We start from the raw sequence: 56,123 nt of genomic DNA, 5'->3' as shown, positions 1-56,123 counted from the left end.
TGTCGAACACGATCGGGCAGGACGCGGCGACGGCGTGGATCGAGACCTATGTCCGCCCGGTCGGCGACCTCTTCATCAATCTCATCCGGATGCTCATCGTCCCGCTGATCTTCACCACCTTGGTGGCCGGCGTGATTGCCATGGGCAAGCCGTCCAAGCTCGGTTCGCTGGGGCTGAAGACCATAGGGCTCTATTTCTGCACGACTATCGTCGCCAATGTGATCGGGCTGTCCTTTGGCACCATCTTCCGGCCGGGTGAGGGGGCCAATTTCGAAGGTGTCGAACCGGCCCCGGTGTCCACCGAGGCGCCGTCCATTACGGATCGTCTTCTGGAAATCGTTCCCACCAACCCCGTAGCGGCGCTGGCCGACGGGGACGTGCTGGCCATCATCTTCTTCTCGCTTCTGCTGGGTGTCGGCATCATCGCGGTGGGCAAGGCCGGAAAGCCGGTTGCAGACCTCTTCAACTCGGCGTCCGACGTGGTCCTGAAAATCACGCATTATGTGATGGAAGTCGCACCGTTCGGCGTGTTCGCCCTGGTGGCCTACACCGCAGCCAGCCAGGGGCTGGAGGCCTTGCAGGCGATCTTCACCCTGATTGCCGCCGTCTATATCGGCCTGATCGCCCATGCCGTCATCACCTACGGCTTCCTGGTCCGCGTCATCTTGAACCTGCCGCTCGTGCGCTTTTTCCGCGGTCTGACCGACCCGATCGCCGTGGCCTATTCCACAGCGTCGTCCTCGGCGACCCTGCCGGTGACGATCGCGGCGGCCTCCGACAATCTGGGCGTCAAGAAGTCCGTTGCCGGCTCCGTCCTGCCGCTTGGTGCCACGATCAACATGGACGGTACGGCGCTCTATCTGGGCATTCTCGCCCTCTTCACCGCCCAGGCCTTCGGTTACGATCTCACCTTCATGAATTATATCATGATCGCCTTTACCGCGGCGATCGTGTCCATCGGTGCGGCCGGGATCCCGTCGGCGTCTCTGTTCCTCTTGGCCATCGTGCTGGAAACCTTCGGCGTCACGCCGGAGCACACGGCCATCATCGTCGGCTTCATCCTGCCGGTTGACCGGATCATGGACATGGCCCGCACCGCCGTGAACGTGACCGGCGACGCTGCCGTCGCCACAGCCGTGGCGAAATGGGAAGGCGAGCTGGACGAAGAACGCTTCCGCGATCCGGCGGTGATCTGACCGATTGAACCGGATACCGATGCCTGGCCACCTTGCTCACATGGCAGGGCGGGGAGGCCGGTGCTTGCATGAAAATCGCCATACACGCATTCGGGACGCGCGGCGACGTGCAGCCCTATCTCGCCCTCGCGCTCGAACTCGAGGCGCGCGGCCACAGCGTCACCGTGTCGGCCCCGCGCGATTTTCGTACCTGGATCGAGGGCTACGGCCTGACGGCACGATGCTTCGACGTCGATATGGCGGAGCTCCTGCGGCGGGCTGACGCGCTGGGCGTCACCCGCCATCCCATCCTGGCCTTCCGTCACCGCGCGACGATGATCGACCCCATGATCGAGGCGATCCTGGCCGAGGGCATCGAGGGCGCACGCGGGGCCGATATCGTGATTGCCCACCCCAAGGCCCAGTTCTCGGCCACCGGCGCGGAAGCGGCCGGTGCCCGGTTCGTGATGACCGCGCCGCTGCCCATCATTACCCCGACATCGGACTTTCCAATGCCCGGCGTCCTGGCGAGAAATCGCGGCCGCTTCTGGAATCGACTGAGCTGGCTGCCCCTGCAGTTTGCCCTCTACCCGTTCGCCAAGCGGATCAATACCGCCCGCGAGCGGCTGGGGCTGCCGCCACTGGAGGGCGGAAGACTGGACTACGGGAAACTGGGCGGCCGGCCGTGCCTGCGCCTGACGGCGATCTCTCCCCACGTCATTCCGCGGCCGTCGGACTGGGACGGCCGGTCCCAGATGACCGGCTACTGGACACTGCCGGGCGACCGCGAAGGACTGGATCGGGCACTCGACGCCTTTCTCGATTCGGGTCCGCCACCGGTCTATGTCGGCTTCGGCTCCATGGTAACGCGCGACGCCTCGCGTCTGGTCGACGCATCAGTGACCGGCCTCGCCCGGGCAGGCCTGCGCGGTGTGATCGCGCGCGGCTGGGCCGCCCTGCCCGATCGGTCAGCCGATCATGTCCACTTTATGGACGGTGCGCCGCACGATCGCCTGTTCCCGCGCTGTGCCGCCATTGTGCACCATGGTGGCGCGGGGACGACGGGTGCGGCGCTGGCCGCGGGCCGGCCCAGCCTGATTGTGCCCTTCATGGCCGACCAGCCGTGGTGGGCGCAACGGCTCTATGAGCAGGGGCTGGGGCCGGCACCGCTCTCGCCGCGCCGGTTCACGGCCCGGCGCTTTGCCGCCGCACTCAAGGAGCTTGTCGGGCGCGAGGCCTTTGCCGCCCGGTGTGCGGAACGGGCTCGCCGGATCGCCGGGGATTCCGGAGCGGCCCGAGCAGCGGACCTCATAGAGGCCGATGCAGTTTCGGAACGGTGATCCGGTCTGGGTGGTCGCGCGTATATTCCTGCGTCCCTGACGAGTAGGAGGTGTGACTCCACATGATGCGCCTGATCCTGCTCATACCCACCCTGGCCCTGGCGGCGCTCATTGCCCATGCCGTCAGGGCCGGGAACTTCTCGCCCGACGGCTGGCTGGTCACGGATCCGTGGGGGTGGGTCACCCTGTTCGATCTCTATTTCGGTTTCGCCCTGTCCGGAATCGTTATCGCAGGAATGGAACGGAAATTCTGGCCGAGCGTGTTCTGGATCACGCCGATCCTCATTCTGGGAAATGTATGGACCGGCCTGTGGTTCATCCTGCGGGGACCGGCGCTGTGGCGGCGGCTTGTACGGGGTTGAAACCATGCGGGCGGCTCCCCATTTCCCGGCGGACCGCATCGCGCGGCAAATTTTAGCCAAATTTGGCAAGTGTTAACGACGAATCCCCACGGAACGTTCTGAGGTAGGTCTTCGTTAAGGGACTCGGCGCTGGAATCGGCGCGTGCCGCCACCTTGTGGCCACATGCCGTGAATACCGTGAAACGGCCCCGCGGAGCGGCCCGGACGTGGAGAAGAAAATGGCCAAGGCAGATTTCGCCCTGCGCACGATCGCGAAGACCGCACTTCTCTGGCTGACCGCCGGATTGTTGTTTGCCTCCCTCTTCGGCGCATTGCTCTCGGCCCGCTCCGACGGTCCCGGTATCCGTTTCCGCGAAGCCCCGGCCATTGTGGCCGAGGACGAGGCCACGTTCGCCGAGGCGAAATAGGCACGACATTCACGCGCCGGCCAGGGCGTTGATAAAGGCACGGAAGTGGTGTTGGGTGCATGTAATGTTATTACATGCTGTAGGAGCCAGCCTGCATGACCCAGCCCCATCCATCTGAATTCTTTGGCCCTGAACAGGCGGAAACCTATGAGGCCCGGTTCGCAAAACTCGCCGCCCTGCGCGATGCGCTGCTGCTGGTGACGCGCACGGCCTTCCATTCCCTGCCGGACAATGCCCGCATCCTGTGTGTCGGTGCGGGAACCGGTCTGGAAATCCTGGATCTCGCCCGCTTTCGCCCCGGTTGGACCTTTCATGCCGTGGAACCGGCGCCAGCCATGCTGGACAAGTGCCGGATCGCGGTGGCCACGGCGGGGATGGGCGACCGCTGCACGTTCCACGAAGGCTTCCTAGACAGCGCTCCGGAGGCGGAGCCCTTTGATGCTGCGACAGCCCTCCTGGTCTCGCATTTCATTCTGGAGCGCAGCGCGCGGCAGGCCTTCTATGCCGAGATTGCCCGCCGCCTGCGGCCGGACGGACGCCTCGTCACGGCCGAACTCGTCTCCGATCCCGGGGGCGAAGACCATGCCGGCATCATGGAGACCTGGTATGACACGCTCCGCTATGCCGGCGCGGACGAGGCCGGGATCGAAGCCTACAAGGGCAGTTTCGCCCGCGGCGTCAGCCTGCTCGGCCCCGGCGAGCACACGCGTCTGATCGAGCAGGCCGGTTTCTTCCGTCCGGTTCCCCTTTTCCAGGCCGTCCTGATGCGTGGCTGGCTGGCCCGCCGGATCTGACAGCGGCTTGACTCCGCGCCGCCGCGCGCGTATTGCCGCGCCTTCATCACGCAAGCTCACACGCTTGTCTTACCGGTACATCCGTCCCAACTGACGGGGGAGACCGGCGAGAACCCCGCTCGGCGAAGTCTTCGCTCAGCGGGGCCGCTTTGCATTGCCTGATGGACGCGATTTGAGGACGAACGCATGTTCGATGCACTGACAGAACGCCTGGGTGGCGTATTCGACAAGCTCACCGGCCGCGGTGTGCTGTCGGAAAGGGACGTCGATGCGGCGCTGCGCGAGATCCGCGTGGCCCTGCTCGAGGCCGATGTCGCCCTGCCCGTCGTCAAGTCCGCCGTTAACCAGATCCGCGAACGCGCCGTCGGCGAAGACGTGATACGCGCCGTCGCGCCGGGCCAGCAAGTCGTCAAGATCGTCCACGATGCCCTGGTCGATCTTCTGGGCGGCGAGGGCGAGCCGGAGGGCCTGGCGCTGGAAGGCGAGCCGCCCGTCGCCATTCTCATGGCCGGCCTGCAAGGGTCCGGCAAGACCACGACTTCGGCCAAACTCGCCAAGCGCATCCAGGAAAAGCACAAGAAGAAGGTCCTTCTGGCCTCGCTGGACACCCGCCGTCCGGCAGCGATGGAACAGCTGCAACAGCTGGCAGGCCAGATCGATGTGGCCTTCCTGCCGATCATGCCGAACCAGCGTGCCGTCGATATCGCCAAACGGGCGATGAATGCCGGCAAACTGCAGGGCTTCGACGTCGTCATTCTCGACACCGCCGGCCGCACCTCGATCGACGAAGACATGATGGCCGAGGCGAAATCCATCGCCGACGCCACGCGCCCGCGCGAAACCCTGCTGGTCGCCGACGCGCTGACTGGTCAGGACGCGGTGGAAACCGCGCGGCGCTTCCACGAGCGCCTGCCGCTCACCGGTCTGGTGCTGACCCGTATGGACGGCGACGGGCGCGGCGGTGCGGCGCTGTCCATGCGCCATGTCACCGGCCTGCCGATCAAGTTTCTCGGCGTTTCGGAAAGGCCGGACGGGCTGGACGCCTTCGACGCGAAGCGCCTGGCCGGCCGTATTCTGGGCCGCGGCGACATCGTCTCGCTGGTCGAGAAGGCCGCCGAGGATGTTGACCAGGAAAAAGCCGCCCGCATGGCCAGGAAGATGGCCAAGGGCAAGTTCGACCTGGAGGATCTGCGCGAACAGTTCGGCCAGCTCAAGAAAATGGGCGGTCTGGGCGGCATCATGGGACTGCTGCCGGGCATGAACAAGAAGATGCAGGCCCAGGCCTCGGCCGCCGGGATGGACGACAAGATGCTGACCCGGCAGGAAGCCATCATCCTGTCGATGACGCCGCAGGAGCGCGCCAGGCCGGAAATCCTCAAGGCCAGCCGCAAGAAGCGTATCGCCGCCGGTTCGGGCGTCACCGTTGCCGACGTCAACAAGCTTTTGAAAATGCATCGCCAGATGGCCGACATGATGAAAAAGGTCGGCAAGAAGGGGCGTGGCGGCCTGGCCGGCATGATGGGCGGAATGCCCGGCGGCATGCCGCCCGGTGGTATGAATCCCGACGATTTCGGCGCTGCCACCAAGGACCTGCTCGGCGGCAAGACGCCGTCGGGCACGCAAATGCCGGGGCTTGGCGGTTCCGGTTCGTCTCAACCCCCCTCCCTGCCCGGCCTGGGCGGGGGTCTGGGGCCCGATGGCCTGCCGCGCGGGCTGCCGAAGAAGTAATCCCTGTTTTCGAGCGTTTATCTGAAGGACTTAAATCATGGCTCTGAAAATCCGTCTCGCCCGTGGTGGCGCCAAGAAGCGTCCCTACTACCGTATCGTCGTCGCGGACAGCCGTTCGCCGCGCGACGGCCGCTTCATCGAGAAGATCGGTTCCTACAACCCGATGCTGCCCAAGGATGGCGAGCGCGTGAAGATCGACATGGAAAAGGCCAAGGCCTGGATCGCCAAGGGCGCCCAGCCGACCGATCGTGTCGGCCGTTTCATCCACGACATCGAGGCCGATGCCTGGAAGTGGGAACAGGGCAACAACCCGAAGAAGGCCGAGCCGGGCCAGAAAGCCAAGGAGCGCGAAGCCGAACGCGCCGAGAAGGAAGCCGAGCTGAAGGCGGCAGAAGAGGAAGCCAAGGCTGCGGCCGAAGCTCCGGCTGAAGAGGCCGCGCCCGCCGAGGAGGCCCCGGCCGCCGAAGCCGAAGCGCCGGCCGAAGAAGCCGCCGCGGAAGAAGAAAAGTCCGAATAGGACTGCGTTCAACGTCCGTGCTGCGCCCATCCTTCCCCTTGACGGGGAAGGTGTCCGGCGCAGCCGGGCGGAAGGGGTGAATCCCGGTGTCTGCCCGTTCAGACACCTCGCCCCCACCCCCTCCACCACGGCTGCGCCGTGGTCCCCCTCCCCCATCAAGGGGGAGGACGGAGTCCGGACCCGAAGCCATGACCGCATCTGCCGACGACCTCGTCTTCATCGCTGCCATCGCCGGTGCGCATGGCGTGAAGGGCGAGTGCAAGGTGAAGAGTTTCGCCGGCGAACCCGAGGATGCGTTTGCCTACGGGCCCTTCCTCGATGTGGACGGCAGGGCGGTCCTTACCCCGAAAAGCTGGCGCGCGGTGAAGGACGGTTTCATCGTCCGTTTCGCCGAATCCCTGACCCGGGAACAGGCCGGGGCCCTCAAGGGCACCAAACTCCACATTCCCCGCGCCGCCCTGCCCGTGCTCGGGGAGGATGAGTTCTATCATGCCGACCTGGTCGGCCTTGCCGTTCAGGGGCTCGACGGCAGCCCGATGGGCACGCTTCGCGCGATTTTCGACTACGGCTCCGGCGATCTGCTGGAAATCTCCGGAACGCCCGGCCGCAACGGCTCCTGGATGCTCCCCTTCACCCGCGATTTTGTGCCGCATGTCTCGATCGCCGAGGGCATCATCACCATCGATCCGCCCGAAGAGGTGGGAAGCAAGGCCGAGGAAGAGGCGGGCGGGGTGCCGGAATGACAGACACGCCCACCATCGCTCCGCCCTGGACCGCCACGGCCCTCACCCTGTTCCCTGAGGCCTTTCCGGGCCCGCTGGGTGTATCGCTGATCGGCACAGCTGCGAATCGTGGGCTTTGGGCGCTTGAAACTGTGGACATCCGGGATTTTTCCCGTCATAAGCACCGCTCCGTGGACGACACCCCGGCTGGCGGAGGCGCTGGCATGGTGCTCCGGCCGGATGTGGCTGCGGAGGCGATTGATACGGTTCAGTCCCGCTGGCAAGGCGGGAAACGGCCGTTGATCTATTTGACGCCGCGAGGACGACCGCTGACGCAATCCCGGGTCCGGGAGTGGGCGGCCGGTTCTGGCGTTGTCGTATTTTGCGGACGCTTCGAAGGGCTCGATCAACGGGTCATCGAAAGCCGCGAAATGGAAGAGGTCAGTGTCGGCGATGCCGTGCTGGCCGGGGGCGAGGCGCCCGCTCAGGTCCTTATCGAGGCCTGTGTGCGCTTGCTTCCCGGCGTGCTTGGCGACCCGGTATCGGCCGAGGACGAGAGTTTCGAGGGCGATCTGCTCGAGTATCCTCATTATACGCGACCGCGCGTATTCGAGGGCGAGGAGATCCCGGAGGTCCTTTTGTCGGGGCATCACGGCCAGATAGAGGCCTGGCGCCGGGAAAAGGCGGAAGAGATTACGAAGGCGCGGCGCCCCGACCTCTGGCAGAGGTACAAGGCGCGCAAGGAGAATGCACGATGAACATGATCGAGCAGCTTGAACAAGAAGAAGCCGCCCGCGTCCTGGGCGAAAAGACCATTCCGGATTTCAGCGCCGGCGACACGCTGCGCGTTCATGTTCGCATCAAGGAAGGCGATCGCGAACGGATCCAGGTCTTCGAAGGCGTGTGCATTGCCCGTTCCGGTGCTGGCCTGAACGAGAGCTATACCGTCCGCAAGATTTCCTTCGGCGAAGGCGTCGAGCGTGTCTTCCCGGTCTACTCGCCGAATGTCGAGCAGATCGAGATCAAGCGGAAGGGCAAGGTCCGCCGCGCCAAGCTGTACTACCTGCGCGACCGCCGCGGCAAGTCGGCCCGTATCGCCGAACGTGTTACCGGCCGCGGCATCGAGCGCCGCGAAGCGAAGAAGTAGGGTTTTCCCGCTTCACACAGGTTCAAGAGGCCCCGCCGGAAACGGCGGGGCCTTTTTGGTTTTGGTGATGACAAGCAAGGTGATGGCGAGGACTTCACCCGGACCGCCAAGCACGCTTAACTCGCGCCCATGGCAGGCTCGCTCGTCATCCTCACCGGCGCCGGCATTTCCGCGGAGAGCGGGCTGGGCACCTTCCGCGATACGGACGGTCTGTGGGCGGAATTCGACTGGCAGGAGCTGGCTACCCCGGAAGCCTTTGCCGCCCGGCCCGCCAGGGTCCATGCGTTCTACAATGCCCGCCGCGCCAATCTGACGGCGGCCCGGCCCAATGCCGCGCACACCGCACTCGCGCAGCTGGAACGGGCCTGGCTGGCGCGCGGTGGCGACTTCCTTCTGGTCACCCAGAATGTCGACGACCTGCACGAGCAGGCCGGATCGGAACGCCTGGTGCACATGCACGGCGAACTGAAGAAAATGCGCTGCCTGGGCTGCCACACCGTGACGGACGCGGTCGGCGAACTGGACACGGGCACGTGTTGCCCGCGCTGTCAGCAGCCCGGCTTTCTGAGGCCGCACGTGGTCTGGTTCGGCGAGATCCCCCTGGAGATGGACCTGATTTTCCAGGCCCTGGAAACCTGCACCCATTTCGCGGCGATCGGCACGTCGGGCACAGTCTATCCGGCAGCGGGCTTCTCCGAGGTCGCCAAGCGCGCCGGCGCCCATCTCACCGAGATCAATCTGGCCCAGACGGAGACCTCGCCGCTGTTCGACAGCCATGTTTCCGGTCCGGCCTCCACGGCGGTGCCGGCCTGGGTCGAGGCCTTTCTGGCGCAGGGGTGAGCCGCATTCATCCTCGCCCTTGATGGGCGAGGGGACCGCTGCGAAGCCGTGGTGGAGTGGGTGGGAGCCAGGTGTCCGCTGGCTTTCCACCACCGGGATTCACCCCATCCGACCCGAGGCTTCGCCTCGGCCCACCTTCCCCATCAAGGGGAAGGATGGCATCGCGCGATCAGGCCTGATCCTCGATCCGGTGCATGTCGTCGTCGGAGAGGCCGAAATGATGGCCGATCTCGTGCACCAGGACATGGGTGATCAGCTCGCCAAGCGGAATGTCGCCGCGCTCGGCCCATTCGTCCAGGATGGGGCGGCGGAACAGCACGACCCGGTCGGGTTCGGGCGAGGGATCGGCGACGGACTTCTGCGACAGGTCGACGCCCCAATAGACACCGGTCAGCTCGAAAGGGTCGTCAATATCGAGTTCCTTCAGTGTCTCGTCGTCGGCGAAATCGGCGATGAATATCTGTACCCGGCCGCACATCTTGCGAAAGCCCTCGGGCAGGCCGTCATAGGCCCTTGCGGCGAGGGTCTCGAAATCCTCGAGCGAGGGCGGCAGGAGTTTGGCGATCTTGGTCATCGGCCCCGTATAACGGCCGCCTTGCCGCCTGTCAGCCCGCACTTGAAGTGTGAACAAATATGGAACATGCTGCCGCCATGGACCTGCAGGACGTGTCATCCGCCGCCAATCCGGATATCGACGACGCCCAGGCGCTGATGCGCGGGGCGGCCCGCCTGCTCTGGGAAATGGGGTTCTCCGCCATTCCCGAATTCATCCTGCCCGACGGCCGCCGGGCCGATCTCGCCGCGCTGGGGCGCAAGGGCGAGATCACCATTGTCGAGATCAAGTCCGGCGTGGCCGATTTCCGGGCCGACAGCAAATGGGAAAACTACACCGGCTATTGCGAACGGCTCTATTTCGCTGTCTCGCAACGCTTCCCGCACGATCTGATTCCCGATCATGCCGGCCTGATCGTGGCCGATGCCTTCGGCGGTGCGGTGGTGCGTGAAAGCCCGCGACAGCCGCTTGCCCCCGCCCGCCGCAAGGCGCTGACCCTGCGTTTTGCCCGGGCAGCTGCCGACCGGCTGATGCGGGTGGAGGAGCCGGCCGAGCCGGGCCGGTAATCCACCGCCGTCCTGGCTTGATCCGCCGGGCGGGCGGCGTTAGCCAAGGTTCATGACAACCGACACCTTGCCCGCCGTTCACGGCCATGTCGCGCCCGGCTTCGAGCCCGTCCGCGATGCCTTCCTCGCCAATTGGTCCGATTTCGACGAGATCGGCGCCGGCTTCGCCCTGCGTGCGGGCGGCGAGTGCGTTGTCGAGATTCATGCCGGCTGGGCCGATCGCAAGAAATCGCGGGACTGGCAGGCCGATACCCTGGTGCCGGTCTACTCGACCGGCAAGGCCGTCGCGGCACTGGTCATGGCCAAGCTCGTCGACAAGGGACTGCTGGACTATGACGCGCCCGTGGCCGACTACTGGCCGGAATTCGCCGCCGGCGGAAAATCCGCGGTGACGGTCGCCGAGGCCCTGTCGCACCAGGCGGGCCTGTCCGGAATCGCCGAGGAAATGGATGCGGGGGACTGGTTCGACGCCGGCAAGATCGAGGACAAGCTGGCCCGCCAGGCACCACTCTGGGAGCCGGGTACAGGTTCGGGCTATCATCCGGTCACGTTCGGCTTCATCGCCGACGCGCTGGCCCGGCGGACCGACGGACGGTCGATCGGCGCCATCCTGCGCGAAGATGTCTGCGGTCCCGCGGGAATCGATTTCCATGTCGGTCTGCCGGAAAGCGAGCATGGCCGCACCGCCGAACACGCCATGCCCAAGCGATTGCCGGATCTGGGCGAGCCCAGCCGGGCGCGCGAACTGGCCTTTCTCAAGGCCTGGTCCTCGCCGGGCCGCCGTGGCGCCACCGAATGGCGCAAGGCTGAATTCCCCGCTGCCAACGCCCATGCCACCGCCGGGGCCCTGGCCCGGCTGATGACCGTTTATGCCGACGCCGGCAAGCTGGATGGCAAGCGTTTCATTTCCGAGGCAACGCTGGCGGACCTGGTCAGGGAACGCGTCGCCGGGCCGGACAAGGTATTGCCCTTCGATCTGTCCTGGGGCGCCGGGATCATGCGCAATACGCGGCCGGGCTTTTACGGCCCCACACCGCAAACGGTGGGTCATTCCGGCTGGGGCGGATCCTGTGCCTTCGCCGATCCGGTCAATGGCGTCACCGGGGCCTATGTCATGAACCGCCAGATGCACTATCTTGCCGGCGATCCCCGGCCGGTGCGGCTCATCGAGGCGGTCTACGGGTGCCTGAAATAGGGTCTCAGTCCCGCCGCGCCCGCGGATGTGCGCCCTCATAGATCGACATCAGCCGTTGCGTCTCCACATCGGCATAGACCTGGGTGGTCGACAGGCTGGCATGACCCAGCAATTCCTGGATCGCGCGCAGGTCGCCGCCATGGGCCAGGAGGTGTGTGGCGAAGGCATGGCGCAGCGCATGCGGCGTGGCGCTGTCGGCCAGGCCCAGCCGGCCGCGCAATTCCTGCATCAGCGCCTGCACGGTGCGGGCTCCGAGCGCGCCGCCGCGCGCGCCCCGGAACAGCGGCTGGTCCGGCTCCAGATCGAAGGGGCACACGGCCACGTATTTGGCGCAAGCCTCGCGCACCGCTGGCAGAACCGGCACGATCCGGGTTTTCGAGCCCTTGCCGGTAATGCGCAGTATCTCGCCCAGCGGGTGGTCCCGACCTGCAAGGCCCAGCGCCTCGGATATGCGCAGGCCGCAGCCATAGAGCAACAGCAACACCGCTGCATCGCGGGCCTCGATCCAGCCTGCGGCCTGGCGCTTGCCGGTCTCCTCGATCAGCGCGCGCGCTGCGTCCTCGCTGACCGGTTTGGGCTTGGACGGTGTCGACCGGGGGCTTTCGACCAGGGAAAGCGCAGGGACATCGACCTGCCAGCGCCGCTGCAGGTAGGAAAACAGGGTGCGCACCGCCGACAATTCCCGCGACAGCGAGCGGGCGGCCAGGCCCGACCGGCGCCGGTCGGCCATCCAGGCGCGGAAATCGCTGGGCCTGAGCGCCTGAAGGTCCGCCAGGGTGATATCGGCTGCGAGATGCAGGCCCATGAACGCGGCAAACCCGTCTAGATCGCGGCGATAGGCATCCAGCGTGCGCGGCGACAGGCGGCGCTCACCTTCCAGATGGGCGTAAAAGGCGGCCAGCGCCTCGGACAGATGCAGGCTCAGGCCTTGTGCAGCCATTGCACGATCATCCGTTCCACGGCGCGGGCGAGGAAGTTGAGGAGTTCCGTACCCTGGCCGGACTGGAAGAGTTGCGCATCGCGTGCCGCCAGTGCCATCAGCCCGTCATGACCCCCGAAATCCAGCCGCACGATGGCTTCGCTCTTCACCCGCGCACCCTGCTGGCCGTAGAGCGCATGGGCAGTTTCCGGATCGACCGGACCCAGCCGTTCCACCTTTTCGCCGAGCACTTCGCCGACAAAACCCTCGGCCGCGCCCAGAAGGCTTTCGCCGGTCTTCAGGGGAGCATGGCCTTCGATCAGGATACGGCACACATCCACACCCAGCGCACCGGTGAGTCGGCTGGATATCTTGTGGTCCAGCGCGGCCAGGCTGTCGACCTCCAGGAGCGCCAGGATCGCCATGTGGATCTGCGACTGGGTGGCCAGATTGGCGCGGGCGGTCTCGACGATGGAAGCGTTGAGCGCCTTGAGCTGACGCAATTCCTCGAGCAGTTTCTCGCGGGCCGCCGAGCCGAGATCGATCACCCCGTCTTCGGTCTGGCGTTCCGCGATCAGGGCCAGGAGCTCTGCGTCCTCGCGCACGAAATCGGGGTTGTCTGCCAGGAAGGCGCGCACGCCGGCCGGGTCGAGGTCCGTCTTGTCCATTGTATCGCTGCCGGTCATGCCCGCGCTCCCCGATTTCGAATCGGCCCAGTTTTCGCCCATTCCCTTTCCGAAACGCAAATCGGCTTGCTAGTGTGGGACGGGGTGACCGGGGCGAGGGGAGACAGAATGCTATCGAGCCTGACTGTTCTGACAGCCCTGGTGCTGTCCGCCCAACCCGCCGGACCGCCGCCGGACACCGGTGCCGCCATCCCCGACTGGTATCGCGAGCATGTGGCCTATATGAGCGGCCGCTGGGAGACGGACAATTCCGCCTACCGCTCCGAGCAGGAAACCTACGACACCTATGTCATCGTGTTCGAGCCGCGTTTCGACGGCACGGGCATGCGCGGTGAACTGTTCGGCCTCAGCGATGGCGAGCGTTCGGCCACATTCTGGGAATTTTCATCCTGGTGGGACCCGGATGCGGGCGAGGCGGTGCTGGTCCAGCATGGCCAGGGCGGCTCGCTGGGTATCGGAACCATCGGACCGCTCGCCGACGGCGATTATACTGCCGAGCAGGATTTTCACACGCCGGGACGGCCGTCCCGCCGCGAACGTCATGATTTCGATGTCGTCGATGCGGACACGTACGAGACCCGGTCCACCCGCATTAGCCCGGACGGCAGCGAAACACCGGGACGGCACTATGTCTGGCAGCGGACCGACTGACGGGCGGCGGCGGTCTGGCTAAGCTGAGGTTTCGAATCAGGAAGCATTGCCCTCCATGCCCGCCCGCCCCATCGCCGCCATTCTCTTTCCGCTGCCCTTGCCGGAGGCCTTCGACTATGAGGTGCCCGAGGATCTGGACGTGCGGCCGGGCGACCATGTTGTCGCGCCTTTGGGCAAGCGCTCGGCGCGCGGCGTGGTCTGGTCGCTCAAGCCGGCGGACGCGGCGCGCGCGCTGAAGCCGGTCGAGGCCGTCGCGGGCGGTCCGCCCCTGCCCGAAGGCACCCGGAATTTCGTTGACTGGCTGGCGCGCTATCTGGTCCAGCCGCCGGGTATCATCCTGCGCGCCGTACTGCGTTCCAGCGAGGCGCTGAAACCGTCTCCCACCGAGACCCTGTACAGGCCCGGCACCGGCGAGCCCGGGCGAATGACAGAGGCGCGCCAGCGCGTGCTCGATGCTGCCGCAGAACTGGGCGAGGCGACGGGCGCCGATCTGGCGCGCCAGGCCGGCGTGTCGGCTTCGGTCGTCAAGGGGCTGGCCAGGGCCGGGGCGCTGGAACAGACGATCCGCCCCGTCGATCCGCCTTATGATGCTCCCGATCCCGATCGTGACGGGATCGAGCTCACGGCGATGCAGGCCGAAGCGGCGGGTGTGCTGCGGCGCCTGGTTCGCGCAGGCGGGTTTCAGGCCGCGCTGCTGGACGGCGTGACGGGATCGGGCAAGACCGAGGTCTATTTCGAAGCGATTGCCGAACAATTGCGGCAGGATCAGCAGGCCCAGATCCTGATCATGCTGCCGGAAATCGCCCTCACCGAAGCGGTCCTCTCCCGCTTCAAGGTACGGTTCGGCGCCGAGCCGGCGCTGTGGCATTCCGGAGCCGGACCGAAAAACCGCCGGCGCGCCTGGCGCGAGGTTGCCGAGGGTCGCGCCCGGATCGTGGTCGGGGCGCGATCGGCGCTGTTCCTGCCCTTTCGGCATTTGCGCATGATCGTCGTCGATGAAGAACACGACCCCACCTACAAGCAGGATGAAGGCCTGGCCTATCAGGCGCGGGATCTCGCGCTTGTCAGGGCCAAGCTGGACGGGGCGATGGCCGTACTGGCCTCGGCGACCCCCTCGCTTGAAAGTCTCGCCAACGCCCAGGCCGGGCGCTATGTGCATGTCCGCCTGGCCGCCCGGCCCGGAACGGCCGTCCTGCCGGAGATCGGCACGATCGACCTGCGCGAGACCCCGGCGGAATCCGGAAGCTGGATGTCGCCGCCCCTGGTGCAGGCCGTGGCCGAGACCTGTGCGCGGGGCGAGCAGAGCCTGCTCTATCTCAACCGGCGCGGCTACGCCCCGCTGGTGCTGTGCCGCACCTGCGGGCATCGCATGGTCTCGCCGGACACCCAGTCCTATCTCGTCGAACACCGCTATACCGGCCGTCTGGTCTGCCATGTCACCGGCTTTTCCATGCCCAAGCCGAAAGCCTGCCCGGAATGCGGGGCGGAGGAGTCCCTGACCAGTGTCGGCCCCGGTGTGGAGCGCGTGGCCGAGGAAGCCAGACGCCGTTTCCCCGAGGCGCGCGTGGATATCTACTCATCCGACAGCCATCGCGGCCCCGAGATCGTGGCCGCGATGGAGCGGGGCGAGATCGACATTCTCGTGGGCACCCAGATCGCGGCCAAGGGCCACAACTTCCCGAACCTGACACTGGTCGGCGTGATCGACGCGGATCTGGGTCTGGCCGGGGGAGACCCCCGGGCAGGCGAGCGCACCTACCAGACCCTGGTCCAGGTCGCCGGCCGCGCCGGCCGCGCCGACCGTCCGGGCCGTGCGCTCCTGCAGACACACCAGCCTGAACACGATGCGATCCAGGCGCTGATCGCGGGCGATCGCGACAGGTTTCTGGAGATGGAATTCGCTGCCCGCGAAATGCTGGGCCTGCCCCCCTTCGGGCGCCTGGCCGCGATCGGGCTGATGAGCCAGGATCCGGCCAATGTCGAAAAATCAGCCGCCGTCTGGGCGGCCGCCGCACCGGTGACCGACGGGGTGGAAATCTGGGGACCGGCCGAGCCGCCCCGCGCCATGGTGCGCGGCTGGCATCGCCGCCGTATTCTGGTGCGTGCCGACAAGTCGGTCGACATCTCCGCCTATCTGCGCGCCTGGGCCGGACGGGTGAAGACGCCGGCCTCGGTACGGGTTTCAATCGATGTCGAGCCGTATAGTTTCATCTGACCGCCAGCCGCCAAAGGGATGCCTGCCATGCTCGAAGTCCTGATGACGCCCGAAGTCCTGATGTCCCTCCTCACGCTGACCTTCCTGGAAATCGTGCTGGGCATAGACAATGTGATCTTTGTCGCGCTGATGGCCGACCGATTGCCCGAGGCGCAGCGGGCCAGGGCGCGGACCGTGGGTCTGGGACTGGCGCTGGCCTTCCGCGTGATCATGCTGTTCGGCCTGGTATGGATCGCGCATCTCGAGGCGCCGGTCTTCGCCATCGCCGACCACGAGGTCTCGTGGCGCGACATCATCCTGATGCTCGGCGGGCTGTTCCTGCTGGGCAAGGCGACGCTGGAAATCCACCACACCGTGGAGGGCGAGGCGGAGCATCGCGGCGGTCGCGCCGCCGCTGCCTTTGGCATGGTCGTCTTCCAGATCGTGCTGATCGATATCGTCTTCTCGCTCGACAGCGTGATCACCGCGGTGGGCATGACAGATCATCTGCCGGTCATGATCACCGCCGTCGGTATTGCCATGGCGATCATGCTGCTGGCGTCGGGCAGTGTGGCGGGCTTCATCGAACGGCATCCCACGACCAAGATGCTGGCCCTGTCCTTCCTGCTCCTGATCGGTATCGCCCTGGTGGCCGATGCCCTGCACTTCCACATTCCGCGCGGCTATCTCTACTTTGCCATCGCCTTCTCGCTTTTTGTCGAGGCGCTGAACATCCTGGCGAAGCGGGGGCGGCGGAAGACGGGGTAGGTTGCTTCCCCACGGAATGCGGGAAAGCGGCCGCAGCCTGGCTGCAGGGCGAACGGCGTCGGAGCGGGGCGCACCTATTGCCCCTCCGTCCGCTCCGGCAATGCGGGGGAAGGAGACTGTCCGTGCGCTGAATCGCCCGGTGTGAGTGGCTTGCTGTGCCCCTATCCCTGTGCTATCGCAGCGCCGAACCACGAGGGCGTGCGGTGCAACACGGTGCGTCTGGTTTTCATAATCGTTGAATAACAGGCACTTACATCGGTTCCGATGATCCACGGGTGCTCATCCAACTAGAGAGTGACGTCACGGTGAAGACCGGCGAAGACGCCATGACAGCCAACGCGGCGGGACGCTACGCAACCGCGCTGTTCGAGCTGGCAAAGACCTCGGGTGCCGCCGACAAGGTGGAGGCCGATCTATCGGCCTTTTCCGCGATGCTCGAAACCTCCCCCGAACTGGCCGAGGCGCTTGCCTCGCCGCTGTATGCTGCCGAGGAAAAGGCCGGCGTGCTGACCGCGCTCGCGGAGAAGGCCCGGTTCAACGAATTGACCCGCAATACGTTCGGTGTTGCCGCGCGCAACGGGCGTGCCGGCGATCTCGGCGCCGTGGCGAAGGTTTTCGCCGCTCTGGCTGCCGCCGACCGGGGTGTGGTCACCGCCGACGTGACGACGGCGGCGGCACTGACCAAGAAACAGACCGAGGCCCTGGCGGCTTCGCTGAAGGGTGCCTTCGGGCGCGAAATCGAGGTGCGCACGGATGTGCGGCCTGAATTGTTGGGCGGGCTGATCGTGAAGGTCGGCTCCCGCATGTTCGACTCCTCCCTCCGCACCAAGCTGGACGGGATGAAGAATGCGATGAAAGAGGCCTAGGTCCATGGACATCCGTGCCGCAGAAATCTCTGCGATCCTGAAGGATCAAATCAAGAATTACGGTACCGACGCGAAGGTTTCGGACGTCGGTAGCGTTCTGTCCGTCGGTGACGGTATCGCCCGCGTCTACGGCCTGGACGAGGTGAAGGCCGGCGAACTCGTCGAGTTCCCGGGCGGCATCAAGGGCATGGCCCTGAACCTCGAGCGCGACAATGTCGGCTGCGTGATCTTCGGCGACGACCGGGGCATCAAGGAAGGCGACACCGTCAAGCGTCTCGGCGCCATCGTCGACACCTCCGTCGGCAAGGGTCTTCTGGGCCGCGTCGTGGACGGTCTGGGTGAGCCGATCGACGGCAAGGGTCCGCTCAAGGACGTTGCCGAGCGCCGCCGCGTCGACGTCAAGGCGCCGGGTATCATCCCGCGCAAATCCGTGCACGAGCCGATGGCGACGGGCATCAAGGCAATCGACGCCATGATCCCGGTCGGCCGCGGCCAGCGCGAGCTGATCATCGGTGACCGCCAGACCGGCAAGACCGCGATTGCGCTGGACACCATCCTGAACCAGAAGCAGATCAATGAAGGCGACGACGAGAGCGCCAAGCTGTACTGCATCTATGTCGCCGTCGGCCAGAAGCGTTCCACCGTCGCCCAGATCGTGAAGACGCTCGAGGAAAACGGCGCGATGGACTACACCATCGTCGTTGCCGCGACCGCGTCCGATCCGGCCCCGATGCAGTTCCTGGCGCCGTTCACCGCCTGCGCCATGGGCGAGTACTTCCGCGACAACGGCATGCACGCCCTGATCGTGTACGACGATCTGTCCAAACAGGCGGTCGCGTATCGCCAGATGTCGCTGCTGCTGCGCCGCCCGCCGGGCCGCGAAGCCTATCCGGGTGACGTCTTCTACCTGCACTCGCGCCTGCTTGAGCGCGCTGCGAAGCTGAATGACGACAACGGCAATGGTTCGCTGACCGCCCTGCCGGTCATCGAGACCCAGGCCAATGACGTGTCGGCCTATATCCCGACCAATGTCATCTCCATCACCGACGGCCAGATCTTCCTGGAAACCGACCTCTTCTACCAGGGCATCCGCCCGGCCGTGAACGTCGGCCTGTCGGTGTCGCGCGTCGGTTCCGCCGCCCAGACCAAGGCGATGAAGCAGGTGGCCGGCAAGATGAAGGGCGAACTGGCCCAGTACCGTGAAATGGCGGCCTTTGCCCAGTTCGGCTCCGATCTCGACGCGGCGACGCAGAAACTGCTCAATCGCGGCCAGCGCCTGACCGAACTCCTCAAGCAGCCGCAATTCTCGCCGCTGGCGATGGAAGAGCAGGTCTGCGTGATCTATGCCGGTACGCGCGGCTATCTGGACGGCCTGGCTGTCTCCGACATCCAGCGCTACGAAGCCGACCTGCTGCGTCACCTGCATGCTGAACACGCGGGTCTTCTCACGGCCGTCCGCGACGAGAAGAAGCTGACCGACGAGACCGAAGGCAAGCTGAAGACGGTTCTCGACAAGTTCACCGAACACTTCGCGTGAGCCCGACCGGGACCCGCCGCTTAGGAGAGCCGAATGGCGAGCCTTAAGGATCTGAAAAACCGCATCTCTTCGGTTCGATCGACGCAGAAGATCACGAAGGCGATGCAGATGGTGGCCGCCGCGAAACTGCGCCGGGCCCAGGAGGCTGCGGAAAGCGCACGCCCCTATGCCGAGCGCATGGCAGCCGTCATGGCCAATCTGTCCACCGCCATGGCCGGAACCCCGGGCGCCTCGCCGCTCCTGGTGGGTACGGGCCAGTCCGAAACCTATCTTCTGGTCGTCATGACCGCCGATCGCGGTCTGTGCGGCGGCTTCAACACGAATATCGTGAAGAAGGCGCGCGAGCGCATCAATGCGCTGCAGAGCGAAGGCAAGACGGTCAAGGTGATCTGCGTCGGCAAGAAGGGCGCGGACCAGTTGAAGCGGCAATATGCGTCGCTGATCGTCGAGCGTATCGAACTGTCCGGCGAAAAGACCATCAACGGCGCCACTGCGGCCCGGATCGGCGACAAGATCCGCCACATGTTCGAGCATGACGAGTTCGATGTCTGCGAGCTCGTCTCGGCTGAATTCGTGTCGGTGATCTCGCAGAAGCCGCGCGCCAAAGTCCTGATCCCGGCCATCGATGCGATCGACGAAGGTGTCGAGCGTCCCGACCTGGCCGGCGCCGTCTACGAGGCGGAGCCCGACGAGGAGACCATCCTCAACACGCTCCTGCCGCGCTATGCCAATACCGTCATCCTGTCCGCGCTGCTGGAGAATGTGGCCGGCGAGATGGGGGCCAAGATGGCCGCGATGGACAATGCCACGCGCAATGCCGGCGAACTCATCGACAAACTCAACCTTGTTTATAACCGCACGCGTCAGGCGCAGATCACCACGGAGCTGACTGAGATCATCTCCGGCGCCGAGGCCCTCTAGGCGAGAGGAAAGACCCGCTATGAGCACTCTTAAAGGCCGCATTGCCCAGATCACGGGCGCTGTTGTGGACGTTGAATTCGACGGCGGTCTGCCGGACATCCTCAACGCCCTGGAAACCACCAATGACGGCAAGAAGCTCGTCCTCGAGGTTGCCCAGCACCTCGGCGAGAACACCGTCCGCACCATCGCCATGGACGCCACCGAAGGCCTCCAGCGCGGTGCCGATGTCAAGGATACGGGCGGTCCGATCACCGTCCCGGTCGGTCCGGGCACGCTCGGCCGCATCATGTCGGTGACGGGTGAGGCCATCGACGAGGCGGGCGACGTGGCGCACGAGGTCCGCGCGCCGATCCACCGCCCGGCCCCGTCCTTCGACGAACAGGCCACGGAAGCGGAAATCCTGCCGACCGGCATCAAGGTCGTCGACCTGCTCTGCCCCTACGCCAAGGGCGGCAAGATCGGCCTGTTCGGCGGCGCCGGTGTCGGCAAGACGGTGCTGATCCAGGAACTGATCAACAATATCGCCAAACTGTTCGGCGGTTACTCGGTCTTCGCCGGCGTTGGCGAACGCACCCGTGAGGGCAACGATCTTTACTGGGAAATGATCGAGTCCGGTGTGAACAAGAATCCGAAGGATAATGACGGTTCGGCCGAGGGCTCGCGCTGTGCCCTGGTGTTCGGCCAGATGAACGAGCCGCCGGGCGCCCGCGCCCGCGTCGCTCTGTCGGGCCTCGCCCAGGCGGAATACTTCCGCGACGAGGAAGGCAAGGACGTGCTGTTCTTCGTCGACAACATCTTCCGCTTCACCCAGGCCGGCGCCGAAGTGTCCGCGCTGCTGGGCCGGATCCCGTCCGCCGTGGGCTATCAGCCGACCCTGGCCACCGACATGGGGGCGCTGCAGGAGCGGATCACCTCGACCACCAAGGGGTCTATCACCTCGGTGCAGGCCGTCTACGTGCCGGCCGACGACCTGACCGACCCGGCCCCGGCCACCACCTTCGCTCACCTCGACGCGACGACGGTGCTCAACCGCTCGATCGCGGAGAAGGGCATCTATCCGGCCGTGGACCCGCTCGATAGCACCTCGCGCATTCTCGAGCCGCGCGTTGTCGGCGAAGAGCACTACAACACCGCCCGCCGTGTGCAGGAAGTGCTGCAGCGCTACAAGGCCCTGCAGGACATCATCGCCATCCTGGGCATGGACGAGCTGTCCGAAGAGGACAAGCTGGTCGTGGCCCGTGCCCGCAAGATCGAGCGCTTCCTGTCCCAGCCGTTCGACGTGGCCGAAGTCTTCACCGGCTTCCCGGGCATCCAGGTGCCGGTCGCCGATACGGTGAAGGGCTTCAAGGCAATCTGCGACGGCGAATACGACCACCTGCCGGAGGCGGCCTTCTACATGGTCGGCACCATCGAGGATGCCGTGAAGAAAGCCGAGAAACTGGCTGCGGAAGCTGCGTAACGCAGCTTCCGGTCCAAGCGGAGACGCCTCATGGCTGACAAACTCCATTTCGATCTCGTCTCCCCGGAACGCCGCCTGTTCGCGGGTGATGTGGACCAGGTCGCGGTGCCGGGCGAAGAGGGCGATTTCGGCGTTCTGCCGAACCACGCCCCCTTCATGTCGATCATCCGGCCCGGTGCGATCGCGGTCATGAATGACGGCGCGGTCGAACGCACCTTTATCCATGGCGGTTTCGCCGAGGTGACGCCGGCCGGCCTGACCATCCTGGCCGAGGAAGCCATCCCGATGGCCGAACTCGACGCCGGCGAAGTGGCGCAGGCCCTCTCCGACGCCCGCGAGGACGTGGCGACGGCGAAGGACGAGGAAGAACGCGAACAGGCCGAGGCCCTCGTTGTAAAATACGAAGCCATGCAGGCCGCCCTGGCGAACTAGCAATCTGCGACACACGATCAGAACAAGGCCGTCCCGGTCCCCGGGGCGGCCTTTTATTGTCCACGGCCGGCGTGCCGGCTCTACTCGTGTAACCGGGTGGAATGTTGCGCGGCACCGGTCTGCCGGTTTGCCGCCTCTGCAAGGCCGGCCCAGGCCGCCACGAGACAGGTGTGGTAGGCGCGGATGAAGGGCGGGCGGTTCTCCGGCGGTCCGGTCATGTGGCCTGCGGGGTCTTGAGCGGCCCCCAGTGCAGACCAGGCCGCGTCGGATGTAGCATCCGGGCGAGCATGCACACAGGCGCCGGCCAGCAAGAATTCGGCGGTAAGGTCCCAGTGTCCGGCGGTCGCGACATCGGCCAGCCGTTTGCGCATGGAGGGGATCAACTCGCCAGCGCCAGGCAGGGTGTATCGGCCGAAGTCGGTCAGATAGAACAACCAGTGGGTCGCCATATAGAGATCGGCGGTATTAGACGAGTCCAGCAGCCCCGGCAGGTCGCTGACCGCCAGAAAGTCGGCCCGGTCGGGCAGGTCGTGACGCAGTCCCAGCGCGTCCAGGGCCAGGCGCAGTTCGAGAAAGCGCATGGCCGGGCGCGGCACGGCCACGATGTTGCGGGCTTCCAGCGCGGATACGAGATGTTGGCGTGGCATGACCGGTTCGGCGAGGCCTGACGCGTCCAGTGCCAGCCAGATCATGACATGCCCGATCGCCGCCTCCGGAGGCCCGGTGTGGATGAAGCCGTTCAGGCGGGGGTCGCGATACGCCCTCTCCAGGGCGCGGGTCAGCCGCGCGAGGATGGGCCGCGCCGCGCCGGGTAGCGGGTTTCGGGTGACAATTCTCAGGAACAAGGCAAGTTCGGCGAGTGCGGTCTGGTACGATTCAGCCGTCGGGTCGCCATCCTCTGCTGCAGCAAACCGGTCTGCCTCGCGGTTGAGCCAGTCCAGCGCCCGGCGGGCCGGCACCCGCATATCGCCAATGACGGTCAACGGCCCGGCTTCGCCCGGCGCGGAAGCGGAGCGGAACCGGGCCGTGCCGCCCGAATGCGACCAAGCCGTCAATAACGCTGCTGCCGGTTCTGCGGCAGTTGGACATTATCCATATTGTTGAGCACGCGGGCTCGATCGAGGATCTCCAACTGGTGCGGACGCAGCGCCGAAGCATTGGATCCGCACGCCACGATGGCCAGCCAGGCGTCCGGTGGGGTGGACGGATCGAGGCCAAGCCGGGCGAGGATATCCTCACGGTTGGCCAGATCGCCGCCCGGCATGACAGCGCGGGCCTCGCGATTGATCGGCAACGCGTCCGAGCGGCGCATCTGCCGCAGTACTTCGGGATCGATCTGCATTTCCTGCGCGCGCTGCTGGCCGCGTGTTTGTGCCATTACGCCGCCGGTTGCAGTCATCGCCCCAACACCGGCAACGGCGGCTGTGGCGACGAAATCCCGTCTGGTGGACTTGCTCATACCATTTCCCTTTCCTGCTGCTGATTGGACTCTTCACGCGCATGCGTCTCTGCGGCGGGATGGTCGTGTTCCCGCAGAAGCCGCCTTGCTTGATCGGCCAGACCTGCCCTGAATGTGCGGTCGAAGTCGTCGCAATAAGCCTGGTAGAGGTCGCCGGAATTGTATTCCGCGTATTGGGCGCAGCCGCCGCCGCAAACCAGCGCGTAGCGGCAGTGCTGACAGTCGGGGAGGTTGGACACATTCCGGTTGAACCAGCGATCCGTTGCGGCCTTGTTCAGCACAAGCCCCTGTTCGTTGTCGAAGGCGCCGATCCGGCTGCACGCCTTGCCGACTGATTCCCAGCACGCATAGATGCGCCCGTCGGCGGCGAAGATGTAGTTGCCTGAATTGGCAGAACAGTAGGTGCCTTTCAGCGAGAAGCGCTCGCCGTTGAGGAAAGCCGGTCGCATCGCGTTGGCGGCGTGGATTGCCGGCGCGCTCGTGTAAACATTGTCGAAGGGCGCGCAGCGGTCGCCGATGGCGGTAACGATGTCGCCATGATCGATCTCCGCCAACACATTCCCGTCTTCGTCCTTGTCGTAGACGGTATTGGCATAGATGATCACTTGCGAATTGTTGGTCCAACCTTTCTCCCGGAAGAACTCCAGTATAGTGTCGAAAAGGTCGATATTACTCGGGTCAACATGAACCCGGATCTGGATTTCCGCATCAGTCTCGGTCAGGGCGGTGTCGATATTGGCCTCGATCCGGTCGAAAGACGATTCCCGGCCGATATAGACGCGACGCTTGTCGTGCACCTCCTTCGGGCCGTCGATGGAGATCTGGACCTGTTCCAGTCCGCCCGTTCCGAGCAAGTGCATGAACGCATCCAGATCGTGGCCATTGGTGATGCATGCGAAGTGATAGCCGCGCGCCTGGCCGGTCCGGACGATTTTCTCGACAACATCCCTGTGATTTCGGTCCAGCGGTTCGCCGCCATAGAGAATGATCTGCCCGCCGTCCTGCAGGCCTTTGCCTGCTTTCAGCTGGCTGATGCCGGCATAGACGGCATCGACCTGATCTTCCGTCATGACAACATTGCCCTTGTGGTGGGCGATGTCGGCGCCTTGACGCTTGAGCGCATTCTGGATCGGCCGCTCGAAGCAGTATGTACAACGGTAGTTGCAGTCCAGATTGGGCACGATCATGAATGTGGGCTTGTTCGCGACAGCATCGTGCATCGCCCCGCCCAGGGTCTTGACCAGTTCGGTCTCGTCCTGGGGCGCGGCCTCGGTCAAGTGACCGCGTTCTTTCCAGGCTGCGCGCAAGTCGTCGCTCAGTGCTTCGGCAACCTGCCGGAGCATGGTCTCATTGCGCGGATGAAGAGCGATATCGAGGGCGTCGCCGATCTCGTTCGGCACCCAGTCGAGCGCTCCGCTCAGGCCGTTCATCAGGATGTAGCCGGATCCCGTCAGCGGCCGCGATAGGATGGTGTATTTGCTGAAGTGCATGACGCCCCCCTGCCGTCGGTTGCCGTCGTTGCTGCGTGCACAATTCTGAGTGGCCGCCAAAGATTGGACTCGCCTGTCGTGATCGTCAATGAGTCTAGGGAAAAATATATTTCCTGATGAGGTTTTGTGTTTAAAAACAATAAGAATATTAAGAGTCTTAAATCATATATACGATAGTATGTCTTGACAGCCGCGGATCGTATCGACGCCGCTTTAGTTCCACGCGGCCGGCCGGCGTCCGATCTGTATGATGCAGTGCGGAATCTATTTGTGCATTGATAGACAGTGTGGCCGCGGAGAGGCCAGTTGACCCGACGGCCGGTCACTCGGATTCCCGAATACAGACGGGCAGGTCGAGCTGTATCGTCAGCGCGTATACGGTTTGAAGGCGTGTGCGACCTCAACATAGACATCCCGCTTCCACGGGATGATGAGCTCGGGGATTTCGCCGAGCTCGCCCCAGCGCCAGGCATCGAACTCGACCTCGCCGTGGCGTTCCAGGTCGATATCGGTTGCGCTGCCCAGAAAGCGCAGGGCGAACCAGCGCTGTTTCTGGCCGAGATGGCGCTTTTTGTGGAAGCGCGGATCCTCCCGCACATCCGGGGGATAGTCATAGGCCAGCCAGCCGGGGATTTCGCCGATGAACTCGACCTTGGATGGCGGAATGCCGGTTTCCTCTTCCAGTTCGCGAAGGGCCGCGTCGCGCGGGTCTTCACCCGGATCGATCCCGCCCTGGGGCAGTTGCCAGTTCCAGGGTGGCGGCGTGGCTTCGCGGCGGCCGAGCCAGACCTGTCCGCTGGTGTTGAACAGGGCGATGCCGACATTGGGGCGGTGATGGGGATACGGGTCGGTGCCCGCCATCAGTGATGACCGCTTCCGCTATTGCTGTTCTCGGACCGGGCCGGTCTCTGGGCCTGCTGTGGCTGGGCCGAACGTGCCTCTTCGGCAAGGCGCGCTTCCAGCCGTCGCCGGGCCATCACGGCCGAGGGCGGCGCGAGCTGATAACCGCGCAGGTCGAGCCCGGCGGCCCAGGCGCGAATCTGCTCCACCGTGGCAGGATAGGCGAAGCCGGTCCCCAGGGCCGCACCGTTCTGGATCGCCAGCGCCTCGAGCGCCAGTAGGCGCTCGTCTATGGCGTCCGGGCTGAGATCTTCGTCCAGAATGCGGTCGGCAATGGCGTATTCAATGTCGACCGCCTGCGCTGCGCCCTCGATCGAGGAGCGGCGGCCGGCCCCGTCATGCAGGAAGGCGACGCCGCGCTGTTCCAGCGCGTCGAACACCTGCTGCAGGGCGCCAGGCGAGGCGGAAAAGCGGGCACCGAGATAATTGGTCACCCCGAAATAACCGGTGGCGCGGCTGAGTACCCACGTCAACCGCCGGCTGTTCTCCTCGGCGGAGCCATCGGCCAGAAGCGTGTGCGGGCCCGGATCGTTGTTCGGGTAATCGAACGGCTCCATCGGGGCCTCGATCAGGACCTCGTGGCCGGCCGCGCGCGCGCGGTCGATCCAAGTCTGGAGATCGCGGGTATAGGGCGCAAAGGAGAGTGCCACTTCCGGCGGCAATTCGTCGATCGCGGCCTGGGTGACGGCGCTGTTGAGGCCCATACCGCCGACGACGACCGCGACGGTGGGCGCGCCGGGATCGCCGTGGAAAGGACGCGCATAGGCACGCGAGGGCCGGGTGCCGTCCGGGCCGATGACCGGCAGCAGGCCACCGGGACCGGGCTCTGTCAAACCGGTCAGCGGGGCGGCGGGCAGGGCATCGGGATGGACGGCTGCTGCGGACTGTTCGGCCGCATGACGCGCCTCGGCATCGGCAGGGTCGGATCCCGCCTGCGCGGCCGGCGCCGGCCCGTCGAACCCGTCACGCACACCGTTCAGGGAAATCTCCTCGCCTTCCTCCGGCTCGAGAAAGCGGATCGGACGACTATCGACGTCATCGGTCGTGCGCAGCACCGTGTCGGTCTGCGCGACGGGCTGCGGAACGGGATCGAAAAACCGGCTTGCCCCGGGCAGGGCCGTGTCGGCCTCGCCGAACAGGGCCACTCCCCCGATCCCGGCGGATACCAGCAAGGCCGTGGCCAGACCCGCGATCAGCGGGGCCCGGACGGTCATGAGCGGTTGGGCATGGCGAAGAACGGCGGTCGGCATCGCGTCAGGCCTGATCGGACAATGGGTTCATGCGGCGCATCGGCAAGACGCGCCTGCTCACCCGCCAATCTGGGCGATTCGCCTGTAAGAAACGGTTAACGCCGCCGGCGACGGCCGTCTACTGCAATGCGGCCTGCTGGCTTTCCATCCGCTCGCGCAGGATTTCGAGGCCGCGGGACAATTGATAGTCCTCGTCCTCCGACCAGTCTTCCGGCGGCTGTTCCACCTCGGCGACGTCAGTGTCGGCGCGGTGATCGCCATTCTCGTTTTCCAGGGCACCGGGCAGATCGGCCTCGGACGACATTTGCGGCGAGCTGCTCTCTTCATCCTCTTCCAGGACCCAGGCGGAAATCTGCATGTCCGGGACGATGCCGGTGGCCTGGATCGAACGGCCGGCCGGCGTGTAGTAGCGGCCCGTGGTCAGCCGAAGGGCGCCGTCACGGCCGCCGCGCAGCGGGATGATGGTCTGTACCGAGCCCTTGCCGAAACTGGTCATGCCGACCAGCTCGGCGCGCTCCCGGTCCTGCAGGGCACCGGCGACGATCTCGGCCGCGCTGGCCGTTCCTTCATTGATCAGCGCAACGATCGGTGCGCCGTTCAGCCGGTCGCCGGGCCGGGCGTTGTAGCGCTGGGTCTCGCGGGGGTCGCGGGTGCGGGTCGAAACGACCTCGCCACCGTCCAGGAACACATCGGTGACCCCGATCGCCTGGTCCAGCAGCCCGCCCGGATTGTACCGCATGTCCAGGATCAGACCCGGAAGCGGGGCGCCATATTCGTCCTCGAGTTCGGTGATACCCTCATGAACCATTTCCGTGGTGCGTTCGTTGAAGCCGGCAATGCGCATATAGGGTACGCCGTCCTCGAGCCGTGTTGCCACGGTGCGCAGCGGAATCGTGTCGCGTACCAGGGTAACGTCGAACGGGTCGTCATCGCCGCGGGCGATGGTGATGGTCACCGGTTCGCCGACGGCCCCGCGCATCAGCTCCACGGCCTCGTCTACGGAAATACCGACAATCGTTTCGCCATCCACGGCGATGATGCGATCATTGGTGCGCAGACCGGCGCGCTCGGCCGGCGTGTCGGAAATCGGTGAGACGATGGTGATGAAATCGTCACGGCGCGTCACCTCCATGCCCAGACCGCCATACTCGCCGCGCGTGGAGACGCGCAGGTCCTCGTAGCTGTCGGGATTGTGGTAGCTGGAATGCGGGTCCAGGGATGTCAGCATGCCGTCGATCGCCGCCTCGATCAGCTCGGCCTGATCCGTATCGGACACGTAATCGGCTTCGATGCGGCTCAACACGTCGCCGAAAAGCTCGAGCTGGCGGAAGGTTTCCGTCCGGTCTTCCTGGCTGCCCTCGGCGGACACCGCGATGGCCACGGCTCCGACCGCAAAGGCGACCATGGAAGCAAAGACATTGATACGCATGCGAGCTCGCGTCCTTTGAGCGCGACATTCCTAGCCGGTTTCTGCGAGGTTCCGGATCCAGGGAGCCGGATCGACCGCATCACCGTTTCGACGCAGCTCCAGATACAAATCCGGTGCCGGTTGGGTCCGGTCGGGCATCGCGCCGACAGGTTCGCCTGCCAGGACGCTTTGACCGACACTGGCATAGGTCACCGCCATGCCAGCCAGTACGATATAGTAGCCATCGCCGACATTCAGTATCAAGAGACCGCCGTAGGTGTTGAACGGCCCCGCGAACTCGACGCGGGCGTCGAACGGAGAGACTACCTGCGCCCTCTGCCGGGTACGAATGAAAATTCCGTCAGACCGTGTGCCATCTTCGGTCACCTCGCCGAAGCGGTGCACGATATGGCCGGTGGCCGGTGTGCGCAGCCGCCCGCGGGCATCGGCAAAGCGCAGGGTCTCCAGCGGCGCCGTGGGCATGCGGGCGGCCACGAGTTCGCGCGGCGGCCGCATGCGGGGTTCCGGGATCGCATCGTCCAGTTCCAGCCGGCGCGGGCTGAGCGTGGGTGTTACCTCGGCCATGCGGGACAGTTCGCCGATCAGGCTGCGGATCGAGCGCGCACGTTCGCCGGCACTGGAGGAGGCTTCCAGCAATTCGACGGCTTCGTTGCGCCGCCGTGCTTCCAGGGCCCGGCGTTCGGCGATCAGCACTTCCAGTTCAAGCCGCTGGGAGGCCAGCATGTCCTCGGCGAGTGTGAGGGTTTCCCGCTCGCGTTCGATACCGGCGCGCAGGGCCCGCAAATCCTCCAGCTGCGCCGCCAGTGCGCCGGCCCGCTCGCGCAGTGCCGGCGCCACATCGGCCATCAGGGCCGCGGCCCGGGCCGCATTCGCCGCATCGTCGGGGGCGGCGAGAATGGCGGGCGGGGCCTGTGTCTCGATGCGCTGGATCGCGGCCAGAAGCGCGATCAGCGCTTCCCGGTCCGAATTCAGCCGGGCCAGGATGGCGGCCTCCTCCCCGCCCAGGCGAGCCAGCTCCGCCTGGGTTTCCTGGGCGGCAGTCTCGCTGGCGCTGACCCGCTGGCCGAGTTCGACCAGCTGGCGCTGCATCAGGGCAATTTCACGGGCCAGCGCCTCGGCCTGGCGGTGGGCCGCTCCGGCTCGGGCGGCAGCCTCGCGTTCCTCCTGTTCCAGGCGCGCGGCTTCCTCCGGATCCGGTGGAGTGGCCGGTTGGGACTGGTACAGGATAAGGGCGAGAGCGAGGCTCAACATGAGGGGAGGCTAGAGCGGTATGGGCTTGCGCTCAATCGCGATGATAGGGTGACCCGGCCAGGATCGACACCGCCCGGTAGAGCTGTTCGGCCAGCATGACCCGGACCAGCTTGTGCGGCCAGACCGCGGGACCGAAGGCCAGCATGAGGTCGGGCCGGGGCAATTGGGTCCGGTCGTGACCGTCCGCGCCGCCGATGCAGAACACGGCCTCGCGCGCGCCCTCGTCGCGCCAGCGGCCCAGCGTGCCGGCAAAATCGCGCGACGTCAGGACCCTGCCGCGCTCGTCCAGCAGGATCAGCCTGGCGCCGGGCTCGAGGCTGGCGGCCAGGGCCCGGCTTTCCTCGCCGGCCGTCTTGAAGGCGCGATTGTCTATCTCGGTCTCGACCAGCGGCCCCAAGCCGATGGGCCGCCCGGTGGCGGTGCACCGATCCGCATAGGTATCGACGAGTTCGCGTTCGGGACCGGACTTCATCCGGCCCAGCGCGGCAATGCGAAGCTTCACCTAGGACGCCGTCGCTTCGGGCTCGACCGACCACATCTTTTCCAGATTGTAGAAGCTGCGCACTTCCGGCCGGAACAGGTGGACGATGACATCGCCGACATCGATCAGAACCCAGTCGCAGGTCTGCATGCCCTCGACCCGGGCCTTGCCCTGCCCGTGTTCCTTGAGTTTGCGCACGAGATGATCGGCCAGCGCGTTGACGTGCCGGGCCGACCGCCCGGAGGCGACGATCATGATATCGGTGACGGAAGATTTGCCACGAAGATCGATGGCGACGATATCCTCGGCCTTGTCATCTTCCAGCGAGTCCAGAACCAGGGTTTCCAGTTCCTCGACATGCGTGTCGTCGCCGGTAACTCGGACGGCGGCAGCCGATTCTTGCTCCTTACGGCGCGATAATTCCGTAGACAGGGCTGGTGTCCTCTCTGACATCCACAACAACGAGACCGACATATAACATGCTTCGCGGCCCGGTTCGAGCGTTCAGCGCCAATCCGAGTCAGGCCCGCTCGCGAAGCGCGGTCGAGGAATGCGGATGCAGCCGCGCGGTCAGATAGGTCCAGGCCGGTGCGGGCCGGCCGGCAAGGCTTCTCGCCTGCGATTCGGACACGCGGCTGGCGGAAAAGACCTGGGCGGCCGGCGAGAGGCGGGCGCGCACCGCATCGGTCGGCCGGGCGATCACGGCGACCGGGACAGAGGAAAAAATGCCCTGCCAGTCGGCCCAGCGGTGGATGCCGGCAAGATTGTCGGCCCCCATCATCCAGACGAAGTGCACATCCCGGTGCCGCGCCTTCAGCGCGCCCAGCAGGTCTATGGTCCGGTTGGTGCCCAGCCGGGCCTCGATGTCGCTGATCACCATGCCGGGATCACGGGCCAGATCGCGCACCGCATCCATGCGCCTTGCCAGATCGCCGGCCTGACGGGCCTTCAGGGGGTTTTGCGGCGAGACCAGCCACCATACCCGGTCCAGGCGCAGCCGCCGCATCGCGGTCCGCGCGGCGTGGAGATGGCCGGCATGGGGCGGATCGAACGTGCCGCCGAACAGGCCGATACGCATGCCCGGCTTGACGGCTTCCGACTTGAGCGGCGGGGCGGGCGCGGGCTTAAGCATCGAGGACCAGATCGTCGACATGGACAAGGGCGCTGGCGCGGCGGTAGCCCAGCCGCACCTCGACTTCGTCGGACCTGCAACCGGCGATGCGCCGGGCGTCCTCGGCCGAATAGGCGCAGACGCCGCGGCCCACGGTGATCCCGTCCGGACCGACAATGCGCACGGTCTCGCCGCGTTCGAACCGGCCCCCGACCCCGGTCACACCGACCGGAAGCAGGGATTTTCCTGCGCGCAATGCCTGTGCGGCGCCCGCATCGATCCGGATCTCTCCGGACGGACTCGCCGCGCCCGCGATCCAGGCTTCGCGCGCCCGGGCGGCAGACCGGGCCGGATGAAACCAGCTGCCGTGATCCGGCCGGGCCAGGCTGAGAACCGGTCGTGGTGCCGTGCCCAGGGCGATCGCCGTGGCGCAGCCCGACCGGCCAGCCAGTTCCGCAGCCAGGATCTTGGTGCGCATGCCGCCCGTCCCCACGGCCGCCGCGGCGTTGGCCTCGCCGGCCATGGCCCGGATCGTGTCGTCGATCACGGGAATATCGGCGATGCGGCGTGCAGCCGGATCCTGCCGCGGATCGCGATCGTAGAGCCCGTCGATATCGGACAGAAGCACCAGAAGATCGGCCCCGACCAGCTGGGCGACCCGCGCGGCCAGCCGGTCATTGTCGCCATAGCGGATCTCGTCCGTGGCGATGGTGTCGTTTTCATTGACCACCGGAATGGCACCCAGTTCCATCAGGGTCTCCAGTGTCGCGCGGGCATTGAGCCAGGAGCGCCGGTATTCGGTCACGTCCAGCGTAAGCAGAGCCTGGGCCGCGGCCAGGCCGTGCGCTGCCAGGGCCTCGTCCCAGGCCGTCACCAGGCGCGCCTGGCCGGCTGCGGCCGCGGCCTGTTTCTGTTCCAGGGAGAGAACGGGCCGGGTCAGGCCCAGCCGCGCCCGGCCGAGCGCCACCGCGCCGGAGGACACCACCACTATGCTCGCGCCGCGCCCGCGCAATTCGGCAATATCGGCGGCCATGGCCGCCAGTACGGCCGGACCGGCCTGCACCAGGCTGGAGCCGGCCTTGATCACGATTCGGCGTGCGGCGTCGAAGGCGGCGCGTGTCACGGTGTCCAGCCATCCCCGGCGGCGGCCTCCGCTGCGGCCTTCTCGGCGGCGCGGCCTTCCAGCACGATATCCCAGGCCTCGCGGCACAAATCCTTGATCCCGTCGCCGGAAACCCCGGAGATGCGCCGCACCGGCTTGCCGGACACGGCCTCCAGTTCCGCGACCTTCCCGGCAATGTCCTCTTCGGTCATCGCGTCGATCTTGTTGAGCGCCAGGATTTCCCGCTTTTCGGCCAGGCCGGCGCCATAGGCTTCCAGCTCGCCGCGCACGGTCGTATAGGCCGCCGCCACATCCTCCTGGGTGCCGTCCACCAGATGGATCAGCGAGGCGCAGCGTTCGATATGGCCCAGGAAACGGTCGCCGATGCCCGCGCCCTCATGCGCGCCTTCGATCAGGCCGGGGATATCGGCCACGATAAAGCGCGAACCCGGACCCAGGTCGACCACGCCGAGATGCGGGTAGAGCGTGGTGAAGGGATAGGCGGCGATCTTGGGATGGGCCCGGGAGACCACCGACAGGAAGGTCGACTTGCCGGCATTGGGCAGGCCGACGAGGCCGACATCGGCGATCAGTTTCAGCCGCAGCCAGATCCAGCGCTCCTCGCCGGGAAAGCCGGGCGTGGATTTGCGCGGCGCCTGGTTGGTCGAGGATTTGTAGCGGGTATTGCCCTTGCCCCCGTCGCCGCCGCGCGCCAGCAGGACGCGCTGGCCCACCTCCGTGAGATCGGCCAGCACCTCCTCCTTGTCCTCATCCAGGATCTGGGTACCCGCAGGCACTTCCAGCACGACATCCTCGCCGCCCTTGCCGGTGCGGTTCTTGCCCATGCCGTGCTGGCCGGTGTCAGCCTTGAAATGCTGCTTGTAGCGATAGTCGATCAGCGTGTTGAGACCGTCCACGGCCTCCACCCACACATCGCCACCCTTGCCGCCATCGCCGCCATCGGGGCCGCCATATTCCACATAGGCCTCGCGCCGGAAGGACACGCACCCCGCCCCCCCGTTTCCGGAGCGGACATAGACTTTGGCCTGGTCGAGAAATTTCATGTCGGTCCCTGTTTCCTATCCGGCCGCTATAGCGTGTTCGGTCCGGCTTGGCACGTCGCAGCCCCTGGCCTCCCGCACCATGTCCAGGCTGCGCGCCTTGCCCATCCGGGCCATGGCGAAGAGTTCGTCGCTCTCGCCCGTATAGCGAAAGCCCAGCTTTTCCAGCACGCGGCCCGAGGCGGGATTGTCGTCGTAATGGCCGGCGATCAGCCGGTCGGCGCCCAGCGTCTTCGTGCCCAGTTCGACCAGCGCCCGGCCGATCTCGGTGGCGAAACCCTGCCCCCACCAGGGCTTGCCGATCCAGTAGCCGATCTCCCAGTCCGCATCCGGCTTGCGCCGGAATACGCCGCCGCCGCCGATGACCGCGCCCTCATGCTCGACCGTGAGCGACTGGTTGCCCGCCGGCTTCCAGCCCGCGCGGGTGATCAGCACCCACATTTCCGCACCCAGTGCGGGATAGGGATGGGGAATGCGCGCCGTGTTCTTGGCCACGTCGTAATCGCCGCAATAGGTGGCGATGGCGGGGGCGTCGGCCAGTTCGGGCAGGCGCAACAGACAGCGTTCGGTTTCGATCCGGGGACCCATGGTCCGCTCCCTGGGGAATTCAGGCAAAACAAAAGGGGAGGCGGCGGTCCGTCTCCCCTTTTGCGCATTATGCGCTCCCGGACCCCGCTATGCGGACAGCCCGGCTATGTGGAGCTGCCCTATTCGGCTGCGTCGGCAATCGGTTCGACCGATACGAACGCCTTGCCGCCGGACTTCTTGGCGAACACGACACGGCCTTCGGTAAGGGCATAAAGGGTATGGTCCTTGCCCATGCCGACATTGGTGCCGGGATTCACCTTGGTGCCGCGCTGGCGCACGATGATATTGCCCGGAATGACCGTCTGGCCGCCGAACTTCTTGACGCCGAGGCGCCGGCCTTCACTGTCGCGGCCGTTACGGGACGAGCCGCCTGCCTTTTTGTGAGCCATTGCTTAAGCCCTCCGATTACGACGCCAGCGCTTTGGCGGCGTTGATCCAGTCATTCTTCTCTGCCTTGGCCTTGAGACCCGTGATGGTCTCGCCCAGGGCGTCCATGTCGGCATCCGTCCACGCCGCGATCTGGGCGAAGGACGTCACACCGGCTTCGTTCAGCTTCGTCGCCAGCGCCGGGCCGATGCCCGTCAGCTGGGTCAGGTCGTCATTGGCGGCCTTGGCTGCGGCCTTTTTCGGAGCGGCCTTCTTGGGCGCTGCGGTCTTGACTTCGGCCTTGGGCGCTGCAGCCTTCTTGGCCGGCGCCTTCGCCTTCGCCTTCGGCTCGGCCTTGGGTGCGTCCTCGGTCTTCGGGGCGGCCGTCGTGCTCTTCAGCTTGGTCTTAGCCTTGTCGCCCGGCGCGACGATTTCCGCGATGCGCACGAGCGAGCCCCACTGGCGGTGGCCCTTGGTGCGGCGGTAATTCTGGCGGCGGCGCTTCTTGAAGACGATGATCTTCTTGGCGCGGTTGGTTTCGACCAGCTCGCCGATCACCTGGGCGCCGTCCACGACCGGCGAACCGACCGTCACGCCGGCATCCGAGCCCAGCATGAGAACGTCGCCGAGCGCCAGCGTGTCGCCGGGCGCGCCGTCGACCTTTTCGATGCGAATTTCGTCTCCGGTGGCAACGCGGTACTGCTTGCCGCCGGTCTTGATCACTGCGAACATGATCGTCTCTGTCCTTCTGTCCGATCCCGTCCGGCACCCGGTTTGCGGCCGGCGGGTCCTTTTTCTTCACTCCGTATGCCCGGAGCGTTGTTCACGGTTTATGGGCCCGCCACGGCAGGCCGCGCGAGCAGGAGCGGGCGTTATACGCATGCGCACAGCAGAGTCAATGCGAGGAAAGCCTCAAGGGCTGGCATTCGACAGCACACCTCCCTTGATTTTGCCTCCCGTCTCCGCCAGAAAGCGCGCTCCCCGTGCGGAGACGTGCCGGAGTGGTCGCCCTGCGCTGGTAATTGCCAGTGATCTCCTCTTGATTTTGTTCGACCGCTCAGTCACAACCCGCATCCCCGCGGAGAGGTGCCGGAGTGGTCGAACGGGGCGGTCTCGAAAACCGTTGAGCCTTTACGGGTTCCGAGGGTTCGAATCCCTCCCTCTCCGCCATTATTTTCTGAGGCACTGTCAGAGGAAACAGCTCGTTAGCGGTGATCGGGTGACTGTGACCGGATGACCAACCCATTTCGCTACTTCAAAACCTCGCCTGAGATCATCCGCCTGGCGGTGATGATGTATATCCGGTTCCCGCTCTTGCTGCGGAACGTGGAGGACCTTCTTCACGAGCGCGGCATCGACATCTGCCACGAGCCGGTCCGTTACTGGTGGAACCGCTTCGGCCCGATGATGGCGCGCGAGATAAAGAAGCGTCGATCTCAGCAGCTCCGTCAGGTCACCCAATGGCGGTGGCACCTGGATGAGGTCTCCGTAAAAATAGATGGCCAAACCCACTATCTCTGGCGTGCGGTCGATCACGAAGGCGAGGTGCTGGAGTCCTTTGTCACAAAGACCCGAGACCAGGCTTCAGCACTGAAATTCCTGAAGAAAGCGATGAGGCGCTACGGCCGGCCGGAGGAAATCGTTACGGATCGCCTTCGGTCGTACGGCGCAGCCATGCGCAAGATCGGCAACGCCGATCGTCAGGTCACAGGTCGGGACGAAAACAATCGCGCTGAGAACCCACATCTACCATTTCGAAGACGGGAGCGGGCGATGGCGCGGTTCAGGCAGATGCGAAGTCTGCAGAAATTCGCCGCCGCTCACGCCTCCGTCCACAACCACTTCAACAACGATCGCGCGCTCGAACGCAGACCCAGGTTCAAAGCTCTCCGCGATGCCGCGCTTTGCGAATGGCGACAGCTGTTGGCCGCCTGAGGGAGCGTGTCCGCAGACTTGGCGAGACCCGTTAGCGTTAGTCTGACAACACCCCGCTTTCCGGTGTCGCTGCGGAACGTGGACGGTATGCTCCGTGAGCGCGGCATCGGCATCACGCACGAGACGGTGCGGTTGCGGTGGAACCGGTTCGGAACGCTGGTCGCGACGTCCATCCGGGCGAGGCCCCAGACTCCCGAGACCGGACCACGTTTGTCTGCCTTCACCCCTCTCAGCGCGTCTCCGTGTAGAGGTAGACGTGCTGGCTGTCGCGGAGGGTGAGGGTTTTGGCGCCGTCTTCCATGCCGACTTCGGCTTCCAGGCTGATAGCGCCCGGGCCGATCGAGACGATGGAGACCGTCCCGTCGGGGTTCTGCCGCGTTGCCAGCGGTGCGCGGATGGAGCCGGCTTCGATCCACGTCTGGCCCTCATTCTCGAAGATCGTGATCGTGCCGATGCCCGGGCTCTCATAACGGCTGGCCAGGGCGCCCAGGACCGCCGTGTCGCCGGGGATGTCGAGACCTTGGCGGCGGACCTGTGTCTGTGCGTCCAGGCGCGCCGCAGCCGCCTCGATCTGGCTCATCGCTTCGGGGTGGCCGTCATAGAGGACTTCCACCAGACGGCGCAGGAAGGGACGCAACATCGCAGCACCGGTATCGGCATTGACCATGATGACGGCCCCGACTCCGGCTTCGGGCAGGGCGTACCAATTGCTGTGATAGCCGAGCAGGGTACCGCCATGGGTGACGACGGGCACGCCCCAGTGTTCCTCGTTGAACAGGCCCATGCCGTACCAGACGTCTTCGGCCACCTGGACGCCCGGTTCACGCCGCGCCAGAAGATTCACCTCGCTGACCAGGCGTTCGCCGTCCGGCGTCAGGCCGCGGGACAGTTCGAGCTGGACGTAGTGGGCCATGTCGGAAGCGGTGGAAAAAGCGCCGCCAGCCGGCCGGTAGGGATAGACGCCCCGGTTGAAATGGTTCGACATCACGGTCTGGTTGCCGTCGACATCGAGCCCGTGGGGCGGCGCCCAGTTTCCGCTTTCCCCCGCATCGAAATCGAACGTGGTGTCCGGCATGTTCAGAGGCTGGAAGATCAGCGCGTCCATGGCCCGGTCGTAGGCCGCACCGATTTCCATGTCGGGATAGGCCAGTGCGCCGCCGACATAGCCGGCCGCGGCCGCCATATTGTTATTGTACTGGAACAGCTCGCCGAATGCGCTGGTCGGCTGGGTCTCGGACAACTGCCGGAACACGTCCGAGGCGGGGGTATCCTGATCGGCCAGGATGAAACCCCAATCCTTGCGCGGAAGCCCGGTGCAGGCGCACAGGAGGTGGCGGACGAGGGTGGACTCCGTCGTGCTGTCCGAGCCGAGCCGGAATTCGGGATAGAGGTCGACAACGCGCTGGTCCCAGTCGAGCTCGCCCCGGTCCACCAGAATGGACAGGAGGAGGGTCGACATACCCTTCGTGTTGGAGGCGATCATGAAGCGGGTATCCGCATCGACGGGTGCCGGGTTGTCCAGCGAACGCACACCGACACCGCCTTCGAAAACCACCTCGCCCTGGTCGATCAGGGCCAGTCCCACGCCGGGCACATCGAGCGTCTCGGCGGCTTCGGCGACGAAGTCGCGCAGCAGCGCAATGCGTTCCGGGGTCAGGCGATGGGCGGTCTGGCCGGAAAAGTCCTCGGGCTCGTAGCCGTCGGCCTGCACGGAATCCCGGGCCAGGGATACGGCGGCCGAACGGACATTGGCGGTGGACTGGGCGCCGTTGACGATCACCACGGTCCAGTCATCGCCCTGCCGCAGCGCCAGCGCACTCACCGTGGCCTGTTCGGACGGGGAGGTCGCATAGCGGATACTGACCCGCTGGTCCCAGCCATTCTCGGACGCTGCCGGCGTGGTCAGCTCGACGGAGCGTTGCGCCTGCGGATCGTAGACCTGCCAGGCCGCCGCGGCGGCAGCGAGCGCATCGTCGGCCGGACCGACCTCGATCACGGCAATGTCGAGATTGCCTTCCGGCGCGGTTACGACGGACATCGAACCCTGCTGCTCCATCGTCCAGTTCTCGGGCTGAACGACGGATGGCGCACCGGTATCCTGCGCCAGTGCAGGGCCGGACATGCCGGCCGTCATCAGCGCGAACACGGAAGCGAGGGTTTTCATAGTCGGCATGGGCATGGGGTTGCTCCTCAATCGTCGACGCGGTGATACGCCATGTAGGGCTGGTAGCTGAAGGACAGTACGAGGCCGGAAGGTCCGGTATGGAACCGGGCGCGGTCGAAGGGGCCGCCCTCTCGCGCGCCTGTGCCCTTCTCGAACGTCATCGGGCCGATGCGCTCCCAATAGGTCGTGTCTTCCAGGAACCGGATCCGGATGGCATTGCGGCCCGCCGCGGTCACTTCGATATCGTATTCTTCCCGTGGCGGCTGCGAGTAATCGCGGCGGTTCATCCGGTAGGACCCGACCGGCAGCGCCTCGTCCTCCGGCCGCGGCTCGCGCGGTGCAGCGTCTTGCGGAAAGACCCGGCCGATGATGGCATTGGTCAGGTCCGTGCGCCCGACAGAGCTTTCACTGCCCCCGGTAACCGAGACGAAGAAGCCGAACCCAGCCTCCGGCGCCAGGATAAGGTTGGAGTGGAAGTCCCCGGTGTTGCCGCCATGTCCCACCAGGCGTGGCCCGGTTTCCTGCACCACGTAGAAGCCGTGCGCCATGCCGGGCAGGCCCGGGGCATTGCGCCGCGAGTCGCGCATCAGCAGATCGACCGACGAAGTCTGGAGAATCTGGACACCATCGAGTTCGCCGCCATTGAGCAGGGCAAACATGAAGCGCGCCATGTCGCGGGCCGACGACGTGCCGGAACCGGCCGGCATGATCGAACTGAACAGTTCGAACGGCTGGGGGACCAGTTGCCCGTCTTCCATCTCGTAGCCGGTCGCCATGCGATCCTCGAGATGATCGGGCAGGGGTTCGCGGAACGTCGTCGACGGCATGCCCAGCGGCGAGAAGATGTGGTTTTCGACATAGGTTGCGAAGGGCTCGCCGGAGACCCGTTCGACGATGTAACCGGCGAGTGCGACGCCGTAGTTCGAATAGGCAATCTCTGTTCCCGGTGCCCAGACGCGTTCGGGAACATGCTGCTGGATCCATTCGCCATAGGGTGTGAGCTCTTCAACCGTGGCGACGGAAATACCGCTCACATCGCTCCAGCCCGGACTGTGCGACATCAGATCGCGAACCCGCACCGGCCCGTCTCCGAAGGGCGGGATGTGAAAGTCGATATACGTGTTGATATCGGCATCGAGATCGACGCGGCCGAGCTCGACCTGCTGCATGAGCGCAGTCCAGGTGAAAAGCTTGGAGACCGAGCCGGGACGGAAGAGCGTCGTCTCGGGATCGACACGAGTACCGGATTCGATATCGGCAAACCCGTAGCCCGCGGACAGCAGGAGGGCGTCATCGTGGACGACGGCGATCGTCGCGCCGGCGACCTCATGGCTGCTGATCTGTTGCGCCATGACGCCGTCGACGAAATCGGCAAGCCTGTCGAGGCGCGGTTCGGCATGCCCGGCGGTGGCGGCTGTGTCCGGGGTCGTCTGGGCGGCGGCAAACGGGTGGCCGGACGCGAGCAGTGCAAGGGCAGCTGCGGCGCCATGCCAGGCGGGGCTGTGTGTCATGAGACCGGTCTTCCTGTTCGCTGTCGATGGGGTGGCGCGGCGGTGCGGCCGCGCCGGTGTCGGTTTCAGTCGTCTTGCGCGGTGCGGCGAATGGCACGGCCCGGCAGGACGGAGGTGTCGAGTTCGCCGTTCCAGACCAGCGGTGTCCCGCCGACAATCACGTATTCAAACCCGGTCGACGGCTGCGCCGGTTCCTCATAGGTCGCCCGGTCGCTGACCGTGTCGATGTCGAAGATCACGATGTCGGCGTCCGCACCTTCCTGGAGTCGCCCCTTGCGCCGCATCTGTGGCACGGCGTCCTCGAGAATCTGCGCCGGAATGAGGCTGACCTTCGCCAAGGCATCGCTCAGGCCGATCGACTGGCGCTCGCGCACATAGACCCGCAGAAAGCGGGAGAAGGTTCCGGCACTTCGCGGGTGGGATTCCGCAGCGGCCGGCAGGGGCCAGACATCGCCGGCGATCGTTTCGCCGCCGAGCGACCAGGACCCGCCGTCCGAAGCAATGGCCCCGCCGGGATAGAGGATCGACTGGGCCAGGAGTGCACGGTCCTCCGCACTGTGATCGGGGTCGAGAAAATGCACCACGATGTCCGTGGTCGGTTCCTCAGCCTGGAGGCGGTCGAATTCCGCAGCCGTCAGGGGCACGCCATCGAGGGTGAAGTCGGATTTCTCGATATCGCCAAGCCGGGCCTGCCAGTTCTCGCCTTCGAACAGGGCGGTGCCGATCGCGGTCGACCCGGCTCCGTAGGGGTAGGCCTCGACGGTAATGTTCACCCCGTTGGCCTGGGCCGCCTCGAGCATGGGGCGGATCTCGCCGATATCGCGCAGACTGATGCTGTTGAGGTGGGAAATGTGCATATCGGCGCCGGTGGCGGCCGAGACGGCGACCATTTCCTGGAAACCCTCGAGCGAGCTGTCCGGTTCGATGTTCGACAGGTAGCGGGCATGCGTGAAAGTCGGGACGTCGCGGGCCGCGGCCAGTTCGTGCAGGGCATAGTATTCGCCGCGGCCGGAGCCCGGCACATAGCCAAGCAGGACCCCTACGCCCAGCCCGCCCTCATCGAGCCCGTTCTCGACGCGTGCGAGCACCTGCCGGGTTTGCGCCGGGCTGGCGGGGGTATATCGCCAGTCCGGCGCATCCGGGTCCGGCTCGAACGGGTCCCGGTAGGAGGCCGGCTCATAACCGGTCAGCTCGGCGTAGCGTGCGCGTGACCAGTTGACCGAGGCGCCATAGTGGATGGCCCTACCCTCGGCCGCGGCGGCGTCGTAGAATGCGTCGACTGGATACACACCCGACTCCAGCTCAAGGGCGGTTGTCACGCCGTCGAGCGCCTGCACGCGCCCGGCCAGGAGGGATTGGCCATGCGCGTGCAGGTCGATGAAGCCCGGTGCAACGACGTAGCCGGCTGCGTCGAGCGTTCGTTCGCCCCGGATCGCGTCCTCGGTGATCGCGACGATCTCGTCGTTGCGTATGCCGACATTGAGGATCGCGTCGAGTCCGGTTTCGGGATCAATGACGCGTCCGCCCAGAATGGCGAGGTCGTAAGCGCCCTCCTGCGCGTCCGTTTGGGCCGCCGCGGCGGCCGTTCCGGCCAGAACAAGGCTGAGCGTGAGCGTCTTGAGCATGATCGGGTCTCCTCGCGGGACAGGCGCCCGGTGGTGGGGCTAGGGCTGTTTGGTGAACTGGAGGTCTTCGAAGTCGAACGAGAAATCGGTCGTTTCCGACACCGGCACCATCGTCATTCCGGTGACGCGGCCCTCGTCCGCGACGAAATCGACATAGGCGTCGGCGTTCAGGCTACGATCCGGCCAGCGTGCGACGAACCGGTCCGGCGCCACCGGCACCAGGAATGCGTCCAGCACCTCGGACCGGCTCATGTCGATGAAGAGGCGGCCGTCGCGGTTCTCGATCGAGACCGGACCGTACCAGGGATCGACATAGCTTCCGGTATAGGCCACCAGATCGCGGACCGGCTCGACCGGGACGTCCTGCCGCTCGCCGCTCCCGGAATCGTTGACGGCGGTCTCCTGCATGCGCTGATAGACGCCGTGCAGGGTCCCGATCCAGTCGCTGTCCGCCTCGGGCGCCGAGGCGTCGCCCAGCAGCTGGAGGGCGAGGGCGGTGGAGCCGTAGGTGGCGACATTGCTGGTCACGAAGACCGCGAGATCCTCCTCCGGCAGGATGCCGAAATACGAGGAGGCACCCAGCAGCCCGCCGCTGTGGCCCACAAGCAGCTGGCCGTTGAAGTCGCGCAGGGTCCAGCCCAGACCGTAGAGCGAGAAGTGCGTGCGGCTGAGCTGTTCAAGCAGCGGGCTTACATTCTGCGGCGTGACGCCCGTCCACAATTCCTCGGCCTGATCTTCTGAAATGAGCCGCTCCCCGCTGGGGGCGACGCCTTCGTTCAGCCAGAATTGCGCCCAGGTCGAGAGATCGGAGATGGAGCAGCTGATCCCGCCGGCGGGCGAGGTGTTGTCTCCGAGGATGTAGCGCGGGTCGATGGGTTCCGCCTCGGACTGGCCGGGCGCCCGGGAATGCTGCGTGACGGTATTGCCGGCTTCAGCGGCGGCGCCGGGCAGCGCTTCGCAGGAGTCCATGGACAACGGCGTGAAGATCCGCTCTTCCATGACCTCGGCCCAGGGCTTGCCTTCAATGCGCGAAACGACTTCTCCGGCAATGACATACAACAGATTGTCGTAGGCGTATTCCGAGCGGAAGCTGGTCTCCGGCGGAATGTTGCGCAGGGCGGCCAGGATGTCGGATACGTCAGGCTCGGCGTCGGGGAAGACCAGGAGGTCGCCGGCGCCGAGTGGCAGGCCGGAGCGGTGGGTAACGAGGTCGCGGACGCTGAATTCCGCCGTGATATAGGGGTCGGACATCTCGAATTCGGGGATGAATTCGCGCACCGGCGTATCCCAGTCGAGCTTGTCCTCGTCGACCAGCATGGCGATGAGTGTGGTCGTGAAGGCCTTGCTGATCGAGGCGAAGGGCAGCAGCGTGTCCGTGTCGACCGGCGTGTCGGGATCGCGGACATCGCGCACGCCATAGCCGTGCATGAAGACAATATCGTCTCCCGTGACGACCGTTATGGCCATGCCGGGAATGTCAAAGGCCTCGATCGCCGCGCGTGCGGTCTCGTCGACGTGTTGCGGCGTGATGCTCTGCGCCATGGCGTTCGTCGCGCCGAGCGCAATGACGGCCGCTGCCGTCGCCATCAATGTCGGTTTCATCGTCGTCCTCCCCGGCGTTGCTCACGCCCTCGCTGCTAAGCCCGCCAGATTTCGCCGAGCACCCGTTTGAAATTGCCGCCGAGGACAAGTTCGATATCGGCGTCCGAGTATCCGCGCCGGATCAGGCCTTCGGTCAGGTCGAAGATTTTCCGCGGATGGTCGAAACCGTCCGTATCGATCTGGCCGCGGAAGGCGTAGGAATCGTCATAGCCGCGGCGCAGGCGCTCATAGGCGGCGCTCGGCACGTCGTCATATCCGTCGGCGTCCATGTCGCTGCCGACGCCGACATGTTCGACGCCGACCAGATTGGCGACGTAGTCGAAATGGTCGAGCAGGTGTTCGATCGTGGTGGGTTCGCGGTCGCGGACGAAGTTGCGGACGCCGGTAATGCCCATCACGCTGCCGGCCCGGGCCATGGCGCGGATGGCTTCGTCGGATTTCGCTCTTGGATGCCCCCCCGCCAGTGCGCGGACATTGGAGTGGGTGATCAGAGCGGGCGCGTCGGAAATCTCGAAGGCATCCAGCGTGGTCCGGTCGCCGCAATGCGAGACGTCGACCGCCATGCCGACCTCGTTCATGCGCTCGATGATGGCCACGCCGAAACGGCTTACCCCGCCATCAACGCGTTCGGTCGCGCCGCTGCCGATACGGTTCTGGGAGTTATAGGTCAGCTGGCTGACACGCTGGCCCAGATTGTAGAACTCGTTGACGTCGTCGGGCGCATTGAAATGGTGTGCGTTCTGGATGCCGACGATATAGCCGATCCGGCCTTCTTCCATGATGCGGTCGAAGTCCGAGACCGCATCGATGCGGCGGAAGACGTCGGGCCGCTCGGCCGCATAGGCATTCATTCTCGCCATGAAGGTCAGCGCGCTGTCACGGCCGCCCAGGCCGACCGCCGGGTGAAACACGTTGATGCCCGACGCGCGGAGCTTTTCCAGGTGGGCGTCGGTCACGGCATAGCCATCCTCCACGGAGGGGCGTTCGCTGTAGCCGGCCTCGAGCATGTCGCCGAGGTCCGCCAGCAGGGACAGCATATCGATGACAAGGCTGCGTTCGACCAGAGCGAGGGTGCGCGCCGAATAGGTCCTCTCCGACTGGGCAAAGACCTTGAACTGTCCTGAATTCACGAACGGAGCGGCGACGGCTGTTGCGAGGCCGGCCTTGAGAAGGCGTCGGCGGGTGGCACCGCCCGCTGCGCCGGCTCGGGTCTGGTCATCCTGCTTCATGCAAACGGGTTCCTCATATGCGAATTCGTTAGTACGCTAGCGGAAAGAGATTTTTTAATACAGCCTTATTTTTGAATAAGGCGTCCATAGTGTCGGCGGGAAGGCTTCGAAGGCCTGCATGGCAAGGGCGCCGGGAACGAGACGATTGGCAGCATGAGCAGCATGGCAGACAAGCAGAAGAACAAGCGGCCGGCCGGCGTGGATCCGGCTTCGGCCTACGATGTCATCATGGATGCGATCGTGACGCAGAAGCTGGCGCCCAGCCAGAAGGTCTCGGAGAACATCCTCACGGAAATGTTCGAGATCAGCCGCACCACGGCACGCAATATCATGGAGCAGCTGACCGCCCAGCAATTCCTGGTGTCGGTATCGCCGCGCATCACCCGCGTGGCGCCCCTGACCCTGCTCGACGTGAAACAGAATTTCGCGATGCGGAAGATGCTGCAGCCGGAGATCTTCGCGATGGCTGCCGCCCAGGTCGACTACGACCAGATCATCAAGATGAATGAGGACACCTTTCACAAGGTGCCCATCCAGGATGACGCGCACGCGCTGACACTTTTGAAGGCCAACAAGCAGTTCAACGTGTTCATGGCCCAGCAGGTCAAATACCCGCTGCTCATCCACTGGATCCGGCAGCTGGAGGACACGACCATGCGGATCTACTGGCTGTACGTGAAGATGAAGCGGACGCTGCCTTATACGTGGGAGCACCAGCGCGCGCTGGTCGAGGCGATCCGGCGCGACGCGTCGGACGATATTCGCGACCAGGTACACAAGATCCTGTCGAGCTCGGAAGAGCGCCTCCTCGATGCGATCTTCATGCACGACCAGATGTATATGCAGGATCTGAAAATTCCCGACTGAGGGACGGGCTTCGCCCTTTTCCGGTCAAGCCGCAGCGAATTCCCCCTTTATAATCAGCCACTTGAATTCCCTGTGTGCCCTCGCGGCAACAGCCAGGGAACTCGCAGTATGCTGCCTAAATCGATGCTTCCCATCTGTATATAGCTGCTATAAGGTTCAATAAGGCTGCTATAATGATTTGTTTCGCAGTTTTAGGGGGACAGGGAGGAAGCTATGTCTAGCCATTTCAAAATTGCTCTGCTCGCGAGCGTGGCGCTGACGGCGCCGCTGGCCGCACAAGAGGGCGGTCAAGCCAGCGACGACGAAGAGGTCGTGCGTGACGTGATTACCGTGACGTCGCGTTTCCGCGAGGAATCCGTCCAGGATATCGGGGCCAGTATTGCCGGCATCACCGGTGAGGAGATGCTCCTGCGGGGAATTCAGGATATTGAAGACCTGTCGCGCAACGTGCCCGGCATGCAGAACGTCAAGACGCGGCCCAACTCCAACGATATCGCCATTCGCGGCGTGCGCAGCGCGGGCAGCGGCTATGAAACCAGCACGGTCTTCAGTGTCTTCCTGGACGATGTTTCCGTGACCGGTTCCGGTAATATCCGCGATTTCAGCTCTGCCGACCTCAACCGGGTCGAGGTGATACGCGGTCCGCAGCCCACCCTGTTCGGCGAGGGCGCCGTCGGCGGCGTGATCCGCTACTTTACCAATGATCCCGATCTCGACGGACCGAGCGTGACCGGCCAGGCCAATGCCCGTGTCGAAACGATCGAGGATGGCGGCACCGCCTACAGCACCGATAATGCGACCTCATTCGTCATGGTTCCGGGCAAGCTGGGTCTGCGGGTCTCGGGTTTCCAGCGGGAAGACGACGGCTTCATCGACAATCCGAGCGATGGCGAAGACGTCAATGACTACGAGTCCGTCGGCGGCCGCGCGGTTCTCCTGGCACGTCCGACGGTCAATCTGGAGCTTCGCCTGTCGGCCTTCATTTCGCGCGACGAGATGGGCGAGTCGACCCAGGTCGATCCCGGTTCCGACCCCGAAGACCTGACATTCGCGGCTTCGCCCCTGTCGGGCAGCTATACGGACGACTTCGACCTCTATTCCGGCCGGATTTCCTACGATTTCGACTGGCTCCAGCTCACATCGATCACCGGCTATTACGAGCGGAACACGTCGTCATCCCTGTTCAGCGCCGGGAACTCCTTCGGTCTGGCGCCCTTCTTCCCGACCGTCGATACGACCAGCTTCTCGACCGGGTCCGGCGAGTTCGAGCAATGGTCGCAGGAATTCCGCTTCGTGTCTTTCCTGGACGGCCCGCTCAACTTCACCGCCGGCGCCTATTTCCGGGACCGCTCGGAAGTCAGCGGCCAGTTCCTGACCTGTGCCGGCTGTGTGACGGTGACGACGCCGGCCAGCGAGAACCTGGCCACGCGCCTCGCCGAGACCGAAAGCGAGCAATACTCCGCCTTTGCCGAATTCACCTACGAACTTACGGACCGGCTGAGACTGATCGGCGGGGCCCGCTACGTGAACGACACCGTCACGGCGACCCTCCAGCAGGACGATGTCGTGAATCTCGTTCCGGAGTTCGACGGTAGCGGAAACCTCATTCCCTGGACCGAGAGCAATCCGATCGGTTACGTCAGTACGCTGGTTGTCCTCGAAGGCGCCGGCGTCGGCACTGACTTCAACTTCGAACTGGAGGAAGTGCTGCCGCGTTTCGGTGTCGAGTTCGAGCTCAACGACTCGATCCTGCTTTATGCCAATGTCGCGCGCGGAGCGCGCAATGGCGGTATCGGCAATGCGATCGCTGCGCTGGGTGCATCGGGCGGCAATCAGGATGTGTTCTTCGACAACCTGACCTTCGACGAGGACTCGGTTCTGTCCGTCGACGGCGGCGTCAAGGCGACCTGGATGGGCGGCGACCTCGTCACCAATGTGGGCGTCTTCCGGACCACCTATGACGATACCCAGATCCAGGTGAACACGCCTGCCAACAACACCGTCAACGGGCCGGAGCAATCCATTGTGGGTCTCGAGTTCGAATCCACCTTCCAGGTGACCAGCGGTCTGTCCACCTTCCTCAACTTCTCATTGATCGATGCGGAGTTTGACGACGGGGCCCTCATCACGGCGCCGCCGGGCGGCTCGATCGGGCCGTTCGATCTCCAGGCGGGCAATCAGCCGGCCAACATCCCCGAATTCACCCTGTCGACCGGGTATTCCTATACGCGGCCGATCGGCTCCAACGGCTGGATGTTCACCTCGAACGGCTCCTTCCAGTATATCGGCGAGCGCTATTCCAACGTTCAGAACTTCCCGTCGGCGCAGCTTGAGCCGCTGGAAAACCTCAATCTGAGCGTGGCGCTTTCCAACGATGTCTGGTCGATCGGCCTGTTCGGCACGAACCTGCTCAACGACATCGAGGCGGTGAGTGTCGGTTCCAACCCGCTCCAGCAATTCATCGACTCCGACGGTGAGCTGGATGCTCCGATCATCGCGACAAGCGTCAACCGGCCGCGAACGATCGGCGTGCGGGCCAGCCTGCGCTACTAGGCCGCGACGCGTCCAAATGTCCGGCGGAGCACCCTCCTCTCCGCCGGACAGGCCGCCGCCCTCGCAGGGCGGCGATACAACCCCGCGCGGCTGCACTGCCGCGGCTCTCGTCCACAGGCGGATCCGACACGCGTGATGATCAACGCATTCAGAAAATACCTCCTTCCAGGCCTGGTCTTCCAATCCGTCATTATCGGCGGCGGCTATGGCACAGGCCGGGAGATCGCCGAATTCTTCCTGTCGCACGGTGCGATCGGCGGCTTGCTGGGCTTCGCGGCCACGGCGGTTGTCTGGTCGGTCCTGCTGGCGATCGGGTTCGAGTTCGCACGCATCACAAGGGGGTATGACTACCGGACCTTCTTCATCGCGCTGCTCGGACCGTTCTGGCGGCTGTTTGAAATTCTCTATGTCCTGATCGCGCTGCTGGTACTCTCCGTCCTCGGCTCGGCAGCCGGGCATATGGTATCCGATGCCTTCGGCGTGCCCACCGTGCTCGGTTCGGTCGGCCTCTTGCTGGCGATCGGCGTGCTAGCCTTTTTCGGCAGTCCCGCGATCGCGCGCATCATGGCGTGGTGGTCGCTGCTGCTCTACGCGCTCTACGGTACCTTCTTTGTCTACATGTCCGTGTCCTACGGCGAGGCGATCGCGGCCTCGCTGGAGGCGGGGCGTGTCGAGGGCGGCTGGCTGCTCGATGGCGTGCGGTATGCGGCCTACAACCTGATCGCCTTCGCGGCCGTGCTCTTCGTTCTTCCAAGGCTGGAAACGCGGCGCGAAGCACTCCTTTCCGGTGCCGTGGCCGGCTTCATCAGCATCGTCCCGGGGGTTCTGGTCTTTCTGGCGATGCTGGCGCGCTATCCCGAGATCCGGGAACAGGCGGTTCCGGTCGTCTATCTCCTGCAAATGCTGAATACGGTCTGGCTGAGCGTTCTCTTCCAGATCGTCCTGTTCGGCACCTTCGTGGAAACCGGCGTCGGTATCATCCATGCCATCAACGAGCGGATCGATACCGCGATGGAGACCGCGGGCCGCCGGTTTCCCCAATGGGCCCGGTTCGCCGTCGCCGTCGGCTTCCTGGCGACGGCCATCTTTCTCGCCGAGGCCATCGGCATCATCGACCTGATCGCCAGCGGATACGGCGTTCTCTCCTACGCGTTCATTGCCATCGTGGTTCTGCCGCTGATCACGCTGGGCTGTTTCCGGATCGCGACCGCCAACAACAAACATTCGGAGGATCATCGTGTCTCTCGCCAGCAGAAATGAGGACGTGCACAGCCTGCCGGCTCGTGAGTCCGGGCCTTGTACGGTGCAGCTGAGGTCTCCGTACCTGATCTATTTCGGGAATGTTCCGGACGCGGGTCACGCCAAGACGGGCCTCGGGCTGATCCAGTGGCGGCGCGAGAACTGCGCGGGCCAGTTCCGCAGTGCCGGGTGCCAGGTCGATGGCGGTCTGGCGGATATGTCGATCGCCGACGCTGCGGCGTCGGGAGTGGGCTCGCTGGTGATCGGCGTGGCCTCCGAAGGCGGTTCGATACCGGATGCCTGGGTCGGGGATCTCGCCGAGGCGGCGCGCGCCGGCCTGGACCTGGTATCGGGCATGCATGTCAGACTGTCCGATTTTCCGGAGATCGCGGCTGCGGCACGCGCGTCCGGCGCCCGTCTGATCGACGTACGCACACCGCCGCGCAAGCTTCCTGTTGGCTCGGGCGAGAAACGGCCGGGCCGCCGTATCCTGACCGTGGGGACCGACTGTGCCGTCGGCAAGAAGTACACCGCGCTCGCGATCGAGCGTGAAATGCGGGCCCGCGGCCTGAATGCCGATTTCCGGGCGACCGGGCAGACCGGGATCATGATCGCGGGCAGCGGCATTCCCATGGACTGCGTCGTCTCCGACTTCCTGTCCGGCGCTGCGGAACTGCTCTCCCCGGCCGCGCCGGACGATCACTGGGATGTCATCGAGGGCCAGGGGGCGCTGTCCCATCCCAGTTTTGCCGGCGTCAGCCTGGGCCTGTTGCATGGGTCCCAGCCCGATGCGCTGGTGCTGTGTCACGATCCGCTGCGGGAGGTGCTGCTCGGCACGGGCGGGGCGAGCCACTTCCCGGTCATACCCGTCAGGGACGCCATGGAGCAATGCGTGACATTCGCCCGCCGCGTGAACCCCGCCGCGCGGTTTGTCGGCCTGTCCATAAACACGTCGATGCTGTCGGACACTGAAAGACAGGCGCTGCTCGACCGGTATGAGCGCGAAACCGGACTGCCCGCGGTCGACCCGATCAAGGACGGGGCGGGCCTGATCGTGGACAAGATTCTTTCCAGAACAGGAGTATGAGTATGCGTGTGAGCGTTCACCGGGAAAGCTGGCCGATGCGGGCGCCATTCGCCATCACCGGCCATGTTTTCGAAAGCCTGGAGTCGGTGGTGGTGATGCTGGAGCAGGACGGGGCGACCGGCCGCGGCGAAGGCGTGCCGGTCTACTATCTCCAGGAAGAGGCCCGCGGACTGCTCGAGCAGATCGAGGCCATCCGGCCTGCGCTGGAAGCCGGGATCGGCCGCGCGGAACTCCAGGACATGCTGCCGCCGGGCGGGGCCCGCAATGCGGTCGATTGCGCCCTGTGGGATCTCGAGGCGAACCGGACGGGCAAGACGGTCTGGGAACTGACCGGGATCGAGCCGGCGGCCCGCAAGACAGCCTATACGCTGGGCATCCAGGAAACGCCGGAAATGATGGCTGAGCAGGCGGCGCAGGCCCGCGGCTACCCCCTGCTCAAGATCAAGCTGAACGGCGACAAGCCCGTTGAACGGGTCGCGGCGATCCGCAAGGCGCGGCCCGACGCGGAAATCATCATCGATGCCAATCAGGGTTTTTCCATATCCCTGCTTAAAAGCGTGCTCGAACCGTTCGCGGAACTGGGTGTCGCCATGGTCGAACAGCCTTTGCCGCGCGGGGACGATGCGGAACTTGAGGGGGTGACTTCGCCGATCCCGCTTTGCGCCGATGAAAGCTGCCTTCATCGCGGCGAGCTTCCGGATGCGCTCAAGCGCTACGACATGATCAATATCAAGCTCGACAAGACGGGCGGCCTCACCGAGGCGCTTGCGCTGGCCAAGGAGGCGCGCCAGGCCGGCAAGGGGCTGATGGTCGGCAATATGCTCGGTACGTCCCTGTCCATGGCCCCGGCCTTCGTCATCGCGCAATTGTGCGACTTTGTGGACCTGGACGGCCCGCTGAACCTGAAATCCGATATACCGGCCGGAATGGCGTATCGGGACGGCATGGTCTCGGCATCGCAATCGGGGTTCTGGGGATGACCGGACAGCCCGCTTCCGCGTTGCACAGCGCCGTGGCCCGACGGGCCGTCCGGCCGTGATCGCCGCCGACAACATATTCGGCCTCCTGGCCGCACTGCTCGCAATTTGCGCCCTGGCCGCGGGCCTGGAAAAGACACGCTGGGGCAAACGGCTGTCCGGTGCGGGTATCATCCTGCTGACCGCATTTGCAGCCGCCCATTTCGGCATCCTGCCAAGGAGTGCGCCGCTATACGGCACGATCTGGACCTATATGGTCCCGCTGGCGATCGCCCTTTTCCTGCTGAAAGCCGATCTCATCAAGGTCGTCAGCGAGGGCGGGCGGGTGCTGGTGGCTTTCCTGATCGGCATGGCCGGCACGGTCTTCGGGGCCTGGCTTGCGACGCTCCTTGTCGATCTGGGCCAGAGCGAGGCGCAAATCGCGGCCGTTTTCACGGCGACCTATACCGGCGGTTCGCTGAACTTTGTCGCCGTGGCGGAGGCCGTGTCCTTCGATGACAATTCCCAGCTCTCCGCGGCCCTTGCGATCGACAACATCCTCGGCGTCGGCTTCATCATTCTGCTGAACCTGGCCGCCGGCTGGCCGCTCTTTCAGCAGCGTTATGCCTGGCGCATGGATGCGGTCGTTCGGGAGACGCTACAAGCGAAGGGCGAGGCCGAGCCCGCGATCGATCTGTTCGGTCTGACAATGGCGCTCGCCCTGGCGGCCGGTGCCGTCGCGGTCAGTGCCTTCTTCGCCAACGCGTTCGGCATTCCCGACTACCGGCTCCTTGTCATCACCGTTCTGGTGACCGGCGTCGCCACGCTCGGCCGGAAATATCTCGCCGGGCTTCGCGGCGAGGACATGCTGGCGATGATGGCCATGTATCTCTTCTTCGCCATCATCGGCGCCGGCGCGGACCTGGGAGCCATGCTGTCCGCCGCGCCCGGCATGTTCGTGATGGTCGGATGTATCTTCGTCTCGCACCTCGTCTTCATGCTGGTGGCGGGGCGTCTGCTTAAACTCAACTATGCCGAACTGATCACGGCGTCGCTGGCCTGTATTGCCGGTCCGCCGATCGCGGCGGCCATCGCGATCCTGTTCAAGTGGCGCAATCTCGTCGCCCCGGGAATTCTCACCGGCATCCTCGGATACGTGCTGGGGAATTTCGCCGGGATCGGCCTGTTTTCCCTGCTCAACCGGAATGCCCTTTGATCTCTAAGCCCTGCACCCAATGTATGGAGGCCGTTATGTCATTAAAAACGCAATTGAAGTGGCTTGCGGGCGCGCTGGCGGGGTTCAGCTGCGCCACGGCAGCGGCCCAGGTCGATCCGGCCGATCCGGTTCCGCTCGATCCGGCCCCGGCGCAGACCGCTGAGGTCGCCCCGGATACAGCCGATCCCGGCGAGGCGCGTCTGACCCGGAGCGATGTGGACGCCTGGCTGGACGGCATCATGCCCTATGCCCTTGCCGAGGGTGATATTGTCGGCGCCCAGGTGACGGTCGTCCGTGACGGCGAGATCCTGACCAGCCGGGGTTTCGGCTATTCGGACCTGGCGGAACGCGAACCGGTCGACGGTTTCCAGACGATGTTCCGGCCCGGCTCCATCTCCAAACTCTTCACCTGGATTGCAGTCATGCAGCAGGTCGAGGCCGGGCAGGTCGATCTGGACGCGGACGTGAACACCTATCTCGACTTCGAGATACCCGAGGCCTTTGGCGAACCGATAACGATGCGGAATCTGATGACGCACACGCCCGGCTTCGAGGAACGGTTCCGCAACCTGATCATTTCCGATCCCGAGCTGGCCTTGCCGCTCGAGGACTTCCTGAAGCAGACGCCGCCGCCGGCCCGTATCTTCCCGCCCGGGGAGACACCGGCCTATTCCAACTATGGCACGGCCTTGGCCGGCTATATCGTCCAGCGCGTCTCCGGCCAGCTGTTCGAGGCCTATGTCGAGGACCGTATTTTCGAGCCGATGGGCATGCAGCGGGCCACCTTCCGCCAGCCCCTGCCGGAGCGGTTCGAGGCCGACATGTCCAACGGCTATCGCAGTGCGTCGGACGGCGAGCCCCAGTATTACGAGCTCGTGCCCATGTCGCCGGCCGGGTCGATGGCTGCCAGCGGCGAGGCGATGGGCCGGTTCATGATCGGCCTGCTGGAGCGAAATCCGGACGTGCTCGCACCGCAAACCTGGGAGCAGATGTACGAAACCATCTACCAGCTTACGCCACCGCTGAACGCCATGGCGTTGGGCTTCTGGGAGTTGGACAAGGGCAATCTGCGTATTCGCGGCCATGGTGGCGATACCAGCTTCTTCCATTCCGATCTCAATGTTCTGCTGGACGAGGGCGTGGGCATCTATGTTGTCGTCAACAGTTCCGGCGAGGTGGGCGGAACGCTGCGCTTTTCCGTGACTGCCGGCTTTGCTGAACGCTACTTCTCCGACACGGTGGTGCCGCTCGGCCCGCGTCTGGACACCGCGCACGAGCATGGCCAGCAGATCGTCGGCGCGTATGAGAGCTCGCGCACGGTCGCGACCAATTTCGCCGCGATCCTGCGCTTTCTCGGACAGGAGACGATCTCCATGAATGAGGACGGGGATCTGGTCTACTCGCTGCTCGGCCAGCCGACGGTCTGGCGCGAGGTAGAGCCCTATGTGTGGCGCCATGTGGATGGCTACGAACGTCTTGCGGCGGTCTTCGACGAGGACGGCGCACTGGACTATGTGACCTTCGAGCCGGTCTCCCCGATCATCCATCTGATACCGGCGCCCTGGTATCGCGCGGGTTCGCTCGTCATGCCGCTGCTGGGCGCCGCTCTCGCTGCCCTTCTGGCGACGCTGGTGCTGTGGCCCGTGCGTGCGGTGGTCCGCTGGCGCTATGGCAGCCGCTTCCGGCTGGCTGGCCGGCCGGCAATGTCCTACCGTCTTGTCCGTGTCGGCATTGCGCTTGTGTTCGTCTTCCTGGGGGCCTGGGCGCTGCTGTTCCAGACCTTGTTCTCCGATCTTTCGGGGCTGGGGGGCGGCTTTGACACCCAGCTTTTTGTCACCATGGCATCGCAGCTTCTGCTCTACGCGGCGTTCGCGCTGGCTCTCTGGAACACGCTTGTCGTGTGGCAAGGCGGTCAGAGCTGGTTTGCACGTCTGTGGAGCGTCGTGCTGCCCCTGGCTATCCTTGTTGTGATCCTGTTTGCGGCAACGAACGGCCTGCTCAGCTGGGCAACCAATTTCTGACGCGGATAGTCGGGCTGCCGCGTCGGGGCGGGGTGACGGTATGGCTGGCCGCCACCCCGCCTGGGCTTTCAACGACCGTAGCGACGGTTCGCCGACCGGACCGTGGCGGTAACAGTGGAGAGCTCGGCCAGCTTGGACACCACGCCTTAGCAGGCGACCGGATAGATCACAGACTGGACGCCTTGAGCCAGTGCTCGATCTGTCCAGAAACAAGCGGTGACATGCACGAAACTCCATGCGCCACGACACGTTTTAGTTGTGTTTGGCGCCTCTAAAAACGGGGCACACACCAAATTTCCGAGACCGGTCCGCGCTTGTCTGACAGCACCGCCATTTTCCCTGGCCTTGCGAAGACTGACGGGCGGTGCGGCGATGCTCGCGGCGTGGCGCTATTGCCGATCTCGGAGGCCGCCCGCCTCCCCGAATTTCCGGCCGGCTCGCCACCGTGTCTCACCACGCCGGTTGAGGCAGATCCGGTATTGCGCCATTCCTGATTAGCGGGAAACCGCTGCGAAATCACGGACATCAGGGTGCGCAGTCTTGGCCGGCAGTGCGCATTTGCCCCTTGCACGCAGGATTTCAATTCTTAATAGTGTGTGACCGTAGATGGTGCGTGCCCCGAATTGTGTCGGTCCGTGCGTATGGTGTGAATAACGCTGCGGGCGCGGCGCAAGGGGGACGAACATGTTGGCTTGCCTTGAAGTGGCACGGGATGGCGTGCGCTCTGGTCATGGTATCGCTTCAGCTGGAAAGCGTGTCGGCAGGGCCATTGGTTCAGCATTGCTGGCATCTGCAGTAATAGCCGGGCTGCCGACCACGGCGCTGGCGGCGGAAAACGGTAGCGTGACGCGCGTTCAGCTGGCCTTCGACGGACAGTGTACTGCCGCCTCCCCGACAACTTTCGGGACGACCGTGACCTACACCGGCGCTACAGTCGATGCGAACGGTGAGGACTATGTCCAAATCTACCATCTGGACGGCAACAACACGGTGGTTGCGCGGCACACCGGCTCAGGTACAACGCAAGGTGCCGCCGTTGGTGTGACAAACAACGCCAATGCCTTCACACGCATTGTCGCGACACCGGCAACCGCTCCTTATACGGCGGTCCTGTGGGATGCCACCGACGGCACCTACGACTTTGAAGGCGGCGACACCATGGACCTCAGCTCGCCGCAGGTGATGGCGACGCTGGACTTCGACATGAATGCGCTGGATCCGGATTGTCCGGGCGTCGCCGATACCACCCCGCCGACAGTCAGCAGCGTGGCGCGTCAATCGCCGTCGACCGAAACCACTGACGCAGATGCGCTGACCTGGCGTGTCAGTTTCGACGAGGAAGTTCAGAACGTGGACGCGTCGGATTTCGCCGTGTCCGGGACGACCGGCTTGGTTAGCGGCGTCAGCGCGGTCACGACGTCGGCCTATGACGTGACGGTATCCGGCGGGGACCTGGCAGACCTGGTCAGTACGGTCGTGGGGCTGGGTTTTGCCGGTGGCCAGGATATTCAGGATGCAGCCGGGAATGCCCTGACGAATACGACGCCGGGGGTCAACCAGACCTATACGGTCGACAACACCCCGGACACCACGCCTCCGACGGTAGCCCTTACGACTGATGCCGGTTCGCCGACCAACAGCGCGTTCATGGTCACCGCGACCTTTTCGGAGGACGTTACCGGGTTCACCGCCGCCGACATCGCGGTCGGCAATGGCGCCGCCTCGAACTTCAGCGCGGCAAGCGCCAGCGTCTACACCGCCACGATCACACCGGCAGGGGACGGTCCTGTTACTGTGGATGTTGCATCGGGGGCGGCACAGGACGGGGCCAGCAACGGCAATACGGCGGCC

The 56,123-nt window shown here is 65.1% G+C and carries 53 protein-coding genes, 1 tRNA gene and 1 pseudogene (1 of these 55 running past the window's edge); 32 read left to right on the top strand and 23 right to left on the bottom strand.

The annotated features are described in order from the left end of the window. The 11 genes from Q1U94_RS05480 to Q1U94_RS05430 form a co-directional block, all read left to right on the top strand. Positions 1–1,196, top strand: partial view of a dicarboxylate/amino acid:cation symporter gene (locus Q1U94_RS05480; protein WP_300542558.1) — the 3' portion only. Its footprint begins 79 nt before the window's first position; 1,196 of the gene's 1,275 nt are visible here — the last part of the coding sequence; the start codon falls outside the window, past its left edge; it ends in the stop codon at positions 1,194–1,196. Between the two features lie 68 nt (positions 1,197–1,264). Next, positions 1,265–2,515, top strand: a complete 1,251-nt coding sequence (locus tag Q1U94_RS05475; protein ID WP_300542556.1) for a glycosyltransferase — start codon at positions 1,265–1,267, stop codon at positions 2,513–2,515. Between the two features lie 62 nt (positions 2,516–2,577). Beyond that, positions 2,578–2,877 carry a hypothetical protein gene (locus tag Q1U94_RS05470; RefSeq protein ID WP_300542554.1) on the top strand — a complete coding sequence of 100 codons (300 nt, stop codon included), beginning with the start codon at positions 2,578–2,580 and terminating at the stop codon, positions 2,875–2,877. A gap of 218 nt (positions 2,878–3,095) precedes the next feature. Continuing rightward, positions 3,096–3,284 (top strand): hypothetical protein, encoded by a 189-nt coding sequence (locus tag Q1U94_RS05465; RefSeq protein WP_300542553.1) that lies wholly within the window; start codon positions 3,096–3,098, stop codon positions 3,282–3,284. A gap of 95 nt (positions 3,285–3,379) precedes the next feature. After that, the gene (locus tag Q1U94_RS05460; RefSeq protein WP_300542551.1) at positions 3,380–4,078 is read left to right on the top strand and encodes a class I SAM-dependent methyltransferase; all 699 of its coding nucleotides are present in this window, start codon (positions 3,380–3,382) and stop codon (positions 4,076–4,078) included. 186 nt (positions 4,079–4,264) lie between these two features. Beyond that, positions 4,265–5,806 (top strand): signal recognition particle protein, encoded by a 1,542-nt coding sequence (gene ffh / locus Q1U94_RS05455; RefSeq protein ID WP_300542549.1) that lies wholly within the window; start codon positions 4,265–4,267, stop codon positions 5,804–5,806. Positions 5,807–5,843: 37 nt separating this feature from the next. Then, entirely contained in the window at positions 5,844–6,323 is a 480-nt protein-coding gene (rpsP, locus tag Q1U94_RS14110) for a 30S ribosomal protein S16 (protein WP_366917260.1), read from the top strand. Positions 6,324–6,511: 188 nt separating this feature from the next. Beyond that, a complete protein-coding gene (gene rimM, locus Q1U94_RS05445; protein ID WP_300542547.1) occupies positions 6,512–7,066 on the top strand; it encodes a ribosome maturation factor RimM in 555 nt (184 codons plus the stop codon). Further along, positions 7,063–7,803 carry a tRNA (guanosine(37)-N1)-methyltransferase TrmD gene (trmD, locus tag Q1U94_RS05440; RefSeq protein WP_300542545.1) on the top strand — a complete coding sequence of 247 codons (741 nt, stop codon included), beginning with the start codon at positions 7,063–7,065 and terminating at the stop codon, positions 7,801–7,803. The genes rimM and trmD overlap by 4 nt, the downstream gene beginning before the upstream one ends. Then, the gene (rplS, locus tag Q1U94_RS05435) at positions 7,800–8,192 is read left to right on the top strand and encodes a 50S ribosomal protein L19 (protein WP_300542543.1); all 393 of its coding nucleotides are present in this window, start codon (positions 7,800–7,802) and stop codon (positions 8,190–8,192) included. Before trmD ends, rplS begins: the two co-directional genes overlap by 4 nt. 129 nt (positions 8,193–8,321) lie before the next feature. Continuing rightward, positions 8,322–9,032: an NAD-dependent deacylase gene (locus Q1U94_RS05430; protein WP_300542541.1), complete on the top strand. Its 711-nt coding sequence runs from the start codon at positions 8,322–8,324 to the stop codon at positions 9,030–9,032. A 169-nt stretch (positions 9,033–9,201) separates the two neighbouring features. On the opposite strand, the gene Q1U94_RS05425 is transcribed toward Q1U94_RS05430, so the two are convergent. Continuing rightward, positions 9,202–9,606, bottom strand: a complete 405-nt coding sequence (locus tag Q1U94_RS05425) for a metallopeptidase family protein (protein WP_300542540.1) — start codon at positions 9,604–9,606, stop codon at positions 9,202–9,204. A gap of 59 nt (positions 9,607–9,665) precedes the next feature. Here Q1U94_RS05425 and Q1U94_RS05420 point away from each other — a divergent pair, with 59 nt between their 5' ends. Together Q1U94_RS05420 and Q1U94_RS05415 are read left to right on the top strand one after the other, a co-directional pair. Beyond that, entirely contained in the window at positions 9,666–10,151 is a 486-nt protein-coding gene (locus Q1U94_RS05420; protein ID WP_300542538.1) for an MmcB family DNA repair protein, read from the top strand. Positions 10,152–10,203: 52 nt separating this feature from the next. Beyond that, positions 10,204–11,346, top strand: coding sequence for a serine hydrolase domain-containing protein (locus Q1U94_RS05415; RefSeq protein WP_300542536.1), 1,143 nt, complete (start codon positions 10,204–10,206; stop codon positions 11,344–11,346). Positions 11,347–11,350: 4 nt separating this feature from the next. On the opposite strand, the gene Q1U94_RS05410 is transcribed toward Q1U94_RS05415, so the two are convergent. Together Q1U94_RS05410 and Q1U94_RS05405 are read right to left on the bottom strand one after the other, a co-directional pair. After that, positions 11,351–12,286 carry a tyrosine recombinase XerC gene (locus tag Q1U94_RS05410; protein WP_300542535.1) on the bottom strand — a complete coding sequence of 312 codons (936 nt, stop codon included), beginning with the start codon at positions 12,284–12,286 and terminating at the stop codon, positions 11,351–11,353. Then, positions 12,268–12,951 carry a DUF484 family protein gene (locus tag Q1U94_RS05405; RefSeq protein ID WP_300542533.1) on the bottom strand — a complete coding sequence of 228 codons (684 nt, stop codon included), beginning with the start codon at positions 12,949–12,951 and terminating at the stop codon, positions 12,268–12,270. The genes Q1U94_RS05410 and Q1U94_RS05405 overlap by 19 nt, the downstream gene beginning before the upstream one ends. 108 nt (positions 12,952–13,059) lie before the next feature. Between Q1U94_RS05405 and Q1U94_RS05400 the strand changes: the two genes are divergently transcribed. The 8 genes from Q1U94_RS05400 (at position 13,060) to Q1U94_RS05365 (ending at position 21,779) form a co-directional block, all read left to right on the top strand. After that, the gene (locus Q1U94_RS05400; protein WP_300542532.1) at positions 13,060–13,602 is read left to right on the top strand and encodes a hypothetical protein; all 543 of its coding nucleotides are present in this window, start codon (positions 13,060–13,062) and stop codon (positions 13,600–13,602) included. A gap of 55 nt (positions 13,603–13,657) precedes the next feature. Then, positions 13,658–15,817 (top strand): primosomal protein N', encoded by a 2,160-nt coding sequence (locus tag Q1U94_RS05395; protein ID WP_300542531.1) that lies wholly within the window; start codon positions 13,658–13,660, stop codon positions 15,815–15,817. 27 nt (positions 15,818–15,844) lie between these two features. Continuing rightward, positions 15,845–16,564, top strand: a complete 720-nt coding sequence (locus tag Q1U94_RS05390; protein WP_300542530.1) for a TerC family protein — start codon at positions 15,845–15,847, stop codon at positions 16,562–16,564. 275 nt (positions 16,565–16,839) lie between these two features. Continuing rightward, the gene (locus tag Q1U94_RS05385; protein WP_300542529.1) at positions 16,840–17,430 is read left to right on the top strand and encodes a F0F1 ATP synthase subunit delta; all 591 of its coding nucleotides are present in this window, start codon (positions 16,840–16,842) and stop codon (positions 17,428–17,430) included. 4 nt (positions 17,431–17,434) lie between these two features. Then, positions 17,435–18,967 (top strand): F0F1 ATP synthase subunit alpha, encoded by a 1,533-nt coding sequence (gene atpA, locus Q1U94_RS05380; RefSeq protein ID WP_300542528.1) that lies wholly within the window; start codon positions 17,435–17,437, stop codon positions 18,965–18,967. 33 nt (positions 18,968–19,000) lie between these two features. Further along, a complete protein-coding gene (locus Q1U94_RS05375; RefSeq protein ID WP_300542526.1) occupies positions 19,001–19,888 on the top strand; it encodes a F0F1 ATP synthase subunit gamma in 888 nt (295 codons plus the stop codon). Positions 19,889–19,907: 19 nt separating this feature from the next. Continuing rightward, positions 19,908–21,347 carry a F0F1 ATP synthase subunit beta gene (gene atpD, locus Q1U94_RS05370; protein WP_300542525.1) on the top strand — a complete coding sequence of 480 codons (1,440 nt, stop codon included), beginning with the start codon at positions 19,908–19,910 and terminating at the stop codon, positions 21,345–21,347. 30 nt (positions 21,348–21,377) lie between these two features. Further along, positions 21,378–21,779, top strand: a complete 402-nt coding sequence (locus tag Q1U94_RS05365; protein ID WP_300542523.1) for a F0F1 ATP synthase subunit epsilon — start codon at positions 21,378–21,380, stop codon at positions 21,777–21,779. An 80-nt stretch (positions 21,780–21,859) separates the two neighbouring features. Here the strand turns inward: Q1U94_RS05365 and Q1U94_RS05360 are convergent, their stop codons facing one another. The 15 genes from Q1U94_RS05360 to Q1U94_RS05290 all read right to left on the bottom strand — a co-directional run bounded on the left by Q1U94_RS05360 (position 21,860) and on the right by Q1U94_RS05290 (position 34,999). Beyond that, positions 21,860–22,834, bottom strand: a complete 975-nt coding sequence (locus tag Q1U94_RS05360) for a hypothetical protein (protein ID WP_300542522.1) — start codon at positions 22,832–22,834, stop codon at positions 21,860–21,862. After that, on the bottom strand, positions 22,831–23,238 hold the full coding sequence (locus Q1U94_RS05355; protein WP_300542521.1) for a twin-arginine translocation signal domain-containing protein: 408 nt from the start codon (positions 23,236–23,238) through the stop codon (positions 22,831–22,833). Before Q1U94_RS05355 ends, Q1U94_RS05360 begins: the two co-directional genes overlap by 4 nt. Continuing rightward, complete coding sequence (locus Q1U94_RS05350; protein WP_300542520.1) at positions 23,235–24,728, bottom strand: radical SAM protein; 1,494 nt, start codon at positions 24,726–24,728, stop codon at positions 23,235–23,237. Before Q1U94_RS05350 ends, Q1U94_RS05355 begins: the two co-directional genes overlap by 4 nt. Before the next feature lie 366 nt (positions 24,729–25,094). Further along, positions 25,095–25,589 carry an RNA pyrophosphohydrolase gene (locus tag Q1U94_RS05345; RefSeq protein WP_300542519.1) on the bottom strand — a complete coding sequence of 165 codons (495 nt, stop codon included), beginning with the start codon at positions 25,587–25,589 and terminating at the stop codon, positions 25,095–25,097. Then, positions 25,589–26,878, bottom strand: a complete 1,290-nt coding sequence (locus Q1U94_RS05340) for a divergent polysaccharide deacetylase family protein (RefSeq protein WP_300542517.1) — start codon at positions 26,876–26,878, stop codon at positions 25,589–25,591. The genes Q1U94_RS05345 and Q1U94_RS05340 overlap by 1 nt, the downstream gene beginning before the upstream one ends. Positions 26,879–26,996: 118 nt before the next feature. Further along, positions 26,997–28,307, bottom strand: coding sequence for a S41 family peptidase (locus tag Q1U94_RS05335; protein WP_300542516.1), 1,311 nt, complete (start codon positions 28,305–28,307; stop codon positions 26,997–26,999). Between the two features lie 30 nt (positions 28,308–28,337). Further along, the gene (locus Q1U94_RS05330) at positions 28,338–29,558 is read right to left on the bottom strand and encodes a peptidoglycan DD-metalloendopeptidase family protein (protein WP_300542515.1); all 1,221 of its coding nucleotides are present in this window, start codon (positions 29,556–29,558) and stop codon (positions 28,338–28,340) included. Positions 29,559–29,589: 31 nt separating this feature from the next. Further along, positions 29,590–30,060 (bottom strand): 23S rRNA (pseudouridine(1915)-N(3))-methyltransferase RlmH, encoded by a 471-nt coding sequence (rlmH, locus tag Q1U94_RS05325; protein ID WP_300542514.1) that lies wholly within the window; start codon positions 30,058–30,060, stop codon positions 29,590–29,592. Further along, entirely contained in the window at positions 30,061–30,492 is a 432-nt protein-coding gene (gene rsfS, locus Q1U94_RS05320; protein ID WP_300542512.1) for a ribosome silencing factor, read from the bottom strand. It abuts the gene before it with no gap. A gap of 67 nt (positions 30,493–30,559) precedes the next feature. Beyond that, positions 30,560–31,171 (bottom strand): nicotinate-nucleotide adenylyltransferase, encoded by a 612-nt coding sequence (locus tag Q1U94_RS05315; RefSeq protein ID WP_300542510.1) that lies wholly within the window; start codon positions 31,169–31,171, stop codon positions 30,560–30,562. Continuing rightward, positions 31,164–32,282: a glutamate 5-kinase gene (gene proB, locus Q1U94_RS05310; RefSeq protein ID WP_366917264.1), complete on the bottom strand. Its 1,119-nt coding sequence runs from the start codon at positions 32,280–32,282 to the stop codon at positions 31,164–31,166. The genes Q1U94_RS05315 and proB overlap by 8 nt, the downstream gene beginning before the upstream one ends. Continuing rightward, positions 32,270–33,316 carry a GTPase ObgE gene (gene obgE / locus Q1U94_RS05305; RefSeq protein ID WP_300542508.1) on the bottom strand — a complete coding sequence of 349 codons (1,047 nt, stop codon included), beginning with the start codon at positions 33,314–33,316 and terminating at the stop codon, positions 32,270–32,272. The genes proB and obgE overlap by 13 nt, the downstream gene beginning before the upstream one ends. Before the next feature lie 15 nt (positions 33,317–33,331). Next, complete coding sequence (locus Q1U94_RS05300; protein ID WP_300542506.1) at positions 33,332–33,901, bottom strand: GNAT family N-acetyltransferase; 570 nt, start codon at positions 33,899–33,901, stop codon at positions 33,332–33,334. Between the two features lie 119 nt (positions 33,902–34,020). Continuing rightward, positions 34,021–34,290: a 50S ribosomal protein L27 gene (rpmA, locus tag Q1U94_RS05295; protein ID WP_300542504.1), complete on the bottom strand. Its 270-nt coding sequence runs from the start codon at positions 34,288–34,290 to the stop codon at positions 34,021–34,023. A 16-nt stretch (positions 34,291–34,306) separates the two neighbouring features. Beyond that, a complete protein-coding gene (locus Q1U94_RS05290; protein WP_300542502.1) occupies positions 34,307–34,999 on the bottom strand; it encodes a 50S ribosomal protein L21 in 693 nt (230 codons plus the stop codon). Positions 35,000–35,347: 348 nt separating this feature from the next. On the opposite strand from Q1U94_RS05290, the gene Q1U94_RS05285 reads away from it, so the two are divergent. The 3 genes and pseudogenes from Q1U94_RS05285 to Q1U94_RS05275 form a co-directional block, all read left to right on the top strand. After that, a tRNA-Ser gene (locus Q1U94_RS05285) sits at positions 35,348–35,437 on the top strand. A 63-nt stretch (positions 35,438–35,500) separates the two neighbouring features. Beyond that, on the top strand, positions 35,501–36,202 hold the full coding sequence (locus Q1U94_RS05280; RefSeq protein ID WP_300542501.1) for an IS6 family transposase: 702 nt from the start codon (positions 35,501–35,503) through the stop codon (positions 36,200–36,202). A 54-nt stretch (positions 36,203–36,256) separates the two neighbouring features. After that, positions 36,257–36,355, top strand: a pseudogene (locus tag Q1U94_RS05275) (IS6 family transposase); the annotation flags it as partial. Positions 36,356–36,431: 76 nt separating this feature from the next. Here the strand turns inward: Q1U94_RS05275 and Q1U94_RS05270 are convergent. From Q1U94_RS05270 to Q1U94_RS05250, 5 genes are all read right to left on the bottom strand, one after another. Beyond that, positions 36,432–38,381 carry a serine hydrolase domain-containing protein gene (locus Q1U94_RS05270; protein ID WP_300542499.1) on the bottom strand — a complete coding sequence of 650 codons (1,950 nt, stop codon included), beginning with the start codon at positions 38,379–38,381 and terminating at the stop codon, positions 36,432–36,434. Positions 38,382–38,392: 11 nt separating this feature from the next. Beyond that, on the bottom strand, positions 38,393–39,877 hold the full coding sequence (locus Q1U94_RS05265) for a serine hydrolase domain-containing protein (protein WP_300542497.1): 1,485 nt from the start codon (positions 39,875–39,877) through the stop codon (positions 38,393–38,395). A gap of 65 nt (positions 39,878–39,942) precedes the next feature. Continuing rightward, entirely contained in the window at positions 39,943–41,502 is a 1,560-nt protein-coding gene (locus Q1U94_RS05260; RefSeq protein WP_300542496.1) for an amidohydrolase family protein, read from the bottom strand. Between the two features lie 39 nt (positions 41,503–41,541). Beyond that, positions 41,542–43,104, bottom strand: coding sequence for a serine hydrolase (locus Q1U94_RS05255; RefSeq protein WP_300542495.1), 1,563 nt, complete (start codon positions 43,102–43,104; stop codon positions 41,542–41,544). 35 nt (positions 43,105–43,139) lie between these two features. Further along, the gene (locus Q1U94_RS05250) at positions 43,140–44,333 is read right to left on the bottom strand and encodes a membrane dipeptidase (protein WP_300542493.1); all 1,194 of its coding nucleotides are present in this window, start codon (positions 44,331–44,333) and stop codon (positions 43,140–43,142) included. Between the two features lie 153 nt (positions 44,334–44,486). On the opposite strand from Q1U94_RS05250, the gene Q1U94_RS05245 reads away from it, so the two are divergent. The 8 genes from Q1U94_RS05245 to Q1U94_RS05210 form a co-directional block, all read left to right on the top strand. Continuing rightward, positions 44,487–45,200 carry a GntR family transcriptional regulator gene (locus Q1U94_RS05245; RefSeq protein WP_300542492.1) on the top strand — a complete coding sequence of 238 codons (714 nt, stop codon included), beginning with the start codon at positions 44,487–44,489 and terminating at the stop codon, positions 45,198–45,200. A 213-nt stretch (positions 45,201–45,413) separates the two neighbouring features. Then, complete coding sequence (locus Q1U94_RS05240) at positions 45,414–47,753, top strand: TonB-dependent receptor (protein WP_300542490.1); 2,340 nt, start codon at positions 45,414–45,416, stop codon at positions 47,751–47,753. Positions 47,754–47,888: 135 nt separating this feature from the next. Further along, a complete protein-coding gene (locus tag Q1U94_RS05235) occupies positions 47,889–49,013 on the top strand; it encodes a hypothetical protein (protein ID WP_366917263.1) in 1,125 nt (374 codons plus the stop codon). Continuing rightward, positions 48,991–50,079 (top strand): DUF1611 domain-containing protein, encoded by a 1,089-nt coding sequence (locus Q1U94_RS05230; protein ID WP_300542488.1) that lies wholly within the window; start codon positions 48,991–48,993, stop codon positions 50,077–50,079. The genes Q1U94_RS05235 and Q1U94_RS05230 overlap by 23 nt, the downstream gene beginning before the upstream one ends. A gap of 2 nt (positions 50,080–50,081) precedes the next feature. Beyond that, a complete protein-coding gene (gene dgcA / locus Q1U94_RS05225; protein ID WP_300542487.1) occupies positions 50,082–51,059 on the top strand; it encodes an N-acetyl-D-Glu racemase DgcA in 978 nt (325 codons plus the stop codon). A 55-nt stretch (positions 51,060–51,114) separates the two neighbouring features. After that, positions 51,115–52,251, top strand: coding sequence for a DUF819 family protein (locus tag Q1U94_RS05220; RefSeq protein WP_300542486.1), 1,137 nt, complete (start codon positions 51,115–51,117; stop codon positions 52,249–52,251). Positions 52,252–52,286: 35 nt separating this feature from the next. Next, positions 52,287–54,272, top strand: coding sequence for a serine hydrolase domain-containing protein (locus Q1U94_RS05215; protein ID WP_300542485.1), 1,986 nt, complete (start codon positions 52,287–52,289; stop codon positions 54,270–54,272). A 684-nt stretch (positions 54,273–54,956) separates the two neighbouring features. Further along, positions 54,957–56,123, top strand: a 1,167-nt coding sequence (locus Q1U94_RS05210; RefSeq protein ID WP_300542484.1) for an Ig-like domain-containing protein, incomplete at its 3' end; no start/stop codon positions are given.

This window comes from Maricaulis sp. (genome assembly GCF_030149515.1).
Taxonomy (GTDB): Bacteria; Pseudomonadota; Alphaproteobacteria; order Caulobacterales; family Maricaulaceae; genus Maricaulis.
The sequence above is the reverse complement of the archived record's forward strand: the minus strand, read 5'-3'. Positions and strand labels throughout refer to the sequence as shown.

What these genes read in the sequence shown, in the direction of transcription:
- Q1U94_RS05475 (WP_300542556.1), top strand. Translation starts at nt 1,265, where the DNA reads ATGAAAATCGCCATACACGCATTCGGGACGCGCGGCGACGTGCAGCCC.
- Q1U94_RS05470 (WP_300542554.1), top strand. Translation starts at nt 2,578, where the DNA reads ATGATGCGCCTGATCCTGCTCATACCCACCCTGGCCCTGGCGGCGCTC.
- Q1U94_RS05465 (WP_300542553.1), top strand. Translation starts at nt 3,096, where the DNA reads ATGGCCAAGGCAGATTTCGCCCTGCGCACGATCGCGAAGACCGCACTT.
- Q1U94_RS05460 (WP_300542551.1), top strand. Translation starts at nt 3,380, where the DNA reads ATGACCCAGCCCCATCCATCTGAATTCTTTGGCCCTGAACAGGCGGAA.
- ffh (WP_300542549.1), top strand. Translation starts at nt 4,265, where the DNA reads ATGTTCGATGCACTGACAGAACGCCTGGGTGGCGTATTCGACAAGCTC.
- rpsP (WP_366917260.1), top strand. Translation starts at nt 5,844, where the DNA reads ATGGCTCTGAAAATCCGTCTCGCCCGTGGTGGCGCCAAGAAGCGTCCC.
- rimM (WP_300542547.1), top strand. Translation starts at nt 6,512, where the DNA reads ATGACCGCATCTGCCGACGACCTCGTCTTCATCGCTGCCATCGCCGGT.
- trmD (WP_300542545.1), top strand. Translation starts at nt 7,063, where the DNA reads ATGACAGACACGCCCACCATCGCTCCGCCCTGGACCGCCACGGCCCTC.
- rplS (WP_300542543.1), top strand. Translation starts at nt 7,800, where the DNA reads ATGAACATGATCGAGCAGCTTGAACAAGAAGAAGCCGCCCGCGTCCTG.
- Q1U94_RS05430 (WP_300542541.1), top strand. Translation starts at nt 8,322, where the DNA reads ATGGCAGGCTCGCTCGTCATCCTCACCGGCGCCGGCATTTCCGCGGAG.
- Q1U94_RS05425 (WP_300542540.1), bottom strand. Translation starts at nt 9,606, where the DNA reads ATGACCAAGATCGCCAAACTCCTGCCGCCCTCGCTCGAGGATTTCGAG.
- Q1U94_RS05420 (WP_300542538.1), top strand. Translation starts at nt 9,666, where the DNA reads ATGGAACATGCTGCCGCCATGGACCTGCAGGACGTGTCATCCGCCGCC.
- Q1U94_RS05415 (WP_300542536.1), top strand. Translation starts at nt 10,204, where the DNA reads ATGACAACCGACACCTTGCCCGCCGTTCACGGCCATGTCGCGCCCGGC.
- Q1U94_RS05410 (WP_300542535.1), bottom strand. Translation starts at nt 12,286, where the DNA reads ATGGCTGCACAAGGCCTGAGCCTGCATCTGTCCGAGGCGCTGGCCGCC.
- Q1U94_RS05405 (WP_300542533.1), bottom strand. Translation starts at nt 12,951, where the DNA reads ATGACCGGCAGCGATACAATGGACAAGACGGACCTCGACCCGGCCGGC.
- Q1U94_RS05400 (WP_300542532.1), top strand. Translation starts at nt 13,060, where the DNA reads ATGCTATCGAGCCTGACTGTTCTGACAGCCCTGGTGCTGTCCGCCCAA.
- Q1U94_RS05395 (WP_300542531.1), top strand. Translation starts at nt 13,658, where the DNA reads ATGCCCGCCCGCCCCATCGCCGCCATTCTCTTTCCGCTGCCCTTGCCG.
- Q1U94_RS05390 (WP_300542530.1), top strand. Translation starts at nt 15,845, where the DNA reads ATGCTCGAAGTCCTGATGACGCCCGAAGTCCTGATGTCCCTCCTCACG.
- atpA (WP_300542528.1), top strand. Translation starts at nt 17,435, where the DNA reads ATGGACATCCGTGCCGCAGAAATCTCTGCGATCCTGAAGGATCAAATC.
- Q1U94_RS05375 (WP_300542526.1), top strand. Translation starts at nt 19,001, where the DNA reads ATGGCGAGCCTTAAGGATCTGAAAAACCGCATCTCTTCGGTTCGATCG.
- atpD (WP_300542525.1), top strand. Translation starts at nt 19,908, where the DNA reads ATGAGCACTCTTAAAGGCCGCATTGCCCAGATCACGGGCGCTGTTGTG.
- Q1U94_RS05365 (WP_300542523.1), top strand. Translation starts at nt 21,378, where the DNA reads ATGGCTGACAAACTCCATTTCGATCTCGTCTCCCCGGAACGCCGCCTG.
- Q1U94_RS05355 (WP_300542521.1), bottom strand. Translation starts at nt 23,238, where the DNA reads ATGAGCAAGTCCACCAGACGGGATTTCGTCGCCACAGCCGCCGTTGCC.
- Q1U94_RS05350 (WP_300542520.1), bottom strand. Translation starts at nt 24,728, where the DNA reads ATGCACTTCAGCAAATACACCATCCTATCGCGGCCGCTGACGGGATCC.
- Q1U94_RS05345 (WP_300542519.1), bottom strand. Translation starts at nt 25,589, where the DNA reads ATGGCGGGCACCGACCCGTATCCCCATCACCGCCCCAATGTCGGCATC.
- Q1U94_RS05340 (WP_300542517.1), bottom strand. Translation starts at nt 26,878, where the DNA reads ATGCCGACCGCCGTTCTTCGCCATGCCCAACCGCTCATGACCGTCCGG.
- Q1U94_RS05335 (WP_300542516.1), bottom strand. Translation starts at nt 28,307, where the DNA reads ATGCGTATCAATGTCTTTGCTTCCATGGTCGCCTTTGCGGTCGGAGCC.
- Q1U94_RS05330 (WP_300542515.1), bottom strand. Translation starts at nt 29,558, where the DNA reads ATGTTGAGCCTCGCTCTCGCCCTTATCCTGTACCAGTCCCAACCGGCC.
- rsfS (WP_300542512.1), bottom strand. Translation starts at nt 30,492, where the DNA reads ATGTCAGAGAGGACACCAGCCCTGTCTACGGAATTATCGCGCCGTAAG.
- Q1U94_RS05315 (WP_300542510.1), bottom strand. Translation starts at nt 31,171, where the DNA reads ATGCTTAAGCCCGCGCCCGCCCCGCCGCTCAAGTCGGAAGCCGTCAAG.
- obgE (WP_300542508.1), bottom strand. Translation starts at nt 33,316, where the DNA reads ATGAAATTTCTCGACCAGGCCAAAGTCTATGTCCGCTCCGGAAACGGG.
- Q1U94_RS05300 (WP_300542506.1), bottom strand. Translation starts at nt 33,901, where the DNA reads ATGGGTCCCCGGATCGAAACCGAACGCTGTCTGTTGCGCCTGCCCGAA.
- rpmA (WP_300542504.1), bottom strand. Translation starts at nt 34,290, where the DNA reads ATGGCTCACAAAAAGGCAGGCGGCTCGTCCCGTAACGGCCGCGACAGT.
- Q1U94_RS05290 (WP_300542502.1), bottom strand. Translation starts at nt 34,999, where the DNA reads ATGTTCGCAGTGATCAAGACCGGCGGCAAGCAGTACCGCGTTGCCACC.
- Q1U94_RS05280 (WP_300542501.1), top strand. Translation starts at nt 35,501, where the DNA reads ATGACCAACCCATTTCGCTACTTCAAAACCTCGCCTGAGATCATCCGC.
- Q1U94_RS05270 (WP_300542499.1), bottom strand. Translation starts at nt 38,381, where the DNA reads ATGCCCATGCCGACTATGAAAACCCTCGCTTCCGTGTTCGCGCTGATG.
- Q1U94_RS05265 (WP_300542497.1), bottom strand. Translation starts at nt 39,877, where the DNA reads ATGACACACAGCCCCGCCTGGCATGGCGCCGCAGCTGCCCTTGCACTG.
- Q1U94_RS05260 (WP_300542496.1), bottom strand. Translation starts at nt 41,502, where the DNA reads ATGCTCAAGACGCTCACGCTCAGCCTTGTTCTGGCCGGAACGGCCGCC.
- Q1U94_RS05255 (WP_300542495.1), bottom strand. Translation starts at nt 43,104, where the DNA reads ATGAAACCGACATTGATGGCGACGGCAGCGGCCGTCATTGCGCTCGGC.
- Q1U94_RS05250 (WP_300542493.1), bottom strand. Translation starts at nt 44,333, where the DNA reads ATGAAGCAGGATGACCAGACCCGAGCCGGCGCAGCGGGCGGTGCCACC.
- Q1U94_RS05245 (WP_300542492.1), top strand. Translation starts at nt 44,487, where the DNA reads ATGAGCAGCATGGCAGACAAGCAGAAGAACAAGCGGCCGGCCGGCGTG.
- Q1U94_RS05240 (WP_300542490.1), top strand. Translation starts at nt 45,414, where the DNA reads ATGTCTAGCCATTTCAAAATTGCTCTGCTCGCGAGCGTGGCGCTGACG.
- Q1U94_RS05235 (WP_366917263.1), top strand. Translation starts at nt 47,889, where the DNA reads ATGATCAACGCATTCAGAAAATACCTCCTTCCAGGCCTGGTCTTCCAA.
- dgcA (WP_300542487.1), top strand. Translation starts at nt 50,082, where the DNA reads ATGCGTGTGAGCGTTCACCGGGAAAGCTGGCCGATGCGGGCGCCATTC.
- Q1U94_RS05215 (WP_300542485.1), top strand. Translation starts at nt 52,287, where the DNA reads ATGTCATTAAAAACGCAATTGAAGTGGCTTGCGGGCGCGCTGGCGGGG.